Annotated in this window: 57 protein-coding genes (1 of these 57 running past the window's edge); 23 read left to right on the forward strand and 34 right to left on the reverse strand. The window is 61.1% G+C overall.

The features are described from left to right. Positions 1–80: 80 nt before the first annotated feature. Positions 81–2876 carry a DNA polymerase I gene (gene polA / locus OSC50_RS24220; protein WP_181077404.1) on the reverse strand — a complete coding sequence of 932 codons (2796 nt, stop codon included), beginning with the start codon at positions 2874–2876 and terminating at the stop codon, positions 81–83. A gap of 74 nt (positions 2877–2950) precedes the next feature. Between polA and OSC50_RS24225 the strand changes: the two genes are divergently transcribed. Beyond that, positions 2951–3241 (forward strand): DUF2782 domain-containing protein, encoded by a 291-nt coding sequence (locus OSC50_RS24225; protein WP_017528747.1) that lies wholly within the window; start codon positions 2951–2953, stop codon positions 3239–3241. Positions 3242–3297: 56 nt separating this feature from the next. Further along, positions 3298–4251 (forward strand): homoserine kinase, encoded by a 954-nt coding sequence (locus OSC50_RS24230; RefSeq protein WP_253509881.1) that lies wholly within the window; start codon positions 3298–3300, stop codon positions 4249–4251. Positions 4252–4315: 64 nt separating this feature from the next. Here the strand turns inward: OSC50_RS24230 and OSC50_RS24235 are convergent, their stop codons facing one another. After that, a complete protein-coding gene (locus OSC50_RS24235) occupies positions 4316–5245 on the reverse strand; it encodes a zinc ABC transporter substrate-binding protein (RefSeq protein WP_253509880.1) in 930 nt (309 codons plus the stop codon). Between the two features lie 58 nt (positions 5246–5303). Between OSC50_RS24235 and zur the strand changes: the two genes are divergently transcribed. The 4 genes from zur to OSC50_RS24255 are packed head-to-tail and all read left to right on the forward strand — an operon-like array spanning position 5304 to position 8109. Further along, entirely contained in the window at positions 5304–5786 is a 483-nt protein-coding gene (gene zur, locus OSC50_RS24240; RefSeq protein ID WP_181077409.1) for a zinc uptake transcriptional repressor Zur, read from the forward strand. Then, the gene (gene znuC, locus OSC50_RS24245) at positions 5786–6571 is read left to right on the forward strand and encodes a zinc ABC transporter ATP-binding protein ZnuC (protein ID WP_266245267.1); all 786 of its coding nucleotides are present in this window, start codon (positions 5786–5788) and stop codon (positions 6569–6571) included. Before zur ends, znuC begins: the two co-directional genes overlap by 1 nt. After that, positions 6564–7352: a zinc ABC transporter permease subunit ZnuB gene (znuB, locus tag OSC50_RS24250; RefSeq protein ID WP_034101706.1), complete on the forward strand. Its 789-nt coding sequence runs from the start codon at positions 6564–6566 to the stop codon at positions 7350–7352. The genes znuC and znuB overlap by 8 nt, the downstream gene beginning before the upstream one ends. 37 nt (positions 7353–7389) lie before the next feature. After that, positions 7390–8109, forward strand: a complete 720-nt coding sequence (locus OSC50_RS24255; protein WP_266245263.1) for a PA5502 family lipoprotein — start codon at positions 7390–7392, stop codon at positions 8107–8109. A 106-nt stretch (positions 8110–8215) separates the two neighbouring features. Here the strand turns inward: OSC50_RS24255 and katE are convergent, their stop codons facing one another. Beyond that, on the reverse strand, positions 8216–10357 hold the full coding sequence (katE, locus tag OSC50_RS24260) for a catalase HPII (protein WP_181077417.1): 2142 nt from the start codon (positions 10355–10357) through the stop codon (positions 8216–8218). Between the two features lie 266 nt (positions 10358–10623). Here katE and OSC50_RS24265 point away from each other — a divergent pair, with 266 nt between their 5' ends. The 3 genes from OSC50_RS24265 to OSC50_RS24275 are packed head-to-tail and all read left to right on the forward strand — an operon-like array spanning position 10624 to position 13145. Continuing rightward, entirely contained in the window at positions 10624–11631 is a 1008-nt protein-coding gene (locus OSC50_RS24265) for a methionine ABC transporter ATP-binding protein (RefSeq protein WP_266245261.1), read from the forward strand. Beyond that, entirely contained in the window at positions 11631–12323 is a 693-nt protein-coding gene (locus tag OSC50_RS24270) for a methionine ABC transporter permease (protein ID WP_266245259.1), read from the forward strand. Before OSC50_RS24265 ends, OSC50_RS24270 begins: the two co-directional genes overlap by 1 nt. Positions 12324–12374: 51 nt before the next feature. Then, a complete protein-coding gene (locus OSC50_RS24275) occupies positions 12375–13145 on the forward strand; it encodes a MetQ/NlpA family ABC transporter substrate-binding protein (RefSeq protein WP_266245257.1) in 771 nt (256 codons plus the stop codon). 403 nt (positions 13146–13548) lie between these two features. On the opposite strand, the gene OSC50_RS24280 is transcribed toward OSC50_RS24275, so the two are convergent. Genes OSC50_RS24280 through OSC50_RS24300 form a run of 5 tightly spaced genes read right to left on the reverse strand, consistent with a single transcriptional unit; the run spans position 13549 to position 17475 of the window. Then, positions 13549–14184, reverse strand: coding sequence for an SCO family protein (locus OSC50_RS24280; protein ID WP_181077422.1), 636 nt, complete (start codon positions 14182–14184; stop codon positions 13549–13551). Continuing rightward, positions 14181–15080: a heme o synthase gene (gene cyoE, locus OSC50_RS24285; RefSeq protein ID WP_253509877.1), complete on the reverse strand. Its 900-nt coding sequence runs from the start codon at positions 15078–15080 to the stop codon at positions 14181–14183. The genes OSC50_RS24280 and cyoE overlap by 4 nt, the downstream gene beginning before the upstream one ends. Further along, entirely contained in the window at positions 15068–16147 is a 1080-nt protein-coding gene (locus OSC50_RS24290; protein WP_253509876.1) for a COX15/CtaA family protein, read from the reverse strand. The genes cyoE and OSC50_RS24290 overlap by 13 nt, the downstream gene beginning before the upstream one ends. Positions 16148–16157: 10 nt before the next feature. After that, entirely contained in the window at positions 16158–16742 is a 585-nt protein-coding gene (locus OSC50_RS24295) for a PA_0111/PP_0108 family redox-active disulfide protein (protein WP_253509875.1), read from the reverse strand. Then, positions 16708–17475, reverse strand: a complete 768-nt coding sequence (locus OSC50_RS24300) for an SURF1 family protein (RefSeq protein WP_253509874.1) — start codon at positions 17473–17475, stop codon at positions 16708–16710. Before OSC50_RS24300 ends, OSC50_RS24295 begins: the two co-directional genes overlap by 35 nt. Positions 17476–17508: 33 nt before the next feature. Here OSC50_RS24300 and OSC50_RS24305 point away from each other — a divergent pair, with 33 nt between their 5' ends. Further along, positions 17509–17712 carry a twin transmembrane helix small protein gene (locus OSC50_RS24305; protein WP_181077430.1) on the forward strand — a complete coding sequence of 68 codons (204 nt, stop codon included), beginning with the start codon at positions 17509–17511 and terminating at the stop codon, positions 17710–17712. 6 nt (positions 17713–17718) lie between these two features. Here OSC50_RS24305 and OSC50_RS24310 read toward each other — a convergent pair whose 3' ends face one another. From OSC50_RS24310 to coxB, 4 genes are all read right to left on the reverse strand, one after another. Next, positions 17719–18606 (reverse strand): cytochrome c oxidase subunit 3, encoded by an 888-nt coding sequence (locus tag OSC50_RS24310; RefSeq protein ID WP_253509873.1) that lies wholly within the window; start codon positions 18604–18606, stop codon positions 17719–17721. 35 nt (positions 18607–18641) lie between these two features. Beyond that, complete coding sequence (locus OSC50_RS24315; RefSeq protein WP_181077434.1) at positions 18642–19193, reverse strand: cytochrome c oxidase assembly protein; 552 nt, start codon at positions 19191–19193, stop codon at positions 18642–18644. Positions 19194–19283: 90 nt separating this feature from the next. Further along, complete coding sequence (gene ctaD, locus OSC50_RS24320) at positions 19284–20873, reverse strand: cytochrome c oxidase subunit I (protein ID WP_034101690.1); 1590 nt, start codon at positions 20871–20873, stop codon at positions 19284–19286. Between the two features lie 58 nt (positions 20874–20931). Further along, positions 20932–22059 (reverse strand): cytochrome c oxidase subunit II, encoded by a 1128-nt coding sequence (coxB, locus tag OSC50_RS24325; protein WP_181077437.1) that lies wholly within the window; start codon positions 22057–22059, stop codon positions 20932–20934. A gap of 368 nt (positions 22060–22427) precedes the next feature. On the opposite strand from coxB, the gene OSC50_RS24330 reads away from it, so the two are divergent. Next, positions 22428–23075, forward strand: coding sequence for a hypothetical protein (locus OSC50_RS24330; protein WP_266245251.1), 648 nt, complete (start codon positions 22428–22430; stop codon positions 23073–23075). A 57-nt stretch (positions 23076–23132) separates the two neighbouring features. Here OSC50_RS24330 and OSC50_RS24335 read toward each other — a convergent pair whose 3' ends face one another. The 6 genes from OSC50_RS24335 to OSC50_RS24360 form a co-directional block, all read right to left on the reverse strand. After that, entirely contained in the window at positions 23133–24680 is a 1548-nt protein-coding gene (locus tag OSC50_RS24335; RefSeq protein WP_253509872.1) for a SulP family inorganic anion transporter, read from the reverse strand. A gap of 85 nt (positions 24681–24765) precedes the next feature. After that, positions 24766–25497: a carbonic anhydrase gene (locus OSC50_RS24340; protein WP_181077441.1), complete on the reverse strand. Its 732-nt coding sequence runs from the start codon at positions 25495–25497 to the stop codon at positions 24766–24768. A 227-nt stretch (positions 25498–25724) separates the two neighbouring features. Next, positions 25725–26783: a PA0069 family radical SAM protein gene (locus tag OSC50_RS24345; RefSeq protein WP_253509871.1), complete on the reverse strand. Its 1059-nt coding sequence runs from the start codon at positions 26781–26783 to the stop codon at positions 25725–25727. Positions 26784–26865: 82 nt separating this feature from the next. Beyond that, the gene (locus tag OSC50_RS24350) at positions 26866–28164 is read right to left on the reverse strand and encodes a cytochrome c (RefSeq protein ID WP_266245248.1); all 1299 of its coding nucleotides are present in this window, start codon (positions 28162–28164) and stop codon (positions 26866–26868) included. Between the two features lie 12 nt (positions 28165–28176). After that, positions 28177–29961, reverse strand: a complete 1785-nt coding sequence (locus OSC50_RS24355) for a GMC family oxidoreductase (RefSeq protein WP_181077446.1) — start codon at positions 29959–29961, stop codon at positions 28177–28179. A gap of 2 nt (positions 29962–29963) precedes the next feature. Further along, entirely contained in the window at positions 29964–30716 is a 753-nt protein-coding gene (locus OSC50_RS24360) for a gluconate 2-dehydrogenase subunit 3 family protein (protein WP_253509869.1), read from the reverse strand. Between the two features lie 284 nt (positions 30717–31000). Between OSC50_RS24360 and OSC50_RS24365 the strand changes: the two genes are divergently transcribed. Next, positions 31001–31657 (forward strand): tyrosine-protein phosphatase, encoded by a 657-nt coding sequence (locus OSC50_RS24365; protein WP_253509868.1) that lies wholly within the window; start codon positions 31001–31003, stop codon positions 31655–31657. 58 nt (positions 31658–31715) lie between these two features. Here the strand turns inward: OSC50_RS24365 and OSC50_RS24370 are convergent, their stop codons facing one another. Both OSC50_RS24370 and prlC read right to left on the reverse strand, forming a co-directional pair. Next, positions 31716–31988, reverse strand: a complete 273-nt coding sequence (locus OSC50_RS24370) for a YheV family putative zinc ribbon protein (protein ID WP_181077450.1) — start codon at positions 31986–31988, stop codon at positions 31716–31718. Beyond that, a complete protein-coding gene (gene prlC / locus OSC50_RS24375; RefSeq protein WP_267165232.1) occupies positions 31985–34036 on the reverse strand; it encodes an oligopeptidase A in 2052 nt (683 codons plus the stop codon). Before prlC ends, OSC50_RS24370 begins: the two co-directional genes overlap by 4 nt. Before the next feature lie 102 nt (positions 34037–34138). Between prlC and OSC50_RS24380 the strand changes: the two genes are divergently transcribed. Further along, the gene (locus OSC50_RS24380) at positions 34139–34681 is read left to right on the forward strand and encodes a gamma carbonic anhydrase family protein (RefSeq protein WP_181077452.1); all 543 of its coding nucleotides are present in this window, start codon (positions 34139–34141) and stop codon (positions 34679–34681) included. After that, complete coding sequence (locus OSC50_RS24385) at positions 34678–35337, forward strand: HAD family hydrolase (RefSeq protein WP_253509867.1); 660 nt, start codon at positions 34678–34680, stop codon at positions 35335–35337. The genes OSC50_RS24380 and OSC50_RS24385 overlap by 4 nt, the downstream gene beginning before the upstream one ends. 66 nt (positions 35338–35403) lie before the next feature. Here OSC50_RS24385 and OSC50_RS24390 read toward each other — a convergent pair whose 3' ends face one another. Further along, positions 35404–36447, reverse strand: coding sequence for an aminopeptidase (locus tag OSC50_RS24390; RefSeq protein ID WP_181077454.1), 1044 nt, complete (start codon positions 36445–36447; stop codon positions 35404–35406). 109 nt (positions 36448–36556) lie between these two features. On the opposite strand from OSC50_RS24390, the gene OSC50_RS24395 reads away from it, so the two are divergent. Then, positions 36557–36979, forward strand: coding sequence for a PA0061/PA0062 family lipoprotein (locus OSC50_RS24395; RefSeq protein WP_181077455.1), 423 nt, complete (start codon positions 36557–36559; stop codon positions 36977–36979). Here OSC50_RS24395 and OSC50_RS24400 read toward each other — a convergent pair whose 3' ends face one another. Together OSC50_RS24400 and OSC50_RS24405 are read right to left on the reverse strand one after the other, a co-directional pair. After that, positions 36980–37219 carry a DUF1161 domain-containing protein gene (locus OSC50_RS24400; RefSeq protein ID WP_003233678.1) on the reverse strand — a complete coding sequence of 80 codons (240 nt, stop codon included), beginning with the start codon at positions 37217–37219 and terminating at the stop codon, positions 36980–36982. 145 nt (positions 37220–37364) lie between these two features. Then, positions 37365–37796, reverse strand: a complete 432-nt coding sequence (locus OSC50_RS24405; protein ID WP_181077456.1) for an OsmC family protein — start codon at positions 37794–37796, stop codon at positions 37365–37367. Between the two features lie 217 nt (positions 37797–38013). Here OSC50_RS24405 and OSC50_RS24410 point away from each other — a divergent pair, with 217 nt between their 5' ends. Continuing rightward, complete coding sequence (locus OSC50_RS24410) at positions 38014–39015, forward strand: LLM class flavin-dependent oxidoreductase (protein ID WP_181077457.1); 1002 nt, start codon at positions 38014–38016, stop codon at positions 39013–39015. Positions 39016–39077: 62 nt separating this feature from the next. Here the strand turns inward: OSC50_RS24410 and OSC50_RS24415 are convergent, their stop codons facing one another. Together OSC50_RS24415 and OSC50_RS24420 are read right to left on the reverse strand one after the other, a co-directional pair. Then, complete coding sequence (locus OSC50_RS24415) at positions 39078–39302, reverse strand: DUF1161 domain-containing protein (protein WP_266245241.1); 225 nt, start codon at positions 39300–39302, stop codon at positions 39078–39080. Positions 39303–39415: 113 nt separating this feature from the next. Further along, positions 39416–39631: a dodecin gene (locus tag OSC50_RS24420; protein WP_076952195.1), complete on the reverse strand. Its 216-nt coding sequence runs from the start codon at positions 39629–39631 to the stop codon at positions 39416–39418. 156 nt (positions 39632–39787) lie between these two features. On the opposite strand from OSC50_RS24420, the gene OSC50_RS24425 reads away from it, so the two are divergent. Then, positions 39788–40114 (forward strand): ElaB/YgaM/YqjD family protein, encoded by a 327-nt coding sequence (locus OSC50_RS24425; protein ID WP_034101663.1) that lies wholly within the window; start codon positions 39788–39790, stop codon positions 40112–40114. Here the strand turns inward: OSC50_RS24425 and OSC50_RS24430 are convergent. Beyond that, complete coding sequence (locus tag OSC50_RS24430) at positions 40087–41007, reverse strand: LysR family transcriptional regulator (RefSeq protein ID WP_181077461.1); 921 nt, start codon at positions 41005–41007, stop codon at positions 40087–40089. The genes OSC50_RS24425 and OSC50_RS24430 overlap by 28 nt on opposite strands. 110 nt (positions 41008–41117) lie before the next feature. Here OSC50_RS24430 and trpB point away from each other — a divergent pair, with 110 nt between their 5' ends. The 3 genes from trpB (at position 41118) to OSC50_RS24445 (ending at position 44988) form a co-directional block, all read left to right on the forward strand. Next, positions 41118–42344, forward strand: coding sequence for a tryptophan synthase subunit beta (trpB, locus tag OSC50_RS24435; protein ID WP_181077462.1), 1227 nt, complete (start codon positions 41118–41120; stop codon positions 42342–42344). Further along, positions 42345–43154 (forward strand): tryptophan synthase subunit alpha, encoded by an 810-nt coding sequence (gene trpA / locus OSC50_RS24440; protein ID WP_181077464.1) that lies wholly within the window; start codon positions 42345–42347, stop codon positions 43152–43154. It abuts the gene before it with no gap. Positions 43155–43329: 175 nt separating this feature from the next. Further along, positions 43330–44988: an FAD-binding oxidoreductase gene (locus tag OSC50_RS24445; protein WP_253509865.1), complete on the forward strand. Its 1659-nt coding sequence runs from the start codon at positions 43330–43332 to the stop codon at positions 44986–44988. Between the two features lie 67 nt (positions 44989–45055). Here OSC50_RS24445 and OSC50_RS24450 read toward each other — a convergent pair whose 3' ends face one another. The 6 genes from OSC50_RS24450 to OSC50_RS24475 all read right to left on the reverse strand — a co-directional run bounded on the left by OSC50_RS24450 (position 45056) and on the right by OSC50_RS24475 (position 50739). Continuing rightward, complete coding sequence (locus tag OSC50_RS24450) at positions 45056–46366, reverse strand: MFS transporter (protein WP_181077467.1); 1311 nt, start codon at positions 46364–46366, stop codon at positions 45056–45058. Positions 46367–46479: 113 nt separating this feature from the next. Beyond that, entirely contained in the window at positions 46480–47628 is a 1149-nt protein-coding gene (gene dgoD / locus OSC50_RS24455) for a galactonate dehydratase (RefSeq protein ID WP_181077468.1), read from the reverse strand. A gap of 47 nt (positions 47629–47675) precedes the next feature. Then, positions 47676–48296, reverse strand: a complete 621-nt coding sequence (locus OSC50_RS24460; protein ID WP_181077470.1) for a 2-dehydro-3-deoxy-6-phosphogalactonate aldolase — start codon at positions 48294–48296, stop codon at positions 47676–47678. A 1-nt stretch (position 48297) separates the two neighbouring features. Further along, positions 48298–49263, reverse strand: coding sequence for a 2-dehydro-3-deoxygalactonokinase (locus OSC50_RS24465; RefSeq protein WP_181077472.1), 966 nt, complete (start codon positions 49261–49263; stop codon positions 48298–48300). 167 nt (positions 49264–49430) lie between these two features. Next, positions 49431–49757, reverse strand: a complete 327-nt coding sequence (locus OSC50_RS24470; RefSeq protein ID WP_181077474.1) for a DOPA 4,5-dioxygenase family protein — start codon at positions 49755–49757, stop codon at positions 49431–49433. A 31-nt stretch (positions 49758–49788) separates the two neighbouring features. Next, complete coding sequence (locus OSC50_RS24475; RefSeq protein ID WP_266245231.1) at positions 49789–50739, reverse strand: choline sulfate utilization transcriptional regulator; 951 nt, start codon at positions 50737–50739, stop codon at positions 49789–49791. A gap of 103 nt (positions 50740–50842) precedes the next feature. Between OSC50_RS24475 and betC the strand changes: the two genes are divergently transcribed. From betC to OSC50_RS24490, 3 genes are all read left to right on the forward strand, one after another. Then, positions 50843–52357 (forward strand): choline-sulfatase, encoded by a 1515-nt coding sequence (gene betC / locus OSC50_RS24480; RefSeq protein ID WP_181077477.1) that lies wholly within the window; start codon positions 50843–50845, stop codon positions 52355–52357. Between the two features lie 16 nt (positions 52358–52373). Further along, the gene (gene choX / locus OSC50_RS24485) at positions 52374–53288 is read left to right on the forward strand and encodes a choline ABC transporter substrate-binding protein (RefSeq protein WP_266245229.1); all 915 of its coding nucleotides are present in this window, start codon (positions 52374–52376) and stop codon (positions 53286–53288) included. A gap of 83 nt (positions 53289–53371) precedes the next feature. Continuing rightward, entirely contained in the window at positions 53372–54940 is a 1569-nt protein-coding gene (locus tag OSC50_RS24490; RefSeq protein WP_266245227.1) for a SulP family inorganic anion transporter, read from the forward strand. 8 nt (positions 54941–54948) lie between these two features. Here the strand turns inward: OSC50_RS24490 and aroE are convergent, their stop codons facing one another. Together aroE and hemF are read right to left on the reverse strand one after the other, a co-directional pair. Then, positions 54949–55767: a shikimate dehydrogenase gene (gene aroE, locus OSC50_RS24495; protein WP_266245225.1), complete on the reverse strand. Its 819-nt coding sequence runs from the start codon at positions 55765–55767 to the stop codon at positions 54949–54951. Further along, positions 55767–56017, reverse strand: partial view of an oxygen-dependent coproporphyrinogen oxidase gene (hemF, locus tag OSC50_RS24500; protein WP_181077484.1) — the 3' end only. The gene runs 682 nt beyond the window's last position; the window shows 251 of its 933 coding nt (coding positions 683–933); its start codon lies off the right edge, out of view; it ends in the stop codon at positions 55767–55769. Before hemF ends, aroE begins: the two co-directional genes overlap by 1 nt.

Here is a 56017-nt window from a genome sequence, read left to right on the forward strand (position 1 = left end):
AAACTATTGGAAATAACTGTCAGGCGTTTCCGACATAAGGCGCATCGCCACCGCGCAGGGTGGTGGCAACGCGTCGACAATCAATGTGCTTCGTCCCAGTTATCGCCCACACCTACTTCTACCAGCAGCGGCACATCCAGTTGCGCCGCCGCGCTCATGTGCTCGCGGATCTTCTCGCTGACTTGCGGCACCAGATCCTCACGCACTTCCAGCACCAGTTCATCGTGCACCTGCAGGATCACCTTGGCATCCAGGCCCGAATCGGTCAGCCAGTTGTCCACCCGCACCATGGCTTTCTTGATGATGTCCGCCGCGGTGCCTTGCATCGGCGCGTTGATCGCGGTGCGTTCCGCCGCCGCGCGCTCCTGCGGTTTATTGGAGTTGATGTCAGGCAGGTATAGCCGGCGTCCGAAAAAGGTCTCGACATACCCTTGATCGGCCGCCTGGGCACGGGTGCGCTCCATGTATTCGCGCACGCCCGGGTAGCGGGCGAAGTAGACGTCGATGTAAGCCTTGGCGGTCTTGGTATCAACACCGATGTCCTTGCCCAGCTTCTGCGCACCCATGCCGTAGATCAGGCCAAAGTTGATCGCTTTGGCGCTGCGACGCTGGTCGGACGTGACCGCATCCAGCTCGACCTTGAACACTTCGGCTGCCGTGGCCGTATGCACATCCAGGTTATGGCGGAAGGCATTCATCAGCCCTTCGTCCTTGGACAAGTGCGCCATGATTCGCAGCTCGATCTGCGAATAGTCCGCCGCCAGCAGCTTGTAGCCCTTGGGCGCGACAAACGCCTGGCGGATGCGCCGCCCCTCGGCGGTACGCACGGGAATGTTCTGCAGGTTCGGGTCGCTGGAAGACAGTCGCCCGGTCGCTGCGACCGCCTGTTGATAAGACGTGTGGATGCGCCCGGTGCGCGGGTTGATCTGCTGCGGCAGGCGATCGGTGTAGGTGCTCTTGAGTTTGCTCATGCTGCGGTACTGCATCAGCACCTTGGGCAGCGGGTAATCATCTTCGGCCAGCTTCGCCAGCACTTCTTCAGCGGTGGAGGCCTGGCCTTTGCCGGTTTTCTTCAGCACCGGCAGCCCGAGTTTTTCATAGAGAATCGCCCCCAGTTGCTTGGGTGAACCGAGGTTGAACGCCTCACCGGCGATCTCGTACGCCTGGCGCTCCAGCTCCACCATCTTATTGCCCAGCTCGATACTCTGGACACCCAGCAGGTCGGCATCCACCAAGGCACCCTGGCGTTCGATGCGCGCCAACACCGGGACCAATGGCATTTCGATATCCGTCAGTACATCGGCCAGGCTCGGGATAGCGGCCAGCTGCGCGTGCAGCGCCTGGTGCAGACGCAGCGTTATATCCGCATCTTCGGCGGCATAGGGGCCAGCCTGCTCAAGCGCAATCTGGTCGAACGTGAGTTGCTTGGCGCCTTTGCCGGCGATGTCCTGGAAGCTGACGGTGTCGTAGTCCAGGTATTTCTTCGCCAGGCTGTCCATATCGTGGCGAGTCGCGGTGGAGTTGAGCACATAGGATTCGAGCATGGTGTCGAACGCGATGCCGCGCACCGTGATGCCATGCGCGGGATCACCGCCGATGGCGCAGTTGGCCAGGATGTTCATGTCGAACTTGGCGTGCTGGCCGACCTTGAGCTTGTTCGGGTCTTCCAGCAGCGGTTTCAGGGCCAGCAGCACGGTGTCACGATCCAGTTGCTGCGGCGCGCCGATGTAGGAATGAGTCAGCGGGACGTAGGCCGCTTCGTGGGGTTGCACGGCAAAGGACACACCGACCAACTGCGCCTGATGGGCGTCGACCCCGGTAGTTTCGGTGTCAAACGCAATCAACGTCGCAGCGTCGAGCTTGCGCAACCAGGCGTCGAATGTGGCCTGGTCAAGAATGGTGGTGTATACCGCCTCGACGGGGGCGATGACCACTGCGTCCGCCACCGCTGCAACGGCAGGTATGACTTCGGTCGAAGCCTTGAGCTCGACACGCTTGGCGTCGCGCTGCACTTCGTCGTACCAGCTCTTGAATTCCAGCAGGGTATACAACTCCAGCAGCTTGTCCCGGTCCGGCTCGATCAGGTGCAGGTCGTCCAGGCCGACATCAAGGGGTACATCGATCTTGATGGTCGCCAATTGGTAGGAAAGAAACGCCATCTCCTTATGTTCTTCCAGCTTGGCCGGCAGGTTCTTGGCCCCACGGATCGGCAGCGTCGGCACCATATCCAGCTGTTCATAAAGTTCTTTGAGGCCGCCATTGACACCCACCAGCAGGCCGGAGGCGGTTTTGGGACCGATGCCGGGAACCCCGGGGATGTTGTCGGACGAGTCCCCCATCAGTGCCAGGTAATCGATGATCTGCTCGGGAGCGACGCCAAATTTCTCCTTTACGCCCTCCACGTCCAGGGCGCTACCGGTCATGGTATTGACCAGGGTAATGTGCCCGTCGACCAACTGCGCCATGTCCTTGTCACCCGTGGAGATCACCACCGGGCGGTCAGCGGCCGCACTGCTGCGCGCCAGGGTGCCGATCACGTCGTCGGCCTCGACGCCTTCGACACACAGCAACGGGAAGCCCAGGGCGATCACGCTCTGATGCAGCGGTTCGATCTGCAGGCGCATGTCGTCGGGCATGCTGGGGCGGTTGGCCTTGTATTGGGCGTACATGTCATCGCGAAAAGTCCCGCCCTTGGCGTCGAACACCACCGCGAACGGGCTGTCCGGGTACTGTTTGCGCAGGCTCTTGAGCATGTTCAACACGCCCTTGACCGCACCGGTCGGCAGGCCTTTGGAGGTGGTGAGCGGAGGCAACGCGTGGAAGGCGCGGTACAGGTAGGACGAACCGTCCACCAGGACGAGGGGGGCTTGGCTCATGTGCAGGATCAACCTTTTCGGCGGGTCAGGCGCTAGAATAGCCGGACCAATGAAAACAAAGGGACAAGGTTATCATGCGTACATTCAATCGCCTGCTGTTGACCGGCTTGATTGCACTCGCTCCGATGGCTGCCATGGCGGCGGACGATGCGCCCTCGGGCGACCCGGAAGTCACCATTCGCACGGAAGGCGACAAGACCATCCAGGAGTATCGCCAAAACGGTTTTCTGTACGCCATCAAGGTGACTCCGAAGGGAGCCCCTCCGTATTTCCTGGTGCGCGCGGACGGAACCGACGCGAACTTCATCCGTTCTGACCAGCCGGATATGCTGATCCCGTCATGGAAGATCTTCGAATGGAAATGATTTCTTAACTTCAATCGGCGCCGCCCACCGCGGCGCCCGTACTGGCAGTTTTAACCATGTCTGTGTTTACCCCCCTGGCTCGGCCCGAGCTGGAAACCTTTCTTGCCCCCTACGGGCTCGGCCGCCTGCTTGATTTCCAGGGGATTGCCGCCGGTAGCGAAAACACCAACTTCTTTATCAGCCTGGAGCAGGGCGAGTTTGTCCTGACCCTGGTCGAACGTGGCCCGGTGCAGGAGATGCCGTTCTTCATCGAGTTGCTGGACGTGCTCCACGACGCCGACCTCCCCGTTCCATACGCCCTGCGCACCGCCGACGGCGTGGCCCTGCGCGAACTGGCCGGTAAACCGGCCCTGCTGCAACCGCGTCTGGCCGGCAAGCACATCAAGGACGCCAATGCCCAGCACTGCGCCCAGGTCGGCGAACTGCTCGGCCACCTGCACTTGGCGACTCAGGGTGACAAGCTGCTGGAGCGCAAGACCGATCGCGGGCTGGACTGGATGCTCAGCGAAGGCAAGCAGCTGATTTCTCACCTCAATAACGACCAGCAGCGCCTGCTGCAGGCCGCGCTGGATGAAATCACTGCGCATAAGGCGCAGATCCTCGCCTTGCCTCGCGCTAACGTGCACGCGGACCTGTTTCGCGACAACGCGATGTTCGAAGGCACGCACCTGACCGGTCTGATCGACTTCTACAATGCCTGCTCGGGCCCGATGCTGTACGACGTGGCGATTGCCCTGAACGACTGGTGTTCGGACGCTGAGGGTGTGATCGACGTCCCCCGTGCCCGCGCACTGCTGGGTGCCTATGCGAGCCTGCGGCCCTTTACCGCCAAGGAAGCCGAACTGTGGCCAACCCTGCTGCGGGTGGCGTGTGTACGCTTTTGGCTGTCGCGCCTGATCGCGGCCGAGTCGTTTGCCGGGCAGGATGTTCTCATCCACGATCCCGCCGAGTTCGAGCATCGCCTGGCGCAGCGTCAGCAGGTCACCGTCCACCTGCCATTCGCACTCTGAGGAGCAGCCCGGTCGAACATGCGGGAGGGCGCGAACCTTTCCCGCATATGATCGTCGCTGAGGCTTACAACGACTCCAGGCACCCCGCCAAGTCATTGCCCAGCTTTTCCAGCACCTGCTCATAACCTTGCGCAGTCGCAGGGGTGTAACCACCCAACGCGTCCAGCTCCGCCAGTTTCACCGGCAGACCTGCCACCAGGGTTTCAGCCAAACGCGGACGCAGCGGGGGCTCGCTGAACACACAAGTCTTGCCCACCTCCTGCAACCGCGTACGCATCGCTGCGACGTGCTGGGCGCCCGGCTGAACCTCGGCCGCGACGCTGAACACGCCCGCATGCTTGAGGCCGTAAGCGGCTTCGAAATAATCGAAGGCTTCGTGGAAGACGAAGTAGGGTTTGTCGCCGATCCCGGCCAGACGCGCCTTCAGGCGCGCATCCAACGCATCCAGGCGTGCGGCGAAAGCCTTGGCGTTGCTCTGATAACGCGCGGCGTTGGCAGGGTCGGCGCTGGCGAGGTCGGACGCCATGCGCGCGGCAATCACGCGGGCGTTCACTGTCGATAGCCACAGGTGGGCATCCACACTGCCAGGACGATGATCGTGGTCATGCTCGTCGGCTTCGTCGGCGTGAGAATGGCTGTCTTCGGCGAAACGGCGCAATTGCATGCCCGGCAGGTCCTGCACGGCCACGGTTGTGGCTGTACGATTTTTGAGCACGCGAGGCAGGAAGGTTTCCATGTCCGGCCCGATCCAATACAGCAGATCGACCGACTGCACGCGCCGTACGTCGGATGGGCGCAAAGCAAAGTTATGCGGCGACGCACCCGGCGGCAACAGCACCTCCGGAACCGCCACGCCGTCCTGTACCGCTGCGGCGATCAGCTGCAATGGCTTGATGCTGGTAAGCACCTTGACCTCGGCCTGAGCAGCGCCGACAACGAATAAACTGGTGACAAATACGACAAAAACGGGAAAAAGTCGGGACACGATGACCACTCAATGGCGTAGGAACGGGTAACATAATAACGTCTCTATCAAATATCTGTCGCCGCTCATGCCTATAACACCGCTTGCCAGCCGTCCCCACGACCACTCTCACTGCGTGCACACCGCGCTGTCGGAGGCCGATGCGCTGTGCGCACGCCAGGGCCTGCGCCTGACCGCCCTGCGGCGGCGCGTGCTGGAACTGGTTTGGCAAAGCCACAAACCGCTGGGCGCCTACGACATTCTCGGCGTGCTCAGCGAACAGGACGGTCGACGCGCCGCGCCGCCCACGGTGTACCGCGCACTGGATTTCCTGCTGGAAAACGGCTTGGTTCACCGCATCGCCTCCCTCAACGCGTTTGTCGGCTGCAACCACCCGGAGCATGCGCACCAGGGTCAGTTCCTGATCTGCCGGGTGTGCCACGCCGCTATCGAACTTGAACAAAAAACCATCAGCGATGCGATTATCCACAGCGCCGCCGAGGTTGGCTTTCGGGTCGAAGGGCAAACGGTCGAAGTCGTCGGCCTGTGCTCTGGCTGCCAGGGGGCTTGATGAGCAACGCGTTGATTCGCCTGGAGCAGGTCGGCGTCACGTTCGCCGGGCAAAACGTGCTGGATAACATTGCGCTGAGCGTGGAGCCGGGGCAGATCGTCACCCTGATCGGCCCCAATGGCGCCGGCAAGACCACCCTGGTGCGCGCCGTGCTCGGCCTGCTCAAACCCGACAGAGGCAGTGTGTGGCGCAAGCCCAGACTGCGCGTGGGCTATATGCCACAGAAACTGCATGTGGACCCGACCCTGCCATTGTCCGTGTTGCGCTTCCTGCGCCTGGTGCCGGGTGTGGACCGTGCCCGCGCCCAAGCCGCACTCAAGGAAGTCGGTGCCGAACAGGTGATCGACAGCCCGGCGCAGAGCATCTCCGGTGGCGAAATGCAACGCGTGCTACTGGCCCGCGCCCTGCTGCGCGAGCCGGAACTGTTAGTGCTCGACGAACCTGTGCAAGGCGTCGATGTCGCCGGCCAGGCGGAGCTCTACAGCCTGATCACTCGCCTGCGCGACCGCCATGGCTGCGGCGTGCTGATGGTGTCCCACGATCTGCATCTGGTCATGAGCACCACCGACCAAGTGGTATGCCTCAACCGCCATGTGTGCTGCTCCGGCCACCCGGAACAGGTCAGCGGCGACCCGGCATTTGTCGAGCTGTTCGGCAAAAACGCGCAGAGCCTGGCGATTTACCACCACCATCACGACCATGCGCATGACCTGCATGGCGCGGTGGTCGATGACCCGAGCACGTCTCATACCCACGTTCATGGAGATAGCTGCAAGCATGGCTGATTTTCTGCTCTACGCCCTGCTGGCAGGCTTGGCTCTGGCACTGGTCGCGGGCCCTTTGGGCTCGTTCGTGGTCTGGCGGCGCATGGCCTATTTTGGCGACACCTTGTCACACGCCGCGCTGCTGGGCGTGGCGATGGGTTTTCTGTTGGATGTGAGCCCGACCATCGCCGTGACCGCAGGCTGCCTGCTGCTCGCGGTGCTGTTGGTGACGCTGCAACAACGCCAGCCGCTGGCTTCAGACACCCTGCTGGGGATTCTGGCACCGAGCACCTTATCCCTGGGCCTGGTGGTACTGAGCTTCATGCACGAAGTGCGCATCGACCTGATGGCTTACCTGTTCGGCGATCTGCTGGCGATCAGCCCCACCGACCTGGCCTGGATCCTCGGCGGCAGTGCGATGGTGCTGGTGTTGCTGGTGACGCTGTGGCGCCCGTTGCTGGCGATCACCGTGCATGAAGAACTGGCCAGGGTCGAAGGCCTGCCGGTGCCCGCGCTGCGCATGGCTCTGATGTTGCTGATCGCGGTGGTGATTGCTGTCGCGATGAAGATTGTCGGCGTATTGTTGATCACATCGCTGCTGATCATTCCCGCCGCCGCCGCCCAGCGTCATGCCCGCTCGCCGGAGCAGATGGCGATCGGCGCCAGCCTGCTGGGGATGCTTGCAGTGTGTGGGGGCCTGGCGTTGTCGTGGTTCAAGGACACTCCGGCCGGACCGTCGATCGTGGTCACCGCCGCCGCCCTGTTTCTGCTGAGTTTTGTCCTGCCCCGTCGAGGGGTGTAGACTTGCTCGCTTTTTGCGCAAATAGAGAGTCGCAGGAATGAAGCCGTTCACCGCACGTTATCTGCTCCTTGCCGCATTTTCCCTGCTGCTGGGTGCCTGTCAAAGCACACCGCCCGCGCCCCCCGAGGCAACGGACCCGCGCGCCGCCGCCATCGCGCAGCTGGAGCAAAACCTGGCCAGCAGTGAGCTGGCCACCGCCGAAGATCAGCTCGCCACGCTGCAGGCCCAGACGCCTGACGATCCGGCGCTGGAAACCTATCAGCGCCAGCTGGCCGAAGCCTATCTGCAGCGCAGCCAGATCGTGCTGCAAAAAGGCGACGTCAACGCAGCCGCCACCGCCCTGAGCCGCGCCCGGGCTCTGATGCCCAAGGCACCGGCGCTGACCGGCGGCGTCAACAGCGCAATCACCCATGCCCGCAAACTCGAGCTGGATAAAGCCGAGGAGGCCCTCAAAGCCGCTGAAGCCAAGCCTGCCGCCAAGGTCATCGACCCGGCAGCGCCGAGCACCACCGTGGCGCTGGACCTCACCCACATTCAAGACATGCGCCATCAGCTCGACGCCATTGCCACCGACGTGGTGAATTACCAGTGCGACGTGAGCATCCAGGTGCCACGCACGGAAGATTACCCGTGGCTGGCCAGCCTGCTGACCAAACGGGTAAAGCGCATCGATTCGGGGTATGACCTGAAGATCCACCGGCAGATTCTGAAGAATATCCCGGCGCAGATCGTGTTGATTCCACGCAAGGCGCAGTGAAGTAAAAGCATCGGGGGCAAGCCCCCTCCCACACATTGAACTGTGAATACATTCAAATGTGGGAGGGGGCTTGCCCCCGATAGCTATCTAACTAACAACTCCTGCCTTAAGCCGGAATCGCCTTGGCCTTCGGCTCACGCTCCCACACTCGGTGCTGCGCAATCGCGGCGAAAAACGCCTTGAACGCCTTGGCATCCGAGCCGACGATCAGTCCCGCATCCGCTTCAAGCTTCAGCTGATCCAGCAGCGGCTTCACGTCCGCACCCACGGCAATCGCCTTCAAGTGCTTGTAAGCTTCCAGCACGTAATGCAACGCCACACCGTCGCCGCTCAAGGCGTTCACCGAGTCTTTGCCGCCTGGGATAAACACCGCATCGAACGCAATGGATGGCATACCTTCCATCGACGCATCCACCGCCAGGGTTTTGCCATCGGCCGTCTTCACCGGCGCCGAGGTCGGCCCCAGCAGTTTGGCGTGAGCACCTTCGGCCTCCAGAGCCTTTTTCAACGCATCAATCGCGGCGCCATCCACACCGTTCGCCGCCAGGATCGCGACTTTGCGTGTTTTGATATCCCCCGACAGCAGGTTCACCTGGCTCAACGCCGGCGATGTTTTCACCGAGGTCTCGCGTGGCGGCACGGTGCCCTTGGTCGGCGCCGGCAGGCCCAGGTTCTGCGCCACGCGCTTGGCCAGTTCCAGATCGATGTTGGCGAGGATCTCGTTCACCTGGCGCGCACGAATATGCTCGCGCTCGACCTTGCCCAGCTCAAAGCTGTAGGCAGCGATGATGTGCTCTTTCTCGTGGTGGCTCATGCTGTTGAAAAACAGCGTGGCCTGGGAGAAGTGATCGCCGAACGATTCACTGCGCTCACGCACCTTATTGGCATCGACGCGCTCGTAATAGGTTTCGAAACCGCCATCGGTAGGGCCTGGCGGGGTCTCTTTCGGCCAGCCGCCATCGATCGAATTCGGTTCGTACGCCGCGCGGCCCTTGTCGATCACACTGCGGTGCTGCGCGTCGCGCTGGCCATTATGGAACGGCGCCACGGGTCGGTTGATCGGGATTTCATGGAAGTTCGGACCACCCAGGCGGCTGATCTGCGTGTCCGTGTAGGAAAACAGACGGCCTTGCAGCAGCGGGTCGTTGGTAAAATCGATACCCGGCACGATATGCCCAGGGCAGAACGCCACCTGCTCGACTTCGGCAAAGAAGTTGTCCGGGTTGCGGTTAAGCACCATCTTGCCAAGCGGCGTAATCGGCACCAGCTCTTCGGGGATAATCTTGGTCGGGTCGAGCAGGTCGAAGTCAAACTTATGCTCGTCCTCTTCGGCGACGATCTGTACGCCCAATTCCCATTCGGGGTAGTCACCGCTCTCGATGGACTCCCACAGGTCGCGGCGATGGTAGTCGGTATCTTTACCGGCAAGCTTCTGCGCTTCGTCCCACACCAGGGAGCAGGTGCCCACCTTCGGACGCCAGTGGAATTTGACGAAGCTGGACTTGCCCTCGGTGTTGATCAGGCGAAAGGTGTGCACGCCAAAGCCCTGCATGGCGCGCAGGCTTTTAGGAATCGCACGGTCGGACATTGCCCACACCACCATGTGCGCCGACTCCGGCACCAGGGAGACGAAGTCCCAGAAAGTGTCGTGCGCCGAGCCGCCGGTAGGAATTTCGTTGTGAGGCTCGGGTTTTACCGCATGCACGAAGTCAGGAAACTTGATCGCATCCTGAATGAAAAACACCGGCATGTTATTGCCCACCAGGTCGAAGTTGCCTTCTTCGGTGAAAAACTTCACGGCAAAGCCGCGCACGTCGCGCACCGTGTCACCCGAACCACGCGGGCCCTGCACGGTGGAGAATCGAGCAAATACCGGGGTTTTATGCTCGGGGGTGCGCAGGAACCCGGCCTTGGTCAGTGCCGAGTGGTCTTCGTAAGTCTGGAAATAGCCATGGGCACCGGTACCGCGAGCATGCACGATGCGCTCCGGGATACGTTCATGGTCAAAATGCGTGATTTTTTCCCGCATGATGAAATCTTCGAGCAGCGAGGGGCCCCGGGAGCCAACTTTCAAGCTGTTCTGGTTGTCGGAAATCTTCACGCCCTGGTTGGTGCGCAATGCCTGGCCGGTGGCGTCGGAGCGGAAAGCTTCCAAGGCCTGCAGCTTGGCATTGGTATTGCCGCGGTCCAGGGTATCGGTCCCCGCGAGTTCGCTCTTGGGCGGGGTAGCTGGCTTGTTGTCGCTCATCAGTCAAAACTCCTTATTCAAAGTGGCCAGAGCGTTCCCCCGGCTCGTTTGAGCAAAACCCCAGGCACGGCACCTGAGAAATCGAGTTGCTTAAATAGGGACTGACAGGGTTTTGCGCCGTTCCTTTTTTATGACCTTTGATCGCGTTATTGCCAAATCGCTGGTTGGATGCGAAATAAATGCTAAGAAACGCTAAACGGACAGGCTAAAATGCGCGCCCGGCTAACCGCTGATCCCCTTTTCATGCGCCCCACAAGGTTCGCTACGTGATCGAGTTTCAAAACGTCCATAAAACCTACCGTGTCGACGGTAGGGATATCCCCGCGCTGCATCCCACCAGCCTGCGTGTCGAGAACGGCCAGGTGTTCGGCCTGATCGGCCATTCGGGTGCGGGTAAAAGCACACTGCTACACCTGATCAACCGCCTGGAAGAGCCCAGTGGCGGTCAGATCACGGTCGATGGCGAAGAAGTCACCGCCCTGGACGCCAACGGCCTGCGCCGTTTCCGCCAGCAGGTCGGCATGATCTTCCAGCACTTCAACCTGCTGGCGTCCAAGACTGTCGCCGACAACGTGGCGCTGCCGTTGACCCTGGCCGGCGAATTGTCGCGCAAGGCTATCGACCAACGCGTGGCTGAACTGCTGGCCCGCGTCGGCTTGTCGGACCACGCCAAAAAGTACCCGGCGCAATTGTCAGGCGGCCAGAAGCAACGCGTCGGCATCGCCCGCGCCCTGGCGACCAAGCCCAAGATTTTGCTGTGCGACGAAGCCACCAGCGCACTCGACCCGCAGACCACCGCGTCGGTGCTGCAACTGCTGGCTGAAATCAACCGCGAGTTGAAGCTGACCATCGTGCTGATCACCCATGAAATGGACGTGATCCGTCGCGTATGCGACCAGGTCGCCGTGATGGACGCCGGTGTGATCGTGGAGCAAGGCCCTGTGGCCGATGTGTTCCTGCACCCCAAGCACCCGACCACCAAGCGTTTCGTACAGGAAGCCGAACAGGTCGACGAAGGCGAACAGCGCGATGACTTCGCCCACGTACCAGGCCGCATCGTGCGGCTCACGTTCCAAGGCGAGGCGACCTACGCGCCATTGCTGGGTACCGTCGCCCGCGAAACGGGGGTGGACTACAGCATCCTGGCCGGTCGAATCGACCGCATCAAAGACATCCCCTACGGGCAACTGACCCTCGCCTTCACTGGCGGTGACATGGAAGCCGCATTTGCGCGCTTCACCGCCGCCGACGTCCACATGGAGGTGCTGCGCTAATGGACCTGTTCCTGAATTTCTTCGCCGACATCGACTGGTCCGAAATCTGGCTCGCCACCGGCGATACCATGACCATGCTGCTCGGCTCGCTGTTCTTCACGGTCGTGCTGGGCCTGCCCCTGGGCGTGCTGCTGTTCTTGACCAGCCCACGTCAGCTGTTCGAGCAAAAAGGCTTGTACGCTTTTCTGTCGCTGGTCGTGAACATGCTGCGTTCGCTGCCGTTCATCATCCTGCTGATCGTGATGCTTCCATTAACCAAACTGATCACCGGCATATACATGGACGAGGCCACCACGCTGGGCGTTGCGGGCGCGATTCCGCCGCTGGTTATCGGCGCCACGCCATTCTTCGCACGTCTGGTGGAAACCGCCCTGCGTGAAGTGGACCGCGGCATCATCGAGGCCACGCAGTCGATGGGTGCCAGCACGCGCCAGATCATCACCAACGCCTTGCTACCCGAAGCACGCCCCGGCATTTTCGCGGCAATTACCGTGACCGCGATTACACTGGTTTCCTATACGGCGATGGCCGGCGTGGTCGGTGCCGGCGGGCTGGGCGACCTGGCGATCCGTTTCGGTTACCAGCGTTTCCAGGACAATGTAATGGTGGTCACCGTGGTGATGCTGATGATCCTGGTGCAAATTCTGCAAACCGTCGGCGACAAGCTGGTGGTGCACTTTTCTCGCAAATAACGGCCATGGCCGGCCTGGTGCCGGCAGATGCCCGAACAAGGAGCTTGCTGGATGAAAAAACTACTGGTTGCTTTCGCCGCCGTTGCCGCGTTTTCCGCTCACGCCGAGACCATCAAGGTCGCTGCTTCGCCAGTGCCGCATGCGCAAATCCTGGAATTCGTGAAGCCTGCGCTGGCCAAAGAAGGCGTGGACCTGCAGATCAAAGTCTTCACCGACTACGTGCAGCCCAACGTACAAGTGGCCGAAAAGCGCCTGGACGCCAACTTCTTCCAGCACCAGCCATACCTGGATGAATTCAACAAAGCCAAAGGCACTCACCTGGTGAGTGTCGGCGCTGTGCACTTGGAGCCCCTGGGCGCGTACTCGAGCAAATTCAAGAAGCTGGACGAGCTGCCAAGCGGCGCCAACGTTGTGATCCCGAACGACGCCACCAACGGCGGCCGAGCCCTGCTGCTTCTGGCCAACAACGGCCTGATTACCCTGAAGGACCCAACCAACATTCTGTCGACCACCAAAGACATTACCGCCAACCCGAAAAACCTGAAGTTCCGCGAACTGGAAGCCGCCACCCTGCCGCGCGTGCTGACCCAGGTCGACCTGGCGCTGATCAACACCAACTACGCCCTGGAAGCCAAGCTGGACCCTTCCAAGGACGCCCTGTTGATTGAAGGCAGCGACTCGCCGTATGTGAACATCCTGGTCACCCGCGAAGACAACAAGGACGCGGACGCCGTGAAGAAACTGATCGCCGCTTTGCACACCCCTGAGGTGAAGCAATTCATCGAAGAAAAATACAAAGGCGCGATCAAGCCGGCGTTCTGATCCTGCAGAAACAACCTGATCCCCAGTCCACTCGCGATCAACAATATGGGAGGGGGCTTGCTCCCGATAGCAATGCTTCAGTCGGCATCTACATCGACTGGCACTCTGCTATCGGGGGCAAGCCCCCTCCCACATTAGATTTGTGCAAGATTCGAATGTGCTAATCGACGACCAACCGTAGTGCCTCTGACATCGGCCACCTGATGGGCTTGCATCTCGATTCAGCATTACGGCGTGAACTCGATTCCGATCAACAGCAGACGCTGGCCCCGATCCCTCAGGCAACACAAAGCAAATGTGGGAGGGGGCTTGCCCCCGATGGCAGTGCTTCAGTCGGCATCTACATCGGCTGACACTCTGCTATCGGGGCAAGCCCCCTTCCACATGTGTGGTGTGTCGGCTATTACTGACGCTGCAACAACCCTGGCAATTGCGCCACCAGCTTCTGGTTGTTCAACGGCGCGCGGATAAAACCACGTTGCGTACCGTCCGGGCCGATCAGCGCGAGGTTGCCGCTGTGATCGACGGTGTAGTTGGGCTTGCTGGTATCGGCCGGGATGAACGGGATACTCACGGCGTTCGAGACCTTTTGCACCTCAGCCACATTTGCGCCGGTCAGACCCTGGAATTGCGGATCGAAATAGCCCAGGTATTGCTTGAGCTGGGTCGGGGTATCGCGGTTGGGGTCGACGCTCACCAGGATCACCTGAAGTTTATCCACAACGTCCTTGGGCAGCTCGCTTTTGATCTGGCGCAGCTGGGCGAGGGTAGTAGGGCAAATGTCCGGGCAGAAGGTGTAGCCGAAGAACAGCAGACTCCACTTGCCCTTCAATTCATTGATCAGCACCGGCTGGCCGTCCTGATTGGCCATGGTCACCGGCGGCAGCGCACGGCTTTGCGGCAGCAGGATAATGCCGGCGTCGATTAACGCGGTCGGGTCGCCCTGGCCTTTGCCGTTGAGCACTTTGTTGACGGTCAGGCCCATGATCAACGCGACGATGGCCACCAGGATAAAGACGGTTTTTTGAGTTCGAGTCATAGGTTCAACAGTAAGTAGTGGTCTACGAGCAGCGCGATAAACAGCAGGAACAGGTACCAGACAGAGTACTTGAAGGTGTTGATCGCCGCGTGCGGCCGACCGCCACGGTACAACACCCAGGCCCATTGCAGAAAGCGCGCACCCAAGACCAGCGCGCAACCCAGGTAGAGCGGGCCGCTCATATGGATCACATAGGGCATAAGGCTTACCGCCAGCAGGGCGAAGGTGTAGAGCAGGATATGCACCTTGGTGTAATGCTCGCCGTGGGTTACCGGCAGCATCGGAATATCGGCCTTGGCATATTCCTCCTTGCGGTGAATGGCCAGGGCCCAGAAGTGCGGCGGGGTCCAGGCGAAGATAATCAGCACCAGCAGCAGCGGCTCGGCGCTGACATGCCCGGTAACCGCAACCCAGCCCAGCAACGGCGGCGCGGCCCCGGCCAGGCCACCGATGACGATATTCTGCGGCGTCGCGCGCTTGAGAAAACCGGTGTAGATCACTGCATAGCCCAATAACGACGCCAAGGTCAGCCACGCCGCCAGCGCATTGGTGAACACCAGCAACAGCGTAAGCCCGGCCACCGCCAACACCAACGCAAAGGCCAGCGCGGCCACGGGCTGCACGCGCCCTTGCGCCAGCGGCCGCTTGTGGGTGCGAGCCATCACGGCGTCGATCCGCCGGTCCACCACGTGGTTGATCGCCGCGGCGCCGCCGGCACACAGAGCGATCCCCAGGTTGCCGAAAACCAGTACTGTCCACGGCACCCCTGCGCGGGTTGCGAGAAACATACCGACCAAGGAAGTGATCAGCATCAGCACCACCACTTTCGGCTTGGTCAGCTCCAGATAGTCGCGCCAGAGCGCCTGGTCGTGCCGCGCGCCGGTCAAGGTCGCCATGGCATCTCTCCTTTAAGGGTGATCAGGCCCGATACCGGTTTGCGCGGGATAAAACGCCAGCCGTACGGCCGCTGACTGCGCGCCCGCACCAGGCTGGTACGCGCGTGGTAATTGACCAGCACCAGCGTCAGCAACAACCCGGCGCCGCCGGCGTTATGGGCCACGGCCACCGGCAGCGGCAGATGGAAATACACATTGCTCAAGCCCAGGCCGATCTGCGCGGCCAGGGCGATCAGCAACAGGCCCGCCAGCCGCGTCATGCCCACTGCGCGCAGTTGCCAGGCCAGGCCGAGCAGAGCCAAAGTGACGATAACCGCGCCCACGCGGTGGGTCAGGTGAATGGCCGTGCGCGCCTCGCTGTCGAGTTGCCCGCCCAGGTAGTTCGGGCCGATGTGCTGGGTCAGGTGAAAGCCGTTGGCAAAGTCCGCCGCCGGCCACCATTGACCATGGCAGGTAGGCAGGTCGATGCAGGCCACCGCCGCGTAGTTGGAGCTCACCCAGCCGCCCAGGGCGATCTGTCCGATCACCAGCACCAGCCCGGCCGTCGCCCAATACTGCAGGCGCCTGGGCACGACCAGCGCCGGCAGTACACCGGACAATCGCAGGGTCAACAGGAACAGCAGGCTCAAGGTGGCAAAGCCGCCCAGCAGATGCCCGGTGACGACCTGGGGCCACAGCTTCAACGTCACCGTCCACATGCCGAATGCGGCCTGGGCAACTACCACGACCAACAAAAACAGCGGCAATTTCACCGGCTGGCCGGGATCGCGCCGATGGCTCCAGCACCGCGCCGCCAGCACGCCGATCACCAACCCCAAGGTGCCGGCGAAGTAGCGGTGGATCATCTCGCTCCAGCCTTTGCCAGCCTCCACCGGCGTATCGGGAAAATGCAGCTCGGCATGGGCCAGCTGGGCTTCGCTGTTGGGCACGGCGATAAATCCGTAGCAACCGGGCCAGTCAGGGCAGCCCAGGCCGGCGTGGGTCAGGCGCGTATAGGCACCGAGCAGCACGACGATCAGCGCCAGCAGGGTGGCAAACAACGCGAGGCGAAATCCAGGTTTGGCCATGACGATGCCCTTATCCGATATTTGACAGTTTCAGCAGGTGACGCAGGTCGTTGAGCAGATCCTTGCCCTTGACCGTGGCGTCGTAGCGCAGAACCAGGTTGCCGTGGGGGTCGACGATCCACAGCTGCGCCTCACCCGGCGCGGCGGCGTTGCGGGTGAAGGTCGACAGATCCAGCACATAGCGTTGCAACTGCGGATATTCGGCCTTGAGCCTGGCGTCGTAGTCCGCACTCAGCGGCTGCGCGCTGGCCAGCGCGTGGCTGGCGCGGGAGGCATCGCGCCCCAGACCGATCTGCAGCTGCCGGGCCAGATACACCAGTTGCCGGCAATCGGTGGCGCAGGCGGTGGGCGCGGTCACCAACAGTTGCCAGCGCTGCTCGTCGGCCTGCACGCCGATATCGGCGCGGGTCTGGCCATCACCGATCATCTCGCCGTGATAGCTGCGGCTGTCAGGCACCCAGAACTGCAGCTTGTACATGAGCGTGGCCAACACCATCGGGCCGATGACCATCAGCAGGATCAGGATCAATTGCCAGCGACCTTTGCGGCGGTCGGGCAGCTCAGACAGGTCGGGTGGATTCACGGCCGCTCCCATGGGGCTTCTCCTTTTTTGTGTGGTGCCATCCGAGATAGAGATAAAGCGCCAGCAGCGCCACTGCCATGGCGAACCACTGCACGGCATACGCCAAGTGTTTTTCCGGCCCCATGGCCACTACCGGCCACTGGGTTTCGTAGGTGGCAGGACCAGGTTCGGCGCGCAGCTCGTAGGCATAACCACTGCGGCCCAGCTCGGCCCACAATGCGACCGGGTGCAGTGCGGTAAGCAAGCGCGGCCAACTCGACACGACCGGGTCGGCCTGCAACTGAAAGGTCTCGCCCGGTGCCACGTACACCCAGGCGTCGAGATTCAGCGGTTGTTCAGGGGTGGTGAAGGCCGGCGGCGTGCGCCGGTCCGGCCAGGGCAGCCAGCCGCGATTGAGCAGCAACCACAGACCGCTGGCCTGGTCATGGAAGGGTTGCAGCAGCTCGACGCCGGCCTTGCCATCGCGCATGCGGTTGTCGAGCAGTACGCTGTGTTCGGCATCGAACCGCCCGCGCAGGTGAACTCGGCGAAATGCGGGGTCCACCTGTTGCGTGAGCTGGTCGCTGGTGATGGGTTCGGCGGCGCGGCGCTCTGCGTAGCTGTCCATCAACGCCTGCTTTTCCTGGCCGCGAGACAGCTGCCAGCAGCCCAGCCCCACCATCAGCGGTAACAGCAGCAGCACCACTACCGTCGGCGCGATACCGGGACGAAAGCGCTGCCAGGCACTGGCTATACTGGATTCCATCGCCCCTCCCCTTGAAAGCCCAGGAGCCGCACCATGCTCAAAGCAGCCATTGCCCTGATGCTGATCGCGACCGTCGTGAGCCTGTTCAGTGGCTTGTTCTTCCTGGTCAAGGACGAGGGCCACTCCAGCCGCCTCGTCACCGCCCTGACCGTGCGCGTGGTGCTGGCCGTGATCACCCTGGGATTGATCACCTGGGGCTTTTTCAGCGGCCAGCTGGTGTCGCACGCGCCGTGGTGAAACGCCTCACAGCACGTATACGAAGAAAAACAGGCCGATCCACACCACATCCACAAAGTGCCAATACCAACTGGCCGCTTCGAAGCCGAACTGGTGCTCGGCATTGAAATGCCCACGCAGGATGCGCATCAGCATCACAAATAGAATGACCGTGCCGATGGTGACGTGGGCGCCGTGGAAACCGGTGAGCATAAAGAACGTCGCGCCGTACACGCCCGAGCCCAATGTCAGGCCCAGTTCCTTATACGCATGGATATATTCCTCAGCCTGGAACCCCAGGAACGCCAGGCCCAGCAGAACAGTGATAGCCAACCAGAGTTTCAGCGCGCCGCGATGGCCTTTGCGCAGGGCATGGTGGGCAATGGTGATGGTGACGCTGGAACTGACCAGCAGAATCGTATTGACCAGCGGCAAGCCCCACGGGCTGATAGTGCCTTCCGGCGCAGGGTAGAGTTTCGGGTCCGGGTTGTTGAGCAACGGCCAGGCAAATTCAAAGTTCGGCCACAGCATGTGCGCAATGCCTTTGGGACCTTCGCCGGCCAACGCGGGACCGGACACATGGCGCACATAGAACAGCGCGCCGAAGAAGGCGATAAAGAACATCACTTCGGAAAAGATGAACCAGCTCATCCCCCAGCGGAACGAGCGATCCATCTGCGCACTGTACAAACCGGCGCGACTTTCCTTTATTACCGCGCCGAACCAGCCGAACAGCATGTAGGCCAACAGCAAGCCACCGACGAAAAAGATCCACGGCCCGTGGGATTCCGGGCGCGCCGCCTTGAGATCGTTGAACCACAGACCCAGGCCGTACACGGTGGTCAACAGGCCGAACGTGGCAATTATTGGCCATTTGCTTTGCGCTGGTACGTAGTACGTATCATGAGTCGACATGTATTCGCTCTCCTGATTGAGCGGGCAAACAGTAGCTAGCCGCCGCTGTGGGCGGCCACGGGCGGTTGGCGCGCGGTGATATCAAACAGCGTGTACGCCAGGGTCAGATGCTTCACATCCTTGGGCATGTCACGGTCGACGATGAAACGCACGGGCATTTCGATGCGCTCGCCGGGCTGCAGCACTTGCTGGGTGAAGCAAAAGCACTCGGTTTTGTGGAAGTACACCGCCGCTTCGGCCGGGGAAATGCTCGGGATCGCCTGCGCAGTCATCGGTTTTTTGCTGGGGTTGTAGGCTACGAACAGCATCTCGTTGACCGCCCCGGGGTTGACCACCAGCTCATCGGCCTTGGAGCGAAATTCCCAGACCATGTCGATGGCATTAGTGGCCAGAAACTGCACGCGCACTTGGCGCGACGGGTCCACTACCTGCGAGCCCTCGTACTGCCCTGCGGTCTTGCCGTTGATGCCGAACGCCTTGCACATCACGTCATAGATGGGCACCAGCGCGAAGCCGAAGGCGAACATCGCCACTACCAGGATCAACAGCCGGGTGACCAGGCGCTTGAGGGGCACGGAGTCAGCCATGGCGTCCACCTGCTGCGTCGCAAACCAGGCTGATGTCGGCTGGCATACCGTCATCGGGGGCAAGCCCCCTCCCACAAGGGATCAGCGTCTTCATTTGACCTCCGGCGGCGTGGTGAAGGTGTGGTACGGCGCCGGCGATGGAATGCTCCACTCCAACCCTTCGGCGCCATCCCACGGTTTGGCCGGTGCCGGTGGGCCGCCACGGATGCACTTGATCACGATAAACAGGAAGAAGATTTGCGTGGCGCCAAACATGAACGCGCCGATCGACGACACCATGTTGAAGTCGGCGAACTGCAGGTTGTAGTCCGGCACCCGCCGCGGCATGCCGGCCAGGCCCACGAAGTGCATCGGGAAGAACGCCATGTTCATGCCCACGAAAGACAGCCAGAAGTGCAGCTTGCCCAGGGTTTCGTCGTACATGTGGCCGGTCCATTTCGGCAGCCAGTAGTACGCCGAAGCGAAAATGCCGAAGATCGCGCCGGGCACCAGTACGTAATGGAAGTGCGCCACCACGAAGTAGGTGTCGTGGTATTGGAAGTCCGCCGGCGCAATGGCCAGCATCAAGCCGGAGAAACCGCCGATGGTGAACAGGATCACGAAGGCCACGGCGAACAGCATCGGCGTCTCGAAGGTCAGCGAGCCTTGCCACATGGTGCTGACCCAGTTGAACACCTTCACCCCCGTCGGCACGGCGATCAGCAACGTGGCGTACATGAAGAACAACTCGCCCACCAGCGGAATGCCCACCACGAACATATGGTGCGCCCACACGATGAACGACAGGAACGCGATGCTCGCCGTGGCGTAGACCATCGAGGTGTAACCGAACAGCGGCTTGCGCGAAAAAGTCGGGATGATCGAGCTGACGGCGCCGAAGGCCGGCAGGATCATGATGTACACCTCGGGGTGGCCGAAGAACCAGAACACGTGCTGGAACAGCACCGGATCACCGCCACCGGCGGCACTGAAGAAGCTGGTGCCGAAGTGAATATCCATCAGCATCATGGTCACGCAGCCCGCCAGCACCGGCATCACCGCAATCAGCAGGAAGGCGGTGATCAGCCAGGTCCACACAAACAGCGGCATCTTCATCAACGTCATGCCGGGGGCGCGCAGGTTGAGGATGGTGGCGACCACGTTGATCGCACCCATGATCGAGCTGATGCCCATCAGGTGGATGGCGAAGATGAAAAACGTCACGCTTTCCGGCGCATACGTGGTGGAGAGCGGCGCATAGAAGGTCCAGCCGAAATTCGGCCCTCCGCCCGGCGTGAACAAGGTCGACACCAGCAACAGGAACGCCGCCGGCAACAGCCAGAAGCTGAAGTTGTTCATGCGTGGCAGCGCCATGTCGGGCGCGCCGATCATCAGCGGGATCATCCAGTTGGCCAGGCCGACAAACGCCGGCATTACCGCGCCGAACACCATGATCAGACCGTGCATCGTGGTCATCTGGTTGAAGAACGCCGGCTCCACGATCTGCAACCCCGGCTGAAATAACTCGGCGCGGATCACCATGGCGAAGGAGCCGCCCAGCAGGAACATGGTGAAGGCGAACCACAGATACATCGTGCCGATGTCTTTGTGGTTGGTGGTCAGCACCCAGCGCATCAATCCTTTGGCGGGGCCGTGGGCGTGGTCACTGGCGTGGCCATGGTCATCGATCACAGCGCTCATGGCCGTTCTCCTGCAAAAGAAGGGGCGGGGCGGTTCAGGGCATTTGCAATGAAAGAAGTCATTTGCTTTCCGCCTGCTTGATGGCCAACACATCTTTAGGCGTGACCATGTCGCCCTTGTTGTTGCCCCACGCGTTGCGCTCGTAGGTCACTACGGCGGCGATATCCACTTCCGAGAGCTGCTTGCCGAACGCGGCCATCGCAGTGCCAGGCTTACCGTGGTAGACAAGGCTCAGGTGATCGGCCGCAGGCCCGGTGGCAATTTTCGAGCCTTTGAGCGCCGGGAACATAGGCGGCAAGCCCTGACCCTCAGCCTGGTGACAGGCCACGCAAGTGGTGTGGTAAACCTTGTCGCCACGGGCCACCAGCTCTTCAAGGGTCCACTCTTTGGAGGTCAGCTCCTTTAGCTTGGCGGCGTCGGCCTTGCGCTCGCCGAGCCAGGTGTCGTAGTCGGCCTTGGATTTGACTTCCACCACGATGGGCATGAAGCCGTGGTCCTTGCCGCACAGCTCAGCGCATTGACCACGGTAGAGGCCAGGCTTTTCGATACGGGTCCAGGCTTCGTTGACGAATCCGGGGATGGCGTCACGCTTGACCGCAAACGCCGGCACCCACCAGGAGTGGATCACATCGGCGGCGGTCACCAGAAAGCGCACCTTGGCGCCCACCGGCAGCACCAGCGGCTGGTCGACTTCCAGCAGGTAGTGCTCACCCTTGGTGGCCTGGTTGCGGATCTGCTCGGCAGGCGTAGCCAGGTTGCTGAAGAATTCAACATCCTGGCCCAGGTATTTGTAATGCCATTTCCACTGGTAGCCGGTGACCTGGATATCGATGTCCGACTCACTGCTGTCGTAGATATTGATCAGGGTCTTGGTGGCCGGGATGGCCATCGCGATCAGGATCAGCAGGGGCACGACAGTCCAGAGGATTTCCACGGTGGTGCTCTCGTGGAACTTGGCCGCGACCTGGCCGGTGGAGCGGCGGTGGACGATCATCGACCAGAACATGGCGCCGAACACCACGATGCCGATCACTACACAGATCCAGAAAATGGTCATGTGCAGGTCAAACACCGCGTGACTGACTTCTGTCGCCCCTGGCGCCATATTCGTGGTCCAGGCGGCGTGCGCCTGGCCGAATACCGACCACAACAGGAGGCCCATCCAAACATGTGGATGTCGCATCATTGCGAGTTCCCCTTATCGTTCTTGTTATCCCGCCGGTTGTGCACCTGCGTCGAAGGGAGCGGCTTCCATACTGCTTACAACCGCTTAGCCTTGCCTGCTTATGCAGTCTGGCGTCATCAGCTAATCGCGTACAAATCCGAGTATAGACAGGGTCTGCAACCCCGCAATGTGTAGGGGCAAATGAGCGAAAATGATCGGAGAAACTCAATAAACCCGGGTGCGGAATCGTTTTTCCGACGAACGATGGCTATTCGATATAACCCCTGCGCATAACCGTGAAATAATTATGACAAATGCGTCTTAGCCGCTCGTATAAACGAGCTAACTTATGCTGTCCCTATTCCTACACCTGCTTGACTGGAGCCTTCATGAACACCGCCGCATTGCGCGAGCAGATTTCCCGTGCCCATCAACACGAAGCCACAACGGGCCAGCTTGCCCTGCAACTGGAAAAACAATTGCCGGATCTGCATTCGGCCATTTCCCTTGCTGATTATGATCGCAACTTAGTCATGACCCGCTTCGTCACCGCTTACATCGATCTTGTCCCGGAGTTGCTCGAGGCCGCCAACGACGTGGCCCGCGAAGCCGGTATCGAAAGCCAGATCAAGCCTGTGCTGAAGATCGCCGAGCATTTTTTCCTGCAGCCGCCCGCCATGCTGGAAGGTCATGAAGGGCTCGACGGCCTGCTGGACGAAGCGTACCTGGCCCATCGTCTGGTGGAAGAGGTCAACGACTTGTATATCAAACACTTTGGCCAGCCTCTGATTCCGGCGGATACCACCGTGGCCAACGTGATTGCCCATCAGTTGATCGGCGAAACGTTCGCCAACCAACTGGATGAAGTCGTACACCATGCCGTGGATGAAATGCTCAACGAAGACAGCTTTGCGCTGGAATCCGTCGAAGCCTATCGCGAGCAGCTCAAAAGCCCGGAAACGGAAGCGGCGTGGAAGCGCTGGCCGTGCCTTTCCCGCCAGCTGGGGGTTGAACTGGCGCTGGATCGCCCGGCTTAAACTTTCAATCTGATGTGGGAGGGAGCCGGTCCTCTCCCACATGTTGATTCGACTCCGTCAGCCGATAGAGGGTGCCGAGCCGATCCCCGTCGTCATCCTGATGCGGCCTTCGAGCCTGCGTTTCAACCCTCGCGCTTCAATCACCAACTTCGACCCTTTGGCAGCATTGGCCCGCCCCCATTCCTCCAGCAACTCCAGACAGGAATGATCGATGTAACTCAGGTTATTGAGCGGCACATGCACAGTGGTGCCGGCCGGCACGGTCGACAGCACCTGGGTCAGCGCCGGCACTTTGAGAAATGTCGCCGCGCCGATCAAGCGCAACTCCATCTCACCGTCCTGAGGCAGATCAATCAGGCTCACCTTCAAGCGTGACGCCTTGAACGCGAGCTTGACCAGCGTCAGACCAAAACCCACCAGCACGCCGGTCAGCAAGTCGGTGAAGATGATCGCCAGTGCGGTCGCGGCATAGGTAAACATCGGCATCCGGCCATAACGTCCCAATGCCTTGAAGGCCTTGAGGTCAACCAGCTTGATCCCGGTGTACACCAGCACACCCGCCAGGCTCGCCACCGGAATGCTTTGCAGCACGCTCGACAGCAGCAGCACAAAACCCAGCAGCCACACGCCGTGAAACATGGCAGACAATCGCGTGGTAGCACCGGCCTGTACGTTGGCCGAACTGCGCACGATTACACCGGTCATCGGCAGGGCGCCCACCAGGCCGCACAGCATGTTGCCTACGCCTTGGGCGGACAATTCCTTGTCGAAATCGGAACGTTGACCACTGTGCATGCGATCCACAGCGGCCGCGGAGAGCAGGGTTTCGGCACTGGCAATAAACGCAACGGCAAACGCGGCGATCAGCAATTGTGGGTCGGCCAGGTTGAGCAGGTCGCTGGGGCGCAGCCAGTCGATCGCGTCGGCGAGGTTCTCGGGCACCTCAACCCGCTTGACCTGCAACGCCAGCACCAGGCTGGTGACCGTGGCCAGGCCGACACCGAGCAGGGCGCCCGGCACGAAGCGCAGCGACTGCGGGCGCAGCTTGTCCCACAGGTACATCACCAGCATCGTGGACAAGCCGAGCACTCCCGCCTGCCAGCCGAGGCCGCCGCCGAGGGTGGGGATAGCTTCGACCAGTGCGGCCGGGAAGCCCGCCAGGTTATCCAGCCCCGAGGGCTTGGGCGCGCCATCGAGCATCACATGAATCTGCGACAGCACAATCAGCACGCCAATGCCCGCCAGCATGCCGTAGACCACCGCCGGTGCCGTCACGCGGAACCAGCAGCCCAGACGCAAACGCCCGGCCACCAGTTGCAGAAACCCCGCCAACAACAGGATCGGCCCCAGCATCAGCATGCCGTGCTGGCGCACCAACTCGAACACCAGCACCGCCAAACCCGCCGCCGGGCCGCTGACTTGCAGCGGCGACCCCGCCAGCCAGCCCACCACGAGGCCACCGATAATACCGGTGATCAGGCCCTTGGCCGGCGGCATGCCGGACGCAATGGCGATACCCATGCACAAGGGCAGGGCGACCAGAAACACAACCACCGAAGCAAGCAACTCCCGTGGCAATACAGCTTTCAATTGAGCAGCACGCATGATGGCTCTCCCGAGGCATTCGCCGGGCGCGGTAAAGCCTGGCTGCGTCCATGGCAGCCACCGCTTTACCCGGCAGGGAAGTGTTTTAGAAGCGCGCTTTAGGCGTCGCGCAAGGGATAGGTCCGGAACCGCTCAACGGTCGGAACGCCGATTCATCCGCATCGTAAGCGCGAATTTCGCTGGTCTCGATGTTGTAAATCCAGCCATGGATAAACAACTGACCGTTGGCCATGCGCGAAGCCACCGAAGGGTGGGTGCGCAAATGCTGCAACTGGGCGATGACGTTTTCTTCGGTCAGCACCTTCATGCTCTCGCCTTCATTGGCGCAGTCGCAGTTGTCATGAACCATGGCCTTGGCGACCTCGGCGTGCCGCAGCCAGGCCTTGACCGTCGGCATCTTCTCCAGGCTGTCGGGGTTGAGGACCGCGCGCATGGCGCCGCAATCGGAATGCCCGCAGACGATGATGTGTTGTACCCCGAGGGCGAGTACCGCGTACTCGATTGCCGTGGACACACCGCCGTTCATCTGCCCGTATGGGGGCACTACGTTACCGACGTTACGGGTAACGAACAGGTCGCCGGGCGAACTTTGAGTAATCAGTTCAGGGACGATGCGCGAGTCGGCGCAGGTAATAAACATCGCCCTCGGGCTCTGGGCCGTGGCGAGTTTCTTGAAGAGTTCTTCCTGCTGAGGGAAGACGTCGTGATGGAAATGCAAAAAACCGTCAACGATATGCTGCAGCGCTGCATCGGCGGATTCCGCCACCTGAGGGGCTGATGCCGACGCAGCCAACGGCTGTTTATCCTTATCACTCATGATTCATCCTCTTGATTAATGCAGGGGAGTTTTCAGCTCAGTTCGACGCCTGGATAGTGGAATAGTTGTAAAACGCCGCGGGCTCCAGGGCCGACTCATCAGTCACTCGCCGAACAAGGTAACCATCGAAACTTAACTCAAACTGAATGAACCGCTCTAGATCGCGGGTTTCAGTGATATCAAAACGCGACTATTCCTACAGTAGCGGTGCATTCTTCCCAGCCAGTCTACAACAATGCCATTTGTCTGCCCGGTGGGCAGAACGCCTCGCAATCCAGATTGAAGCCTTCCCGGCGATCCATACCCAGGCGCTTGATCGCTTTGCTGAAGCGCTGCGCCAGCAGGTCGGCAAACGGCCCTTCACCGCGCATGCGTACGCCAAATCGACTGTCATACACCTCACCGCCCCGCACCTGGCGCACCAGGCTCATCACATGGGCGGCGCGCTGCGGGTAATGCGCCGCCAGCCACTCCTCGAACAGCGGCGCCACCTCCAGCGGCAGGCGCAACATCATGTAGGCCGCGCTCTGGGCTCCGGCGGCATGGGCCTCGGCCAAAAGGCTTTCCAGTTCGCTGTCGTTGATCATCGGGATCATCGGCGAACACAATACGCCCACCGGTATCCCCGCCTCACGCATCACTCGAATCGCCCGCAACCGCGCCTTGGGCGCCGCCGTGCGCGGCTCAAGGATGCGCTTGAGTTCGTCGTCCAGGCTGGTGAGGCTGATCATCACCGCCACCAGACGCTGGCGCGCCAGCTCGGTGAGCAGATCCAGGTCGCGCAGGATCAGCGAGCCCTTGGTGATGATGGTCACCGGGTGTCGGTAGCGCAGCAGCACCTCCAGGATCTGGCGGGTGATGCGGTACTCGCGCTCGATGGGCTGGTAGGGATCGGTATTGGAACCCAGGTTGATCGGTGCGCACACGTAGCCGGGCTTGGACAGTTGCTGCTCCAGCACGTCAGCCGCGTTGCTCTTGGCGATCAGCTTGGTTTCGAAATCCAGCCCCGGGGACATGTCCCAATAGGCATGGCTGGGCCGCGCGTAGCAGTAGATGCAGCCGTGTTCGCAGCCGCGATAGGGGTTGATCGAACGGTCGAACGGCAAATCCGGCGAGTTATTACGGGTGATGATGGTCTTGGCCGTTTCAATGCGCACTTCAGTGCCTTGGGTCGGCGGCACTTCCTGGTGCCAGCCGTCGTCTTCGGCCACGCTGACCGTGGGCGCAAAGCGGTTGTGCAGGTTAGTGGCCGTGCCCCGGCCACGGGGTGGCAGCGCAGTGGACATAAGAACGCCTCGATACTGTTTTTATATACAGTATCGAGGCGCGAAGGATCTGACCAGTGCCGTTTGGCGGGTCAGCACACTGTCAGTGCTTTTGCGTCACTTGCCCCAGATCGTCACCCGAGGTGGTGCGCATGTCGTTTTTGCGCAGGTCCGCCACTTCACTGGCCTTTACCGGCGCTCCCTGGTTGCCCCAACTGCCACGGATAAAACTCACCACATCCGCCACTTCCTGATCCGAAAGACGCCAGGCGAACGCCGGCATGGTGAAGGTGGACGGCGCCGTGTGGGTGGCCGGCAAAGTGCCGCCGTTCAAAACGATGTTGATCAGCGACGTCGCGTCCGCCGTCTGCAACACCGGGTTGCCCGCCAGCGCCGGGAACACCCGCGTATAACCATGCCCGTCGGTACGGTGGCACGCCGCGCAGTTGTCGATATACACCGAGGCGCCGCGCTGGCTGTCGTCGCCCTTCCACAGGGCTTGCGCCACCTGCTTGTCGTACTGATGCGGCTGATCCTTGGGGTCCATCGCCGGCAGACTCTTGAGGTACCGGGCGATAGCCGTCAGGTCGTCTTGCGACAGGTACTGCATGCTGTGCACGACCACATCGCTCATGCCGCCAAACACTGCGCTGCGGTCGCTGCGACCGGTCTTGAGAAATTGCACCAGTTGTTCCTCGCTCCAACTGCCGAGTCCGTCCTTGTGGTCACCGCGCAGGCTTTTGGCGATCCAGCCTTCCAACGGCGCACTGCCGGACAGAAACGCGCTGCCATCCTGAGCATTCAGGGCTTTTTCCTGCATGGTCAGGGCGCGCGGCGTATGGCACGCGCCACAGTGGCCAAGGCCCTCCACCAGATAGGCGCCGCGACTGATCACCGGGTCGGTCCCCGCCTTGGCCTGGTAGTCCTCAACGGCCGGCGCAAACATCCAGCGCCACGCCGTCAACGGCCAGCGCATGCTCAACGGCCAGGGAATATCGCTGTCCTTGTTCTCCTGGGCGACCGGCTCGACGCCTTTCATGAAATACGCGTACAACGCCTGCATATCGCTTTCGCTGACACGAGCGTAAGACGGGTAGGGCATGGCTGGGTAAAGCGTACTACCGCTTTTGGCGACACCCTGGCGCACGGCCTTGTCGAAGTCCTCGAAGCTGTAATCACCCAGGCCGGTCTTGTCCGGGGTGATGTTGGTGGAATAGATCACACCGATGGGGGTTTCCATCGGCAGGCCACCGGCGAAGGGTTTGCCGCCCTTGGCGGTGTGGCAGGCCACGCAGTCACCGGCACGAGCGAGGTATTCGCCCTGCTTGATCAAGTCGGTTTCTGCGGCGCTGATCGAGCAACTGCTGAGCAGCGCCAAGGTCGCGATAACGAATGTTTTCATGCTCATCGCTCCTTATGCCTGAACCAGCGGGCCGGGATTTTTCAGGTACTGCTCGCGAATCGCACGGGCCGACCAATAAGTCAGTGCCGCCACCAGGCCGGTAGGGTTGTAGCCCAAGCCTTGTGGGAAAGCGGATGCGCCCGGGACAAACACGTTGTGTACATCCCAGCATTGCAGGTAGCGGTTCAACGCACTGGTTTTCGGGTCGGTGCCCATGATCGCGCCACCGTTGAGGTGGGTGGTCTGGTAAGACGCAGTGTTGAAGTGCTCACCGACCTTCTTGCCCAACACGGCGATCGCCTTGGGGTTCATTGCCTGAGCGACCTTGCCCATCTTCTCGACCATGAAGCGGTTCATCTTGATGTCGTTTTCCTGCCAATCGAATGTCATCCGCAGCAATGGCAGGCCGTAGGCATCGCGGTAGACCGGGTCCAGATCCAGGTAATTACCCCGGTAGGATTGATGGGCGCCGTGGGCATCCATCGACACCTGATGGGTGTAGTAATCAGCGGTGGCGCGCTTCCAGGCACTGCCCCAGGCGGGCGTACCTGGAGGATTGGACGTGCCGGCGATCGGCCGGCTGCCGGCCTGGTTGACCCACATCGGCGAGCCGCCGACGAAACCGTGGGGGCCGTGGTCGAAGTTATCGGCGTTGAAGTCATCGATGGCCACACCGTTGCCGCCTGCACCGATGAAGTTATTGGTGTGCGTGTCTTTGTCGAAGAACGCCTTGATGGTGGCCATGTTCTGGTAAGCGAAATTCTTGCCCACCACGCCTTCGCCACTGATCGGGTCGTAAGGCTTGCCGATACCCGACAGCAGCATCAAGCGCACGTTGTGGAACTGGAACGCGCCAAGAATCACCAAGTCCGCCGGCTGCTCGCACTCGCGACCCTGGCCGTCGATGTAGGTCACGCCGGTGGCCTTGCTCTTGGTACTGTCGAGATTGACCTTGAGTACGTGGGAATTGGGCCTCAGTTCGAAATTCGGCACCTGCCGCAGCGCCGGCAGGATGTTTACGTTAGGCGACGCCTTGGAGTACATGTAGCAGACATAGCCACTGCAGAACCCGCAGAAATTGCACGGCCCCATCTGCGCCCCGTAGGGGTTTGTGTATGGCCCCGAAGTGTTGGCGGATGGCAGGTTGTAGGGTTTGTAACCCACCTCGGCAGCCGCCTTCTGAAACAGCTGTGCAGAGACGGTGTTTTTCTGCGACTCCAGCGGGAACGGGTTGGAGCGGTCCGGCGCATAAGGGTTACCGCCGCGGCCTTCACCCACCACTTGACCCTTGACGGTCCAGGCCTGGCCGGAGGTGCCGAAGACTTTCTCCGCGTAATCAAAGAACGGCTCCAGCTCTTCGTAACTGACGCCGAAGTCCTGGATAGTCATGTCCTTGGGAATGAAATGCTTGCCGTAGCGCTCTTCATAGTGGCTGCGCATGCGCAACTCGATCGGGTCGACACGGAAATGCACGCCGGACCAATGCAGGCCCGCCCCACCCACACCGTTGCCCGGCAGAAATGCGCCCAGCTGACGGTTGGGCAGGGCGACGTCATTCACGCTATGGCGAATGGTCACGGTCTCTTTGGAAATGTCCTGGAAGAGTTTTTTACGTACGCTGTAGGTCAGTTCGTCGATGACCTGGGGATAGTTGCCATCGGGGTAAGTGTCCTGCATCGGGCCGCGCTCCAGCGCAACCACGTTCAAACCCGCTTCCGTCAGCTCCTTGGCCATGATCGCGCCGGTCCAGCCAAAACCTACGATCACCGCATCGACTTTTTTCATGATGGTCGCCACGTTTATGCCCTCTCGCCGCGGATGGAAACTGCCGGGAAGGGGTATTGCTCGTTGCGTTCCACCCAATCCATGAAGTCGGCGCGCGCGCCGGGGAAGCCGATCAGGGTCCAGCCGACCATACCTTTATTGCCGCCGTGAATCGGGTCGCAGAAGAAACCTTCCTTGGTGTTTTGCAGCAACAGATTGAAGAACATCCTGGCCGGCACCGCCTCGAAATGGTCGGCCACTTCACCGCCGCCAGCTTCCAGGCGACGCAGCATGTCCTCCTGGGTAGCGCTGTCTTGAGCGGCAAAGACCTTGCCGTTGAACGCCTTGGACCATGCATCCGTCGCAGCAATGCCCAGGCGATAAATTTCCTTGGGCACCAGCTTGCTCTGCCAGCCCATCTCCGGTGCGGCATCGGCGTTGAACGGCCCCTGCATGTACCACAGCGCACCGCTGGCATAGGGCGTGTTCATCTGACGGTCGATGTACTCAGGCACACCCGCTTCAAGGGCGCCGGGGCCTTGGTCATCGGCAGGGATCAAGCGCGCGACTGCGGCGTGAATAAACTCCCATTCCTCAGCCGTGAAGTAGCTGGGTTCGTAGGCTTTTTCGCTAACTGCTGGCCTAGCCGGACTGGCCTGGACCGGTTCAGGCGTCGCCATCAGCATCGAACCACCCAAGCTGGTACTGGCAACCGTGACCACCGGGATCAAGGTCAAGGATTTGCGCAAAAAATCACGCCGGGGGTTGTCTTGATCTTGATCAGACATGGGTGCACCTCATCATGTGGTCACGGATTGATCAGCCGCTTCTAGCGAGCGGCTTGGGGAATATGAACAGCTATTGGATCCAACCTGTTCAGATAGATAGAACGCGGCTGTCATGAATAGTTACGAATGATAGCAGGCTAAGCATCAAGGGAATCGATTCAGCCCAGAAAACAGCGGCAGCGCTGCTCGCCGATCACGTTTCTTTGACGAACGCCTCACACGGCATTGACTCGACGTCACCCACTCTGACGACCACTCACCACCTCCTTTCGGTTACGTCGACCATGCTGAAACACCCCGTGTTACCTGCCCTGTGCCTGGCGCTCGTCAGTCTATTCGCCAATGTTTCTGTGCAGGCCGACGCAATCGTCACTTCCGTCCGGTCCCCCGAATGGGCCCAACCGATCGACGCTCACTACAACTTGCACCAGATGACGCCCACGCTCTACCGCAGCGGCTTGCCGGACAGCCGCTCGCTGCCTCTGCTGGAAAAACTGAACGTTGGCACCGTCATCAACTTCCTGCCCGAATCCGATGACAGCTGGCTCGCCGACTCCGATATCAAACAAGTGCAGCTGACGTATCGCACCAACCACGTAGACGATTCAGATGTATTGGCCGCATTGCGCGCAATCCGACAGGCAGAAGCCAATGGCTCGGTGTTGATGCACTGCAAGCACGGCTCGGACCGCACCGGCCTGATGGCGGCGATGTATCGGGTGGTGATTCAAGGGTGGAGCAAAGAGGATGCGCTGAACGAAATGACGTTGGGCGGGTTTGGCAGCAGTAATGGCTTCAAGGACGGTGTTCGCTACATGATGCGCGCCGATATCGACAAATTACGCACTGCCTTGGCCACCGGGGATTGCAGCACCAGCGCGTTTGCGCTGTGTTCGATGAAGCAATGGATTTCCACGACAGGCAGTGAGCAGAAGGAGTAGAAACGGATCAGGCAGCAGCGGTCCGGTTGAATGGACGCGCTGCCTGCTCTGGGTGTGCTCAGTCCTTTTTCAACTTCGGATTTGGAAAGAATTGCACCGCCTGCACCTTTGGGTCCGGCACTTTCAGCGCTGACGTATTAACCCGCGTGCCCAATTCCTTGGGCACCGACAAGCCTTGGTCATTGAGCGTATCGGTGTAGCCGCAGGCCACGCATTCGCGATGGGGCACGCTGTCCTCGGTCCACATTTTCAACTTATCCGGCTCGCTGCACGCGGGGCACACGGCCCCGGCGATAAATTGCTTTTTGGTGATCACAGGCCCTTCGCTCATGCTGCTGCATCCTCACTCAGGCCGCTGTGACGCAACAGTGCGTCAATGGACGGCTCGCGGCCGCGGAAATCGACGAACAGCACCATCGGCGCCTGGGAACCGCCACGCGCCAGGATCGCATCGCGGAACGCACGGCCGGTTTCAGCATTGAGCACGCCTTCTTCTTCAAACTTGGAGAAGGCATCCGCCGACAGCACTTCGGCCCATTTGTAGCTGTAATAACCCGCTGCATAACCACCGGCGAAGATGTGCGCAAAGCTGTTGGGGAACCGGTTGTAGGCCGGCGGACGCATGACCGAAACCTCGTCACGTATGCCTTCAAGCACCTGGGCCACGCTGCGACCATCGCCATGAGTGGCATGCAATTCGAAGTCGAACAGCGAGAACTCCAGTTGCCGCACCATCATCAGGCCGGACTGGAAGTTCTTCGCCGCGAGCATCTTTTCCAGCAGGTCCTGGGGCAGTGGTTCGCCGGTTTCATAGTGGCCGGAGATCAGCGCCAGGCCTTCCGGCTCCCAGCACCAGTTCTCCATGAACTGGCTCGGCAACTCCACCGCATCCCACGCCACGCCGTTGATCCCGGAGACACCGGCGTGTTCGACACGGGTCAACAGGTGGTGCAGGCCGTGGCCGAATTCGTGGAACAGCGTGGTGACTTCATCATGGGTCAGCAGAGCAGGCTTGCCGCTGTCGGCCGGGGTGAAGTTGCACACCAGATTGGCCACCGGGCTTTGCAGCACGCCATCGACAGTGCGGCGACGGTCGCGCGCACCGTCCATCCAGGCACCGCCGCGCTTGTTGGCGCGGGCGTACAGGTCAAAGAAGAAGCGCCCGACGTGCTGGCCGTTTTCCTTGATTTCAAACAGGCGAACGTCCGGGTGCCAGGTGTCGAAGCCTTTTTGCTCGGCGATCTCGATGCCATACAGGCGCTGCACGATAGCGAACAGGCCGCTGAGCACCTTGTCGATCGGGAAGTAGGCGCGCAGGGCTTCCTGGGAAACGCTGTAGCGCTGCTCGCGCAGCTTTTCGCCGTAATACCCGCTGTCCCAGCTCTGCAAATCGGCGCAACCCTGTTCGGCGGCGTAGGCCTTGAGCTGCTCCAGATCCTGGGCTGCAAACGGCTTGCTGCGCTTGGCCAGGTCACGCAGGAAGCTCAGCACCTGGTCGCTGGACTCGGCCATTTTGGTGGCCAGGCTCAGTTCGGAGAACGAGGCGTAGCCCAGCAGGCTGGCCAGTTCCTGACGCAGATCCAGGATCTGCTCCATCACCGGGCCGTTATCGTTCTGGCCGGCATTCGGGCCCTGATCTGACGCACGGGTGCAGTAGGCAGCGTAAATTTCTTCACGCAGGGCGCGGTCCTGAGCGTAGGTCATCACCGCATAGTAGCTAGGGAATTCCAGGGTGATCAGCCAACCGTCGAGGCCCTTGGCCTGAGCGGCGGCGGCCATCTGCGCCTTGGCCGAGTCGGTCAGGCCAGCGAGGGTGGCTTCATCGGTGACGTGCTTGGTCCAGGCCTGGGTAGCGTCGAGCAATTGGTTGGAAAACTTGCTGCCCAGCTCGGAGAGTTTGCTTTGCACTTCGGCATAACGTTTTTGCTGCTCGGGCGGCAGATCGATACCCGACAGGCGGAAGTCGCGCAGGGAGTGTTCCAGGATGGTTTTTTGCGCCACATCGAAGCCTGCGGCTTCCGGGCTGTTGGCCAAGGCTTCGAAGGCCTGGAACAACTCGCGGTTCTGGCCCATTTCAGTGGAATAAGCACTCAATGCCGGCAGGCACGCCTCGTAGGCTTCGCGCAGTTCGGCGCTGTTGCACACGGCGTTGAGGTGGCTCACCGGGCTCCAGGCTGCGCCCAGGCGGTCATTGAGTTCATCCATAGCCAGGACCAGGCCTGCCCATGTCGGATTTTTCCCTTGGCTTTGCAGGATGCCTTCGATGGCAACGCGGTTGTCGGCGAGGATCTGTTCGATGGCCGGCTGAACGTGCTCGGCACGGATCGCCGAGAACGGCGGCAGGTCGTAGGGCTGCAGAAGAGGGTTGTTCGCGCTCACGGTGGGCACCTTGGCTGGAGAAACATGTAAGAACAAAGATGGGGCCATCTTAATTACAATCAATGCCCACCGCAGCTATCAGCAGAAGAGAGAGAAGCTATCGTGACCCTTCGCACCTATCAGAACCACACGCCAACCCTGGGCGCCGGGGCTTTTGTCGATATGTCGGCGGTGGTGATCGGCGATGTCGAAATCGGCCCCGACAGCTCCGTATGGCCGCTGACGGTGATTCGCGGCGACATGCACCGCATCCGTATCGGCGCGCGCACCAGCATCCAGGATGGCTGCGTGCTGCACATCACCCACGCCGGGCCCTTCAACCCCGACGGTTTTCCGCTGCTGATCGGCGACGATGTGACCATCGCCCACAAGGTCATGCTGCATGGCTGTACGGTTGGCAGCCGTATTCTGATCGGCATGGGCAGCATCGTGATGGACGGCGCGGTGGTGGAAGATGACGTGATCATCGGCGCCGGCAGCCTGGTGCCGCCGGGCAAGACGCTGGAGAGCGGTTTTTTGTATGTCGGCAGCCCGGTCAAACAAGTCCGTGCGCTGACTGACAAGGAACGCGCCTTTTTCACCTACAGCGCGGCGAACTACGTGAAGCTCAAAGACCTGCACCTGGCTGAAGGATTCGACCGATGAGCCTGCATTACTCCACCGTGCTGTTCGACCTGGACGGCACCCTCACCGACCCGCGCGAAGGCATCACCCGTTCGATCCAGTACGCCCTCGCCAAGTTGGGTATCGATGAACCGGACCTGACCCGGCTGGAACATTTCATCGGTCCGCCGTTACTGCAAGCCTTTATGCAGTTCTATGACTTCGATGAAGCCAGAGCCTGGGACGCGGTGAATTACTATCGCGAACGCTTCAAGGTTACCGGGCTGTATGAAAACCGCGTATTTGACGGCGTGATGCCATTGCTGGAGGCACTCAACCAGCAAGGGCGTCAGTTGTACATCGCCACCTCCAAGCCGTGGGAATTTGCCCGGGAAATTGCCCGTCATTTCGACTTTGCCAAGCATTTCAAGGTGATTTACGGCAGCGAACTGGACGGCACGCGCACCGATAAAGTCGAGCTGATTGCGCACCTGATGAAAGAAGAGGGCCTGGACCCGGCCAATACCTTGATGATCGGCGATCGCAAGCACGACCTGATCGGCGCCCGCAGCAATGGGCTGGATTCGGCGGCGGTGGGGTATGGTTTTGGCAGCTTTGAAGAATTGAATGCCGAAGCACCGACCTGGCATTTCGAGACATTGGCCGCGATGCACCGGGCGTTTTTGCAGCGGCCTTAAAAATCGTCATCGGGGGCAAGCTGTGCAGCCTAAAAAGGTGGGACGGGGCTTGCCCCCGATGAGGCCCTACAGGCCCACGCCCTCCAACTGCCTCAACGCAGCCTTGCGCTGCACCACCGGCAACTCGCCCAACTTTTCCACCGCGGCGTAGAACTTCACCCAATCCCCCTGTTGCTGCGCAAACAACGCCGCAAACGCCGGCACCCATTGGTCATACAGCCCGAACGGCAACAGCCTTGCGTTGTTCATAGGCTGGTTGACCCAGGCGTCATAGCGTTTGTCACCGGCCCATTGGGTGTCGCGCAGTTGCCGGTAGTCGCGGCGCAATTGCTCGAACTGCGCCGCTTTGGCCTGACGCATCACGTCCGGGGCCAGAGGCTGCGCGTAGAGTTTTTCCAGGCGGTGACGGGTGTCCAGGATCAAGCGGATAAACTGGTCACGTTGCTGCGCCTGTGCATCGCTGAGCGGTGCCAGGCTGCGCGCAGCCCGCCACTGGCGGGTGCCTTCCTGCTCGACAAAGGTGGCAAACGACTCGTTGAACTCAGTGTCGTCTTTCACATAGAAACGCTGGTGAGCGAGCTCATGAAAAATCAACGTGGCCAGCCGCTCGTCGCCCCAGTTCATCATCGAATTCATGATCGGGTCATCGAACCATCCTAAAGTGGAATACGCCTCCACGCCGCCGATTGCCACGTCCATGCCCTGTAACTTCAACACCGCCGCCTCGCCACGCGCCGCGCCCTGGTTGTAATAGCCGCGATAGGCCACACAGCCGGCGATGGGAAAGCAATGGTTTTGAGGCGTCAGAGAAAATTCCTGCGTGGCGAAGACATTCCAGACCACATAGGGGCGGCCGATGTCTGCGTACAACCGGTAACTCAGGTTGTCAGGCAGGTGCAGGTGTTCGCTGGCGAAGGTGCGCGCTTTTTGTGCTTGCACCAGGTGGTCGCGCAGTACCTGCGGGCGCGTCGGGTCACTTATTACCTGAGCCACCGGCTCGCGGGCACGTAATAACTGCCATTGGCCGCTCGCCAATTGGCTGTAGTAACTGACGCTGGAGCACCCGCCGAGCAGCACGGCCAACCCCCCTGTAAGTAAACGCCTGATCATGTTCCGACTGCTCCTGGATACCCTGTGCGCCAGACTGGCGTGCCGCGCGGGAATTTTCCACGTCCAGAGGTGTTTATACTCAAACGTCCCCCTGCATTGAGACTCTGCCATGCGCCTGTTCTTAGTTGCCGTTGTTGCCTTGCTCTCGAGTGCCTGCACAACGACACCGGTACCGCCCGCCGACCCGCATCAGGCATGGGTCGATTTCATCACCCCCACACCAGGCGCCAAACTGTTGATGGCACAGCGTCTGGACGGCAAGAATCTCGAAGACGGACGCTACTTCCAGATACCAACCGGCGCCCACGAGCTGATGGTGCGCTTTGACTTTGAGGTACCGGCGGGTGGCGGGCTGGGAGGGCTCAGCCAGATGCAATATCGAACCTGCTTCATGACGTTGCAGTACGACCACTTCCAGGCTGGCCAACGCTATGTGCTGGAAGGCCGCTCGCTGGCCTTTACGCCCAACATCCGACTGTATGACTCCGCCCGCCAGTTGCTGGCAGAGGAACGCAGTGTGAACTGCCTCTGATCAGTCGTTGTTCTTCTGGTAGATGATGCGCTTGGTGCCGTTTTCGCACGAGCCAACAATCATGGCACTGTCGTGGTTCTTGGCTTCTTCGGCGGTGATGATTTCCAGGGTGTAGGACGGAATCGCCTTGGCCTGGATATTCACTTCGATCTCTTTCCTGAGCTCTTCACAATCTTTTGGAGCGGCCACGGCCGATGTGGCCAACACACCGCAGATGATCGCCAAGGCAAAACGTTTCATGGTTGAAGCTCCCTGAATGCATTGCGCACGAGTGTGCGCCTAGGCTGCATAGGGTATAGGACCACAGGTGCGAAACGGGAGTTCTTATTTAACGCAGCACAAAGTGGGGGAGCAGGCTTGCCCCTCCCACCTTGGACCTGTTGTGTCAGTTAACCAGCGTGCCATCCAGAGTGATGGTTGCATTCAGAACCTTGGACACCGGGCACCCTTCCTTGGCCTTTTTGCTCAATTCATCGAATTGCGCCTGGCTGGCGCCTGGGATCTTGGCTTTGAGCGTCAGGTGTACGGCGGTGATCGCAAAACCCCCTTCGACCTGATCCAGCGTCACGTCGGCCTGGGTGTCGATGCTGTCGGCCTTGAGGCCCGCATCGCCCAGAATCATGGAAAACGCCATGGAGAAACAGCCCGCATGGGCCGCACCGATCAGCTCTTCCGGGTTGGTGCCCTTGCCGCCCTCGAAACGGGCCTTGAAGCCGTAGGGCGCTTCGCGCAGCACACCGGTTTCGGTGGAGATGGAGCCCACACCAGTCTTCAGATCACCTTCCCAATGCGCGGATGCCTTTTTAACAATACTCATAGCTTTCTCCTCGAACGGTGGTTTTGCTTCAGTAAGGTTCTGAGGATAGATGCTCGGGCAAAGTTCATCTTGTAAGAGAAACCCAGCAGTTTAGTAGGAAATTTCAGGCCAGCTATTGAATCTCGGGTATATGCCCTCATTGCATGGAGGATGCACATGAAGCGGCAGGTTTTGGTTCGTCTTAAAAGCCTGCGCCCTCAATTGGAGAAGCAGGCTTATGAAATCGCTGTCCGACGTTAAGTTTTCCGCCCTCGACCTGGTGCCCGTACGCGCCAATGGTAGCCCGGCACAATCGCTGCGCAATTCCCTGGACCTGGCTCAGCATGTGGAAAAGTTCGGCTACAACCGTTTCTGGGTAGCCGAACACCACAATATGGACGGCATCGCCAGCTCGGCCACTTCGGTGTTGCTGGGGTATCTGGCCGGTGGCACCTCGACGATTCGTGTCGGTTCCGGCGGTGTGATGCTGCCCAATCACGCGCCGCTGGTAATCGCCGAGCAATTCGGCACCCTCGAAAGCCTGTACCCGGGCCGCATTGACCTGGGCCTGGGTCGCGCCCCCGGTTCCGACCAGATGACCGCCCGCGCCCTGCGCCGTGAGCGCTCCGGCAGCGCTGACGATTTCCCCGAGGACGTGGCCGAACTGATGGCCTACCTGGGCCCGCGCACCCCCGACCAACGGGTTATCGCCGTCCCCGGCACCGGTACCAACGTGCCTGTCTGGCTGCTGGGTTCGAGCCTGTTCAGCGCGCAACTGGCCGGCGAGCGTGGTTTGCCCTACGCCTTCGCCTCCCATTTCGCACCCCGTTTAATGCACGAAGCGATTCGCGTGTACCGCAATCACTTCAAGCCTTCGGCTGTGTTGGACAAACCCTACGTGATGCTGGGCATTCCGCTGGTGGCGGCCGATACCGACGAACAGGCCGATTACCTGGCGACCTCCGTCTACCAGCGCATTCTCGCGCTGATGCGCGGCCAAAGTCTGGTGCAGCGCCCACCGGTGAAAAGCATGGATGGCCTATGGCTGCCCCATGAAAAGGACGCGGTCGGCAGCTTCCTCGGCCTGGCCATGGTCGGCAGCCCGGCGAAGATTCGCGCCAAGCTCGAGGTGCTGATCGAACAGACCGGCGCGGATGAGTTGATCTTCACCTGCGACCTGTACGAGCACGCGGACCGGATTCATTCCTACGAGTTGCTGGCGCAGTTGATGAAGGGCTGACCTAACCCAGTCGAAAAAAAACCGACGCACCCGCGTCGGTTTTTTATGTCTGCAACACGGGGTTAACCGCGTTTGTAGACGATTTCCTTGGTGCCACCCTCGCAAGTGCCGACCAATTTGGCGTCGGTAGAAGCGCCTTTGTCGACGACTTCCAGCGAATAGCCCGAAGCCCCTTTGGCGTCGATTTTCGCCGCAATTTCACTTTTGAGGTCTTCACACGACTTGCCCGCCGCCAGGGCGGTACCTGCCAGGCTCAACAAACCTACGGCTAACAGAAGCTTCTTCATCCGTTACTTCCTTGCGCTGATCCAATAGAACGTGCCGACGCAGTGGCATCGGCACCCGAACGTTGTAGCGCAGGTTATGGCAATCGGCCAGTCAGCAAGTTCAACTCACAGGATCAACTGCTGGCAATTCGGAATCCCACCTTCAGAGTGACCTGATAGTGGGCGACCTTGCCATCTTCGATATGACCGCGCGTTTCAGTCACTTCAAACCATTCCAGGTGCTTGAGGCTTTTGCTGGCCTCGGCCAATGCGTTCTGGATCGCATCCTCGATAGTGGTGGTGGACGAACCTACCAGTTCAACTTTTTTGTAAGTGTGGTGATCGGTCATGGGGTTTCTCCTGAGGGATGTTTAAGAAGCCTAGCAGTCAATATCCGTACTGCTTCAGGCGACCGTTCCTACCTGAAAGTTCAGATTTACTGCACTTTCTGAAAACCCAGCAGTCGGTATCTACACACGCCACTCAATCACTTCAGGAGAATCCACATGGCTAACACTTCTTTACGCAAAGCGTCGCTGGAAAGCATGGAAGCCGAGATTTCGAGCCTGCTCAAGTCCCTTGAAAGCCTCAAGGACGATGCGTCGGATGAGTCGCGCAAAACCTTGAAGGCCCTGAAAAGCAATGCCGAGAATGCGCTCAAGCACTCCCGTCATCTGATCACCGATGCCTATGAAGAAAGCAAAGTGAAATTGCGCGAAACCGGCGTGGCAACTCGCGATTACGCGCAAGAGCACCCTTGGACCACTGCCGGCGTTGCCGTTGGCGCGCTGGGTCTGCTGGCGGCTTACTTGCTGTGCAAGCGCGGTGACTGAATCGGTTGGCGCGACAGCTCTGTCTTGAGCCATTGCGCCAGCTGCCGGGCGCGCCCATCCGCGGCGCGCTTGGGTAGCCACAATGCCAGGTGCGCCGGGGTTTCGCTGAACCCCCAAGGCGCCACCAGGCGACCGGCCAGCAGATCTTGCGCCACCAGCGGCTGCGGCGCGATCGCCACCCCCAGCCCGGCCACAGCCGCCTCCAGCAAATAATACAAATGCTCGAACCCTTGCCCGTGCTTCAACGCATTCGGTGCGATGCCGTATTGCTGCGCCCAACTGGGCCACGCCTGGGGCCGTGACGTGGTGTGCAGCAGCGCTTCACCGCACAACGCCGACGCAGGCGCCTGACGCAGACGCTCATAACCGCTGAATCGCGGGCTCATGACCGGGCCGATACGCTCACTGGCCAACTCGTATACCTGCATATCGGCCGGCCACGGCGGTTCGGCGAACACCAGCAACGCATCCAACCCCGGACGACGCGGGTCCAGATCACCATCACCCGCCGACAAGTGCAGGCGCAGGTCCGGCAAGTCAGCGTTCAGGCGGCCAAGGCGCGGAATCAACCAGCGTGCCAGTAAACTGCCCGAACAGCCGAGTACGAAGGGGGCGTCGGCGCCGGTCTGGGTGAGTTCCGCACACACGTCTCTCAAACGCTCGAACGCTTCGCCGCTGGCATCGCGCAGCCGCACGCCCGCATCTGTGAGTTTAAGGCCACGCCCCTCCTTGACGAACAGGCTGACGCCCAAGTGTTCTTCGAGCACCTTCAATTGGCGACTGACTGCCCCGTGGGTCACATGCAGTTGCTCAGCGGCCTGGCTGACGCTGTTGAGGCGCGCGGTGGCTTCAAACGCGCGCAGGGCGTTGAGGGGTGGAAGGTCTCGGCTCATCTGTGAGTTTTCCTGACAGGTTGCAGCGATCTTATCGGTTTTCAGCCGCGGATGTGAGGGGTAGAGTGGCCCACATTGCTTCCCACACGAATTCTTTCCTGGAGCGTCCCATGACTCAGTCCCAGACCGACCTACGCAACGGCCCAGACGCCAGCGGCCTGTTTGGCGCGTTCGGCGGCCGCTACGTCGCTGAAACCCTGATGCCGTTGATCCTCGACCTGGCCCGCGAATACGAAGCGGCCAAGATTGATCCGGCGTTCAACGAGGAATTGGCCTACTTCCAGCGCGACTACGTTGGTCGCCCAAGCCCGCTGTATTTTGCCGAACGTCTGACCGAATACTGCGGCGGCGCCAAGATCTACCTCAAGCGCGAAGAGCTGAACCACACCGGCGCGCACAAAATCAATAACTGCATCGGTCAGATCCTGCTGGCGCGACGCATGGGCAAAAAACGCATCATCGCCGAGACCGGCGCCGGCATGCACGGCGTGGCCACCGCCACGGTAGCCGCGCGTTTCGGCCTGCAATGCGTGATTTACATGGGCACCACCGACATCGAGCGCCAGCAGGCCAACGTGTTCCGCATGAAGCTATTGGGCGCCGAAGTGATTCCGGTGGTTGCCGGCACCGGCACCCTCAAAGACGCCATGAACGAAGCCCTGCGCGACTGGGTCACCAACGTCGACAGCACTTTCTACCTGATCGGCACCGTAGCGGGTCCACACCCATACCCTGCAATGGTCCGCGACTTCCAGGCCGTGATCGGCAAGGAGACCCGCACGCAGCTGCAAGCCCAGGAAGGCCGCCTGCCGGACAGCCTGGTGGCGTGCATCGGCGGCGGCTCCAACGCCATGGGCCTGTTCCACCCGTTCCTGGACGACAAGAGCGTGGACATCATCGGCGTCGAAGCGGCCGGCCACGGCATCGAGACCGGCAAGCACGCCGCCAGCCTCAACGGCGGCGTACCCGGCGTACTTCACGGCAACCGCACCTTCCTGTTGCAGGACGACGATGGCCAGATCATCGACGCCCACTCGATTTCCGCCGGCCTGGACTACCCCGGCATCGGCCCGGAACACGCCTGGTTGCATGACATCGGCCGCGTCCAATACACCTCGGTGACCGACGACGAAGCCCTCGACGCCTTCCACAAATGCTGCCGCCTGGAAGGGATTATTCCTGCACTGGAAAGCGCCCATGCCTTGGCCGAAGTGTTCAAACGCGCACCGACCTTGCCGAAAGATCACCTGATGGTGGTTAACCTGTCCGGCCGTGGCGATAAAGACATGCAGACCGTGATGCATCACATGGAACAGTCCCAGCAGGAGAAACACTGAATGAGCCGCCTGCAAACCCGCTTTGCGCAACTCAAGGAACAAAACCGCGCCGCCCTGGTGACTTTCGTCACTGCCGGCGACCCGGGTTATGACACCTCGCTGGCGATCCTCAAAGGGTTGCCCGGCGCCGGCGCCGATGTGATCGAACTGGGCATGCCCTTCACCGACCCGATGGCGGACGGGCCGGCCATTCAGCTGGCCAACATCCGCGCGCTGGAGGCCAAGCAGAACCTGGCGAAAACCCTGCAGATGGTGCGTGAGTTCCGCAAGGACAACGACGAAACACCGTTGGTATTGATGGGCTATTTCAACCCGATCCACAAATACGGCGTGCCTGCATTCATCGCCGATGCCAAGAACGCCGGGGTAGACGGCCTGATTGTGGTAGACATGCCACCTGAGCATAACCGCGAGCTGTGCGACCCGGCGCAGGCCGCAGGCATCGACTTCATCCGCCTGACCACACCGACCACCGATGACGTACGCCTGCCGACCGTGCTCAACGGCAGCTCCGGTTTTGTGTATTACGTGTCGGTGGCCGGCGTGACCGGCGCCGGCGCCGCCACCCTGGAACATGTCGAAGAAGCCGTGACACGCCTGCGCCGCCATACCGACCTGCCGATCAGCATCGGTTTCGGCATTCGCACACCGGAACAGGCCGCCGCCATCGCCCGGTTGGCGGACGGTGTGGTGGTGGGCTCGGCGTTGATCGATCACATCGCCACCGCCGGCAGCGACCGGCAGGCTATCGATGGTGTGCTCAGCCACTGCGCAGCGTTGTCGGAAGGTGTACGTAACGCTCGTAAGTAAAGGCCTCAGGCTCCCGACTGATCTAGGCTAGGCTGAAGGTGGGCATTGCGCCCCACCTTCAACGCACTTCGTGCCTATTGCTGTCTAACCACCTCTGCAAGCCCCGCCGTTCTTGCGCTGTCGGTCGTTAAGTTAGTTGCATCAGAAGTCATTATCGTCTCCCACGGAGCACATCATGGCATTTGATCTCGTCCCGCCTTCAGACCCCCGTCATGCCGCCTTGCAGAAGGGTTTCAACCTGCGCTGGCCGCTGGGCAACGTCCAGGGCCAATCCTCGCCCAATGGCGCCAACCTTATCTACCTGTGCCACAACCCGCAGGACATCATCGACGCCGCCGCGCAAGCCTTGGCCATGCCCAATGGCCGCATCACGGTGCGAAGTGGCGGTCATTGTTATGAAGGGTTTGTCGCTAACGTGATGCCCGGAGTGCCGCACGAGAGCCTGTCGATCCTGGATATCGGGCAAATGAACCAAGTCGCCTACGACCCGTCCGGACAGATAGGGTCAATGCTGGTGCCGGGCTCACCTCGTCGCTACAGCGTCCGCCTGGAACCCGGTTGCCAGAACTGGGACACCACCGTCGCACTTTATAAGAGGGCAAATAAAACCCTGCCAAGCGGCTCCTGCTATTCGGTGGGGCTTGGCGGGCATATCTGCGGCGGCGGTTATGGGTTGCTGTCGCGCAAACACGGGCTGGTCTGCGACTGGCTGGACGGCGTTGACCTGCTGGTGGCCAACGTCGGTGGAACGGGCCTTGTGCCTGTGCATGTGTCCCGGGACAGCACCGATAGCGCTGAGCTGGACCTGTTCGCCGCTTGCTGCGGTGCCGGAGGTGGGCAGTTCGGCATTATTACCAGTTATTACTTCAAGGCCCTGCCACCGGCGCCCACTCAGGTGCTTTGGCTGGCATTGGAATGGGATTGGGCGCAACTGACCCGTCCGGCTTTGGAGCGCCTGCTGCGGGCCTATCAAAAATGGTTCGCGGACAATCAGGCAAACCCCAATACCTGGGGCCTGTCGACCAAGCTGGAGATGCGCCACCTCAATACCGGCAACGTGACGTTGGGTATTCACTATGTCGACAAGAACGGTCAACTCGATGACCGGGCACCCTTCGACGACTTCGTGCTCAGCCTACTGACCGCCGTGGGCGTGAGCCCGAGGCAGTCGCTGGTGCCGTTCCACGTGGTGCATCAACCGCGCGATGGGCAAAGGGGGCGCCGCATTACTTCTCTGCAGGATGCCCGAAAAGCGGCGCGGCAACTGGACTGGCTGTACGCCACCCAATCGCTCAACGGCTCCGGTGACAATCAACGCGGTCGCTATAAATCGGCGTATCAGAAAGGCGAATTCACCCAGCGCGTGCTGGATGCGATCTGGGCCACGCTGAACTGGCCGGACCCTGAGCAGCAGTTGACCCAGAGCCTGATCCAGATCCAATCGTTCGGCGGGCGCATCAACGAGATGGAAGGCCCGATCCTGGCGCAGACATCCGCCGCTCAGCGCTCCTCGTACCTCAAGTGGCAGCCGCAATGTTACTGGCACACGGCGGACGACGGGGCGGACCAGGCCCACGCCGACTGGATCCGTGGGCTTTTCAACGCGGCATTCACCAACGGCGTGCCGGACGATCCGGAGTTCGAGGGCTGCTACATCAACTACCCGGACCTGGACATGACCTATCTCGGCGGCGATCCGGCGAATGGCAAGAACCCCTCGTGGTATGGGATCTTCTTCCCCAACACCATCATCGAGAGCCGCCTGCGCCGAACCAAGCAGCGATGGGACCCGTTGAATGTGTTCCGCAATGAAATGTCGGTGCCGCACGCGTAACAACGGGCGAGTCTGACGACTGTGACTGTGGCGAGGGAGTTGCTCCCTCGCCACTGCGATGACTGGCCTACAGCTCGATGCGCTCGACCTTGCCCACCAGCAGCACGTAGGACAAAGCCCCCAACAACGCCAGCACTGCAATGTAAGTGATCGCCGGCGCAAACGAATCACCGCTGGCGAGGAAGCCGATAACGATTGGCGTGGTAATCGCCGCCAGGTTGCCGATGAAGTTGAACACCCCACCGGTCAGGCCCAGCAACCGCGCCGGGGCGAGGGTGGAGACCAGCGACCAGGTGATCGAAGCCAGCCCATTGCCGAAGAACGCCACAGCCAGGAAGGCGATGACCAGCGGGGTCGATTCGACGAAGTTGGCGCCGATGATCGCCGTGGAGATCAGCAGCCCGCTGATGATCGGCAACTTGCGCGCAAAGCCCACGCTTGCGCCGCGACGGATCAGCCAGTCGGAAAACAGCCCGGAACACAGGACTCCGACGAATGCCGCGAGAAACGGCAGCGACGCGAGCATGCCGGACTTGATGAAGTCCATGCCGCGGTACTTCACCAGATACGTCGGGAACCAGGTCAGGAAGAACCACAGCGTGGAGTTCAGGCAGAACTGCCCCAGGTAAATCCCCCACAATTTGCGTTTGCTCAGGACAATCCCCAGGTCGACCCAGCTGAACGGCGCCTTGGTCTTGGCCGCTTGGGTGCTGAGGTCCACCAGCCCGCCGCCGTCGCGGATCAGGTCGATTTCGGCCTGGTTGATGCCTTTGAAATCACGTGGTTCGCGGTACACCGCGTACCAGATCGCCGCCCACAGGATGCCGACGCCACCGGTGACCACAAACACCATGTGCCAGCCATAGTGGTGCTGCAGCCAGGCCAGCACCGGCGTCAGAAACGCCAGCCCGACGAATTGACCGGAGGTGTAGAAGCCGATCGCGGTGGCGCGTTCACGCTCGGGAAACCAGCTGGTGACCACGCGACTGTTGATCGGGTAGGCCGGCGCTTCCAGCGCACCGACCGCCATGCGCAGGACAAACAGGGCGATGAAGCTGGCGGCAAAGCCGAGCATGACGGTTGCAATGGACCACAGCAGCAGGGCCACGGTATAGAGGATGCGCGGCGGCACCCGATCCACCAGCCAGCCGCCGGGGATCTGCATGGCGGCGTAGGTCCAGCCGAACGCCGAGAAAATCAGGCCGACATGCACCGGGTCAATGCCCAGGTCACTGGTCAGGGCGGGGGCCGCAATCGACAGGTTGCTGCGGTCCAGGTAATTGATCACCACGGTGATAAACAGCAGCACCATGATGAAGTAGCGCTTTCGGCTGGGCGTGACTAAAGGAGCCTGCCCGGTCAAGGATTCAGGTTGCATGGGGGAAGTCTCTTCTTATGTTTATTGAGGACAAGTCTTACTGAAGAAATCGATTTGATATGGGAGGGGCTTGCCCCCTCCCAGATTTTTTACCGGGTGTCTTCAGATGAGCATCACCACTCGGCGAAACTGCCGTCGGCGTGGCGCCAGATCGGGTTGCGCCAGCGGTGGCCGATGGCAGCCCGTTCGATCACGTACTCTTCGTTGATCTCAATGCCCAGGCCCGGCCCGTTGGGGATCTTGACGAAGCCCTGGTCATAGTCGAACACGCCGGGGTCGCGCACGTAGTCGAGCAGGTCGTTGCTCTCGTTGTAATGGATGCCCAGGCTCTGCTCCTGGATAAACGCGTTGTAGCAAACCGCATCCAGCTGCAGGCACGCCGCCAGCGCGATCGGGCCCAGCGGGCAGTGCAGGGCCAGGGCCACGTCATAGGCTTCGGCCATGTTGGCGATCTTGCGCGTTTCGGTGATGCCGCCCGCGTGGGACGCGTCGGGCTGGATGATGTCGACATAGCCTTCGCTCAGCACACGCTTGAAGTCCCAACGCGAGAACAGGCGCTCGCCCAGGGCGATCGGGGTGCTGGTCAGCGGCGCCAGTTCCTTGAGCGCTTCGTAGTTTTCGCTGAGCACCGGCTCTTCGATGAACATCAGCTTGTACGGGTCCAGCTCCTTCATCAGCACCTTGGCCATTGGCTTGTGCACGCGGCCATGGAAGTCGACGCCAATGCCGACGTTGGGGCCGACCGCATCACGCACGGCGGCGACGTTGGCCAGGGCCAGGTCGACCTTTTCAAAGCTGTCGAGGAATTGCAGTTCTTCGGTGCCGTTCATTTTTACCGCAGTGAAGCCGCGGGCCACGGCGTCTTTGGCGGCGCGGGCGGTGTCGGCGGGGCGGTCGCCGCCGATCCACGAGTACACGCGGATCTTGTCGCGCACCTGGCCACCCAGCAAGTCGCTGACGGACACGCCGAGGGCCTTGCCCTTGATGTCCCACAGAGCCTGGTCGATACCGGCCAGCGCACTCATGTGCACCGCGCCGCCACGATAGAAGCCGCCGCGATAGAGCACAGTCCAGATATCTTCGATGTTGCGCGGGTCTTTGCCGATCAGGTAGTCGGACAATTCTTCGACGGCGGCGGCCACGGTATGGGCGCGGCCTTCGACCACGGGTTCACCCCAGCCGGTCACGCCCTGGTCGGTTTCGATTTTCAGGAAGCACCAGCGAGGCGGGACGATAAAGGTCGTCAGTTTGGTGATTTTCATCTGTTATCTCTCTTGTAGATGCAGCGCCAGGGGCGCGGAACTTGAACTCAGCTCAGGGCTTTCCAGGCGGCGACATAAGCCTGGGCGCGGCTCGCTACCTGATCCACGGTCATACCCGGTTTGAACAACCCGGAACCCAGCCCGAACCCTTTGGCGCCGGCGTCGGTGAACACCTGCATGTTGTCCGGGGTAATACCGCCCACCGGCAGCAGCAACGTGCCCGCCGGCAATACCGCCAGCCACGCCTTGATCACCGCCGGGCTCATTTGCTCGGCCGGGAACAGCTTCAAGACGTCAGCGCCTTCGCCCAGTGCGGCAAAGGCTTCGGTGGGCGTGGCCACGCCCGGCGACAGGTACAGGCCAGCCGCCTTGGCAGCGCGCAAGACCTTGGCATCGCTGTGGGGCATGACGATCACCTGGCCACCGGCGGCCTTTACCTGCTCCACCTGCTCGGGCGTCAGCACGGTGCCGGCGCCGATCAGGCAATCGGCGGGCAGGCTGTCGCGCAGGGTGCGGATGCTGGTGTAGGGGTCCGGTGAATTGAGCGGAACTTCGATCACGCGAAAACCGGCGTCGTACAGCACCTGGCCGACCGCCTGGGCTTCGTCCGGGCGCAGGCCGCGCAGAATTGCGATCAGACCGTTTTGTGCGAGTGCTTGCTTGAGCATGTCAGGCCTCCGATACAGGTTGAGTGAGCCCGGCTGCCACGGCCAGTTGCCACAGGCCGTGCTCGGTGGCTTCTTCGGCCAAGCTGACATGGGCAAAACCGCAGAGGGCAAGGGCGCGTTGGTAGCGCGCGCATAAAGCGCCGGCGCCGACCAGAATGATCGGGGTATGCCGGGCGCGGTCGGGCAGGCCGGCCAGCTCATGACCGATCATCAGGCCGGAGAGGTAGTCCGGTTGCTGATCGGCCGCAAGTTCGCCGGTCAGGCCCAGGGTGCGGGCGCTGAACAGGGTCGACAGCAGACCGCGCTGGCCGTCCTGGGAGCGCGCCACTTGCACACCGCGATCAAAGGCGTCGGCCTGGAAGCGTTCGGGTGTCTGCTGCGTGCGGCCGAGGAGGCTGTGCTTGCCGAGAATCGCGAACACCTCGCCGGTCATGAAGGTATCGAAGTGGGTGATGCAACCACCGACCACCTCGACCCACTTGGAGTGGCTGCCGGGCAGGCCGATCAACACTTCACCGCCGGTCGGCAGGCTGCGCAGCACGCCCAGCACCTGGGTTTCTTCGCCGCGCATCACGTTGGGCAAGCCGCCTTGCTCGATCACGCCGGGTACGATGTGAACCGTCACGCCACGCAGGCTGCGTACGGCGTGCAGGGCTTTGCCCAGGCTGGCAACGTCCACCGGCGTATTGCGATACGCCGCTTCACTCCAGCCCTGGGCGCTGCCAACCATGCCGCACGCAATCACCGGCAAGTGTGGCTCGGCGTCGAGCCAGTCACCGCACGCCGTATCGAAGGCCAACTCAAACCCGTCGGCGCAGCGCACGCCGGCAATTTCCCGGGCTTCTGTGGGCAAATGCATGATGCCCGACGCCAGCGAGCGTTGTTCCAGCACTACGCCTGCGGGGCCGAGTTTGTAAGCACGAAGGGAGCTGGTTCCCCAATCGAGCGCGATCAATTGCGCCTGCATCGCTTCACCTGAAAATGAGTGGGTGCTGAAAAAAGCAGATGGGCGACTATAAACCTATGCCGTGAAATATCTCAATATATAAATATGACTCCCATATAGTGGGAAATTGACGAGCAAAGTCCTACAAACCCTCGGGAATGTCAGCACTTGCATCCTTCAAGAAGAGGTTAGAAAACCGACAGATCCAACTCGCGCATCGCGCCCATCCAGATCGCGTAGTCGGTGTGGTCCTTCAAGTCATCGCCGGTATTGGGATGCAGGAACACCACCAGCCCATTTCGATGCAGCGCCAGCCACGGCAGCATCACGCCGATGTATTCGGCGTCAAAGGCCAGTTGGCAGCTCCAGTCGGGGTGAGGGCCAACGGGGCGTTCATGCACGCGGCCCATGCGCAGCGGGAAGAGCTTGGCCGCGTCCTCGCACAAGGCGCGCGCCTGCTCGAGCGTGTTGGCATCAAAGTAGATATGAGCGTGATAACCCTTGATTCGGTGCATGACCGGCTCCGATGACGACGTGCGCCAGATGCTAGACCGCAATCGAGGGCAGGGCCAGTCCGGTCAGCGATTGCGCGCTGCTGGCTTGCTCGGCCAGCAGCCAATCGACGAAGCGCTCCACCAGTTGCCCCCGGCGTTTGCGCTGCGGTTGCACCACGTAATAGCCGAAGCGCGAAATGACCGTGTCGCTGAACGGCCGGCACAGCCAGTTCTGTTCCAGCAGGTTATCCACCAAGTGACGCCAACCAATGGCCACGCCCTGGCCGGCGATCGCCGCCTGGATCAGCAGCGTGTAGTTGTCGAAGCGCAACTGACCTGGCGTGGGCGCGGCGCTGAGGCCCAGCTCGCGAAACACGCCGCTCCAGTCGAACCACTGGCTGTTGTTTTCCTGGCGCAGGTGCAGCAGGGGGCAGTCGGGCAGGTCCTGCACGCTTATTCGCGTAGCCTGAGCCTTGAGCCACTGCGGGCTGCACACCGGGAAGACTTCCTCGTTGAACAACCACAGGCTGTCACCCTGCTTGAAGCGACCATCGCCGAACAGCACCGCCACGTCGATATCGCTGCGCAACGTGGCGTGGTTGCGTTCGCTGGTCACCAGGCTCACATCCACCTGCGGGTTGGCCTGGTGGAAGCGGTGCAGGCGCGGCATCAGCCAGTAGGCGGCGAAGGCGAAGTCAGTGGCCACTTGCAGCACTTCGTGCTGGCTATGCTGGGTGATAACACCCAAGCCTTGGTTGATCGCCTGCAAGCCGCCCTGAACGTGCTCGAACAACAGCGCGCCGGCGTCGGTCAGTTCGATGCCACGGTAGATGCGGTCGAACAGGCGGATCGCCAATTGTTCTTCCAGGCGCTTGATCTGCTGGCTGATCGCCGGCTGGGTGGTGCCCAATTCCATCGCCGCGGCGGTAAAACTGCGGTGGCGCGCAGCGGCTTCGAATGCGCGCAGCAAATCGAGAGACAAATCACCCAACGCTTCATACATAAGCTGTGCTTATCCTAGACATTGCAATTCATGGGCTTTACCCCGTTTTACGTGGGCCTCATGCTCATTGGCATAAACACCGCCTATGGAATGCCGATAACCCATGAAGCGCAAGAACATTCTTTTCATCATGGCCGACCAAATGGCCGCGCCGCTGCTGCCTTTCTACGGCGCCTCGCCGATCAAGTTGCCCAACCTCAGCCGTCTCGCCGCCCAGGGTGTGGTGTTCGACGCCGCGTATTGCAACAGCCCGCTGTGCGCGCCCTCGCGTTTCACCCTGGTCAGCGGCCAGTTGCCGAGCAAGATCGGCGCCTACGACAACGCGGCCGATTTTCCCGCCGATGTACCGACCTATGCCCACTACCTACGCCGCCTCGGCTACCGCACCGCGCTGTCGGGCAAGATGCACTTCTGCGGCCCCGACCAATTGCACGGCTACGAAGAACGCCTGACCAGCGACATCTACCCCGCCGACTATGGCTGGGCGGTGAACTGGGACGAGCCGCACGTACGCCCCAGCTGGTACCACAACATGTCCTCGGTGCTGCAGGCCGGCCCATGCGTGCGTACCAACCAGCTGGATTTCGACGAAGAGGTGGTGTTCAAGGCCCAGCAGTACCTGTTCGACCATATCCGCGAAGACGGCAATCAACCGTTCTGCCTCACCGTATCGATGACCCACCCCCACGACCCGTACACGATTCCCAAGCCGTTCTGGGATTTGTACGACGACGCTGATATCCCATTGCCTGCTACACCGGCCCAAGGCGATCTCGACCCGCATTCCCAGCGTCTGCTCAAGGTCTATGACCTGTGGAACAAGCCGCTGCCTGTGGATAAGATCCGCGACGCCCGCCGCGCCTACTTCGGTGCGTGCAGTTACATCGACAGCAATGTCGGCAAACTTCTGCAAACCCTGGCAGACACCGGTCTGGCCGACGACACCCTGATCGTGTTCTCCGGCGACCACGGCGACATGCTCGGCGAGCGCGGCCTCTGGTACAAAATGCACTGGTTCGAAATGGCCGCCCGCGTGCCGCTGCTGGTGTACGCGCCGGGGCAATTCGCGGCGGGCCGGGTCAGCGCCGCGGTGTCCACCGCCGACCTGTTGCCGACCCTGGTGGAACTGGCCGGTGGCGAACTGGACCCACGCCTGCCGCTGGACGGCCGCTCACTGGTTCCGCATCTGCAAGGGCAGGGCGGCCATGACGAAGTATTCGGCGAGTACATGGCCGAAGGCACCATCAGCCCGCTGATGATGATCCGCCGGGGTGCCTACAAATTCATCTACAGCGAGGACGACCCTTGTCTGCTGTTCGATGTACACAACGACCCGCACGAGCGGGAAAACCTCAGTCAGTCACCGGAACACCGAACACTGTTCGAGGCGTTTTTGAGTGAAGCGCGGGCTAAATGGGACATCCCGGCGATCCACCAGCAGGTGCTCGCCAGCCAACGCCGTCGGCGCCTGGTGTTCGAGGCGCTGACCCACGGCAAGCTGAAGAGCTGGGACCACCAGCCACTGGTCGACGCCAGTCAGCAATACATGCGCAACCATATCGACCTCGACGACCTGGAGCGCAAGGCACGTTATCCACAACCCTGCCAAGACCAATAACGACAGAGGGAAGGCCATGCAAAAATTAACAGTAGTACTGGGCATCCTGGCGCTGAGCAGTGCCAACGTGTACGCAGACACCCGTTGCGAAACGGTGAAGATGGCCGACCCAGGCTGGAGCGACATCGCCGCGACCAATGCCATCACCGGATTTCTGCTGACGGGCATGGGCTACAAACCCAAGGTCGATACCTTGGCGGTGCCGATCACGTTCGGCGGGCTCAAGGACGGTCAGGTGGATGTGTTCATGGGCAACTGGATGCCCGCGCAGCAAGGCTTCTATGACAAGTTCGTGGCCAACGGCGACGTGGTGCAACTGGCGAAAAACCTCGACGGCACCGAGTTCACCCTCGCCGTGCCGGATTATGTATGGGACGCCGGCGTGCATGATTTTGCCGACTTGAATAAATTCGCCGACAAGTTCGACAAGAAGATCTACGGCATCGGCTCCGGCGCACCGGCCAATATCTCGCTGCAGGAGATCATCAAGAAGAATGACTTCGACCTCGGCCAGTGGAAACTGATCGAGTCCAGCGAACAGGCGATGTTGGCAGAGGTGTCGCGGGCGGTGAAAAGACAGCGCTTCGTCACGTTCCTCGGCTGGACCCCGCACCCGATGAACGTGCAACTGAAAATGCACTACCTCAAGGGCGGCGAGAAGTACTTCGGTGACACCGGCAGCGTCTATACCCTGACACGCAAAGGTTATGCACAGGCCTGCCCGAACGTAGGAAAACTGCTGACCAACTTGAGTTTTACCCAAGAGATGGAGAACAGCATTATGGCCGAGGTCGCCAACAACAAAGTCAGCAATGCCGATGCGGCGAAGGCGTGGATCAAGGCGAACCCGGCGGTGCTGGACAAGTGGCTCGACGGCGTAAAAACCCTGGACGGTCAGGAGGCATTGCCGGCGGTAAAAGCCAAACTCTAAGGGCTGACATTGTGGGAGGGCCCCTCCCACACACTTCAGTGTGTACTGATACCCTTATTCAAACCTTTTCAACCGAGTTATAAATGCCCCGGCTCAATCGCCACACACTCTTTCCCTTCCTCAGCTGGCTGACGCAGCAGACCCGGGCCAGCGTCGGCCGCGATGCGATGGTCGGGCTCAGTGGCGCGGTGCTGGCATTGCCGCAGTCGATTGCCTACGCGCTGATCGCAGGCCTCCCACCGGAATACGGGCTGTACGCCGCGATCATCCCGGTACTGATCGCCTGCCTCTGGGGTTCGTCGTGGCACCTGATCTGCGGCCCGACCGCTGCGATTTCCATCGTGCTCTATGCCAGTGTCAGTCCTCTGGCCGTGCCGGGATCGCAGGACTACGTCACCCTGATCCTGTTGCTTACATTTATAGCCGGCGTTTTCCAGTGGCTGCTGGGCATGCTGCGCTTTGGCGCGCTGGTCAATTTCGTCTCCCACTCCGTAGTGCTGGGGTTCACTTTGGGCGCCGCTGTGGTGATCGCGCTGGGGCAACTGCCCAACTTGCTGGGGCTGGATTTACCCAGCCAGGCCACGGCGATCAACAGCCTGCTGGCGCTGATCGAGCACAGCGGCGACTGGGACCACGCCTCCCTCGCCCTGGGCCTTGGCACATTGCTGGCGGGGGCACTGCTCAAATACTGGAAACCACGCTGGCCGACGCTGTTGATCGCCCTGGCCCTGAGCAGTGTGGTGGCCTGGTTGTGGCCGGCGATGTTCGCCCAGGTGGCGCGGGTCAGTTCATTCGTGGGCAAATTACCGCCGTTCAGCCCGTTGCCGATGGACCTGGACACGATCCTGCGTCTGCTGCCGAGCGCCGTGGCCGTGGGCATGCTGGGGCTGGTGACGAGCCTGTCGATTGCGCGCTCGCTGTCGGCTCGCTCGCAACAGTTGCTTGATGCGAATCAGGAAGTTCGCGCGCAGGGCTTATCCAACATCATCGGCGGATTTTTCTCCGGGTACCTGTCAGCCGGTTCGTTTACCCGCTCCGGCCTCAGCTATGAAGCCGGCGCCTGCTCACCGCTGGCCGGGGTGTTTTCCGCGCTGTGGGTGGCGCTGTTCGCATTGTTTGGCGCGGTATTGATCTCACATATCCCGATCCCCAGCATGGCCGCCAGCATCCTGCTGATCAGCTGGGGCCTGGTGGACCATCGCGGTATTCGCGCATTGTTCCGCGTCAGCCGCGCCGAATTTGCAGTGATGGGCCTGACCTGCGTCGCCACCTTGCTGCTGGAACTGCAAACGGCGATTTACGCCGGCGTGCTGGCCTCGCTGTTTTTCTACCTCAAGCGCACCTCGCAGCCGCGGGTCCAGCATTGGCGGGAGGGCGACGAGGATGTGCTGCGCGTCGGTGGCTCGATCTTTTTCGGCGCCAGCCACTACCTGCAGGTGCGCCTGCAGCGGTTGCAGGGCCAGCGTGTGGTGATCGAGGCACAGCAGATCAACTTTATCGACTATTCCGGGGTGGAAATGCTGCACCAGGAAGCGCGGCGCCTGCGCAGGTTGGGGCGCAGCCTGACATTGCGTCGGGCCAGACCGCAGGTGGTCGAGGAACTGAAGAAGCTGGAGGGGGCGGATCACTGCCCCATCCAGTTCGAAGACTGAGGCGAATGTCAGGCCAACTGTCGACGCAATTCAGCCAACACCGGCGCCGATGCCGGGCGCACACCCCGCCACAGGAAGAACGCTTCGGCGGCCTGCTCCACCAGCATGCCCAGGCCGTCCATCGAGACGGCGGCACCGTGCTGCGTGGCCCAGTGGCAGAAGGGGGTGGATTCCCTGGCGTACATCATGTCGTAGCAAAAGGTCCTGCCAGGTTCGATCAGGCTGCTCGCAATCGGCGGTAAATCGCCTGACAGGCTCGCGGAGGTGGCGTTGATGATCACGCCCACCGGCTCACGCAGCCAGTCGAAACCACTGGCGGACACCGGGCCCAGGTCGTCGAATGACTCGGCGAGCAATTCGGCTTTTTCCACGGTGCGGTTAGCGATGATCAACGATGAAGGTCGCTCGGCCAGCAACGGCTCCAGCGCCCCGCGCACCGCGCCGCCGGCGCCCAGCAGCAGAATGCGTTTACCGTTGAGGCTCAACCCCGCGTTGACCGTCAGGTCGCGCACCAAGCCAGCGCCGTCGGTGTTGTCACCCAGCAGGGTGCCATCGGCGAGTTTGCTCAAGGTGTTCACCGCACCGGCGCGCTTGGCGCGCTCGGTGAGGGTATCCGCCAGGCGATAGGCGTCTTCCTTGAATGGCACGGTGACGTTGGCGCCACGACCTTGGTGAAAAAACTCACGGGCGCAGCCGGTAAAATCCTCCAGCGGCGCGAGCATCGTGCTGTAGTCCAGCAGTTCGCCGGTCTGCTCGGCAAACATGCGGTGAATCAGCGGCGATTTGCTGTGGCCGATGGGGTTGCCAAAGACGACATAGCGATCCATCAGTTCGCCGCCTTGGGCGCCGCGATGCCGAGCCAGTCGCGGTCCTGCAGGAAGTAATCGGTCAGAAGCGCTTCTTCGCTGCCGGGCTCGGCTTTCCAGTCATAGCTCCAGCGCACCTGCGGCGGCAGCGACATCAGGATCGATTCGGTACGCCCGCCCGACTGCAGGCCGAACAAGGTCCCACGGTCGTAGACCAGGTTGAACTCGACGTAGCGGCCACGACGGAACTCCTGGAACTCGCGTTGTTGCT

The organism is Pseudomonas quebecensis (assembly GCF_026410085.1).
In the GTDB taxonomy this organism is placed as follows: domain Bacteria; phylum Pseudomonadota; class Gammaproteobacteria; order Pseudomonadales; family Pseudomonadaceae; genus Aquipseudomonas; species Aquipseudomonas quebecensis.

Bases quoted from the DNA above. Each gene is read 5' to 3' on its own strand.
- OSC50_RS24425 (WP_034101663.1), top strand. From the start codon at position 39,788: ATGGCTAACACTTCTTTACGCAAAGCGTCGCTGGAAAGCATGGAAGCC.
- choX (WP_266245229.1), top strand. From the start codon at position 52,374: ATGCAAAAATTAACAGTAGTACTGGGCATCCTGGCGCTGAGCAGTGCC.
- katE (WP_181077417.1), bottom strand. From the start codon at position 10,357: ATGAGCGACAACAAGCCAGCTACCCCGCCCAAGAGCGAACTCGCGGGG.
- OSC50_RS24370 (WP_181077450.1), bottom strand. From the start codon at position 31,988: ATGAGCGAAGGGCCTGTGATCACCAAAAAGCAATTTATCGCCGGGGCC.
- OSC50_RS24445 (WP_253509865.1), top strand. From the start codon at position 43,330: ATGGCATTTGATCTCGTCCCGCCTTCAGACCCCCGTCATGCCGCCTTG.
- trpB (WP_181077462.1), top strand. From the start codon at position 41,118: ATGACTCAGTCCCAGACCGACCTACGCAACGGCCCAGACGCCAGCGGC.
- OSC50_RS24395 (WP_181077455.1), top strand. From the start codon at position 36,557: ATGCGCCTGTTCTTAGTTGCCGTTGTTGCCTTGCTCTCGAGTGCCTGC.
- ctaD (WP_034101690.1), bottom strand. From the start codon at position 20,873: ATGAGCGCTGTGATCGATGACCATGGCCACGCCAGTGACCACGCCCAC.
- OSC50_RS24405 (WP_181077456.1), bottom strand. From the start codon at position 37,796: ATGAGTATTGTTAAAAAGGCATCCGCGCATTGGGAAGGTGATCTGAAG.
- OSC50_RS24360 (WP_253509869.1), bottom strand. From the start codon at position 30,716: ATGTCTGATCAAGATCAAGACAACCCCCGGCGTGATTTTTTGCGCAAA.
- cyoE (WP_253509877.1), bottom strand. From the start codon at position 15,080: ATGGCGACCTTGACCGGCGCGCGGCACGACCAGGCGCTCTGGCGCGAC.
- OSC50_RS24415 (WP_266245241.1), bottom strand. From the start codon at position 39,302: ATGAAGAAGCTTCTGTTAGCCGTAGGTTTGTTGAGCCTGGCAGGTACC.
- OSC50_RS24450 (WP_181077467.1), bottom strand. From the start codon at position 46,366: ATGCAACCTGAATCCTTGACCGGGCAGGCTCCTTTAGTCACGCCCAGC.
- OSC50_RS24310 (WP_253509873.1), bottom strand. From the start codon at position 18,606: ATGTCGACTCATGATACGTACTACGTACCAGCGCAAAGCAAATGGCCA.
- OSC50_RS24400 (WP_003233678.1), bottom strand. From the start codon at position 37,219: ATGAAACGTTTTGCCTTGGCGATCATCTGCGGTGTGTTGGCCACATCG.
- OSC50_RS24340 (WP_181077441.1), bottom strand. From the start codon at position 25,497: ATGAGTGATAAGGATAAACAGCCGTTGGCTGCGTCGGCATCAGCCCCT.
- coxB (WP_181077437.1), bottom strand. From the start codon at position 22,059: ATGATGCGACATCCACATGTTTGGATGGGCCTCCTGTTGTGGTCGGTA.
- OSC50_RS24390 (WP_181077454.1), bottom strand. From the start codon at position 36,447: ATGATCAGGCGTTTACTTACAGGGGGGTTGGCCGTGCTGCTCGGCGGG.
- OSC50_RS24470 (WP_181077474.1), bottom strand. From the start codon at position 49,757: ATGCACCGAATCAAGGGTTATCACGCTCATATCTACTTTGATGCCAAC.
- OSC50_RS24335 (WP_253509872.1), bottom strand. From the start codon at position 24,680: ATGCGTGCTGCTCAATTGAAAGCTGTATTGCCACGGGAGTTGCTTGCT.
- OSC50_RS24290 (WP_253509876.1), bottom strand. From the start codon at position 16,147: ATGGCCAAACCTGGATTTCGCCTCGCGTTGTTTGCCACCCTGCTGGCG.
- OSC50_RS24275 (WP_266245257.1), top strand. From the start codon at position 12,375: ATGAAAAAACTACTGGTTGCTTTCGCCGCCGTTGCCGCGTTTTCCGCT.
- OSC50_RS24490 (WP_266245227.1), top strand. From the start codon at position 53,372: ATGCCCCGGCTCAATCGCCACACACTCTTTCCCTTCCTCAGCTGGCTG.
- OSC50_RS24330 (WP_266245251.1), top strand. From the start codon at position 22,428: ATGAACACCGCCGCATTGCGCGAGCAGATTTCCCGTGCCCATCAACAC.
- OSC50_RS24465 (WP_181077472.1), bottom strand. From the start codon at position 49,263: ATGCAGGCGCAATTGATCGCGCTCGATTGGGGAACCAGCTCCCTTCGT.
- OSC50_RS24350 (WP_266245248.1), bottom strand. From the start codon at position 28,164: ATGAAAACATTCGTTATCGCGACCTTGGCGCTGCTCAGCAGTTGCTCG.
- trpA (WP_181077464.1), top strand. From the start codon at position 42,345: ATGAGCCGCCTGCAAACCCGCTTTGCGCAACTCAAGGAACAAAACCGC.
- OSC50_RS24315 (WP_181077434.1), bottom strand. From the start codon at position 19,193: ATGGCTGACTCCGTGCCCCTCAAGCGCCTGGTCACCCGGCTGTTGATC.
- OSC50_RS24460 (WP_181077470.1), bottom strand. From the start codon at position 48,296: ATGCTCAAGCAAGCACTCGCACAAAACGGTCTGATCGCAATTCTGCGC.
- OSC50_RS24295 (WP_253509875.1), bottom strand. From the start codon at position 16,742: ATGGGAGCGGCCGTGAATCCACCCGACCTGTCTGAGCTGCCCGACCGC.
- OSC50_RS24385 (WP_253509867.1), top strand. From the start codon at position 34,678: ATGAGCCTGCATTACTCCACCGTGCTGTTCGACCTGGACGGCACCCTC.
- zur (WP_181077409.1), top strand. From the start codon at position 5,304: ATGCCTATAACACCGCTTGCCAGCCGTCCCCACGACCACTCTCACTGC.
- OSC50_RS24300 (WP_253509874.1), bottom strand. From the start codon at position 17,475: ATGGAATCCAGTATAGCCAGTGCCTGGCAGCGCTTTCGTCCCGGTATC.
- OSC50_RS24230 (WP_253509881.1), top strand. From the start codon at position 3,298: ATGTCTGTGTTTACCCCCCTGGCTCGGCCCGAGCTGGAAACCTTTCTT.
- betC (WP_181077477.1), top strand. From the start codon at position 50,843: ATGAAGCGCAAGAACATTCTTTTCATCATGGCCGACCAAATGGCCGCG.
- OSC50_RS24365 (WP_253509868.1), top strand. From the start codon at position 31,001: ATGCTGAAACACCCCGTGTTACCTGCCCTGTGCCTGGCGCTCGTCAGT.
- OSC50_RS24345 (WP_253509871.1), bottom strand. From the start codon at position 26,783: ATGTCCACTGCGCTGCCACCCCGTGGCCGGGGCACGGCCACTAACCTG.
- aroE (WP_266245225.1), bottom strand. From the start codon at position 55,767: ATGGATCGCTATGTCGTCTTTGGCAACCCCATCGGCCACAGCAAATCG.
- OSC50_RS24410 (WP_181077457.1), top strand. From the start codon at position 38,014: ATGAAATCGCTGTCCGACGTTAAGTTTTCCGCCCTCGACCTGGTGCCC.
- OSC50_RS24270 (WP_266245259.1), top strand. From the start codon at position 11,631: ATGGACCTGTTCCTGAATTTCTTCGCCGACATCGACTGGTCCGAAATC.
- dgoD (WP_181077468.1), bottom strand. From the start codon at position 47,628: ATGAAAATCACCAAACTGACGACCTTTATCGTCCCGCCTCGCTGGTGC.
- OSC50_RS24430 (WP_181077461.1), bottom strand. From the start codon at position 41,007: ATGAGCCGAGACCTTCCACCCCTCAACGCCCTGCGCGCGTTTGAAGCC.
- znuC (WP_266245267.1), top strand. From the start codon at position 5,786: ATGAGCAACGCGTTGATTCGCCTGGAGCAGGTCGGCGTCACGTTCGCC.
- OSC50_RS24280 (WP_181077422.1), bottom strand. From the start codon at position 14,184: ATGACTCGAACTCAAAAAACCGTCTTTATCCTGGTGGCCATCGTCGCG.
- OSC50_RS24305 (WP_181077430.1), top strand. From the start codon at position 17,509: ATGCTCAAAGCAGCCATTGCCCTGATGCTGATCGCGACCGTCGTGAGC.
- OSC50_RS24255 (WP_266245263.1), top strand. From the start codon at position 7,390: ATGAAGCCGTTCACCGCACGTTATCTGCTCCTTGCCGCATTTTCCCTG.
- polA (WP_181077404.1), bottom strand. From the start codon at position 2,876: ATGAGCCAAGCCCCCCTCGTCCTGGTGGACGGTTCGTCCTACCTGTAC.
- OSC50_RS24420 (WP_076952195.1), bottom strand. From the start codon at position 39,631: ATGACCGATCACCACACTTACAAAAAAGTTGAACTGGTAGGTTCGTCC.
- znuB (WP_034101706.1), top strand. From the start codon at position 6,564: ATGGCTGATTTTCTGCTCTACGCCCTGCTGGCAGGCTTGGCTCTGGCA.
- OSC50_RS24225 (WP_017528747.1), top strand. From the start codon at position 2,951: ATGCGTACATTCAATCGCCTGCTGTTGACCGGCTTGATTGCACTCGCT.
- OSC50_RS24475 (WP_266245231.1), bottom strand. From the start codon at position 50,739: ATGTATGAAGCGTTGGGTGATTTGTCTCTCGATTTGCTGCGCGCATTC.